General features: G+C 64.3%; 53 protein-coding genes and 1 pseudogene (2 of these 54 running past the window's edge). 23 read left to right on the plus strand and 31 right to left on the minus strand.

The genetic code is table 11. The features are described from left to right. From lnt to GYH29_RS02170, 8 genes are all read right to left on the minus strand, one after another. On the minus strand, positions 1-675 hold the beginning of the coding sequence (lnt, locus tag GYH29_RS02135) for an apolipoprotein N-acyltransferase (protein WP_081574450.1). It extends 810 nt beyond the left edge of the window; only the first 675 of its 1,485 coding nucleotides appear in the window; it begins with the start codon at positions 673-675; its stop codon lies beyond the left edge, outside the window. Positions 676-948: 273 nt separating this feature from the next. Continuing rightward, positions 949-1,800, minus strand: a complete 852-nt coding sequence (locus GYH29_RS02140; RefSeq protein WP_019102982.1) for an HlyC/CorC family transporter — start codon at positions 1,798-1,800, stop codon at positions 949-951. A gap of 3 nt (positions 1,801-1,803) precedes the next feature. Continuing rightward, a complete protein-coding gene (gene ybeY / locus GYH29_RS02145) occupies positions 1,804-2,310 on the minus strand; it encodes an rRNA maturation RNase YbeY (protein ID WP_161523105.1) in 507 nt (168 codons plus the stop codon). Further along, positions 2,291-3,277 (minus strand): PhoH family protein, encoded by a 987-nt coding sequence (locus GYH29_RS02150; protein ID WP_161523106.1) that lies wholly within the window; start codon positions 3,275-3,277, stop codon positions 2,291-2,293. The genes ybeY and GYH29_RS02150 overlap by 20 nt, the downstream gene beginning before the upstream one ends. Before the next feature lie 82 nt (positions 3,278-3,359). Then, positions 3,360-3,647, minus strand: a complete 288-nt coding sequence (locus GYH29_RS02155; RefSeq protein WP_019102979.1) for a YciI family protein — start codon at positions 3,645-3,647, stop codon at positions 3,360-3,362. Between the two features lie 84 nt (positions 3,648-3,731). Next, positions 3,732-5,066: a tRNA (N6-isopentenyl adenosine(37)-C2)-methylthiotransferase MiaB gene (miaB, locus tag GYH29_RS02160; protein WP_019102978.1), complete on the minus strand. Its 1,335-nt coding sequence runs from the start codon at positions 5,064-5,066 to the stop codon at positions 3,732-3,734. A 76-nt stretch (positions 5,067-5,142) separates the two neighbouring features. After that, positions 5,143-5,535, minus strand: a complete 393-nt coding sequence (locus GYH29_RS02165; protein WP_019102977.1) for a hypothetical protein — start codon at positions 5,533-5,535, stop codon at positions 5,143-5,145. Between the two features lie 104 nt (positions 5,536-5,639). Continuing rightward, complete coding sequence (locus GYH29_RS02170) at positions 5,640-6,155, minus strand: GNAT family N-acetyltransferase (protein ID WP_019102976.1); 516 nt, start codon at positions 6,153-6,155, stop codon at positions 5,640-5,642. Between the two features lie 194 nt (positions 6,156-6,349). Between GYH29_RS02170 and GYH29_RS02175 the strand changes: the two genes are divergently transcribed. From GYH29_RS02175 to GYH29_RS02185, 3 genes are all read left to right on the plus strand, one after another. Further along, positions 6,350-7,393 carry a GGDEF domain-containing protein gene (locus GYH29_RS02175; RefSeq protein WP_157222134.1) on the plus strand — a complete coding sequence of 348 codons (1,044 nt, stop codon included), beginning with the start codon at positions 6,350-6,352 and terminating at the stop codon, positions 7,391-7,393. A 155-nt stretch (positions 7,394-7,548) separates the two neighbouring features. Further along, a complete protein-coding gene (locus tag GYH29_RS02180; protein WP_161523107.1) occupies positions 7,549-8,769 on the plus strand; it encodes a DUF2399 domain-containing protein in 1,221 nt (406 codons plus the stop codon). Between the two features lie 327 nt (positions 8,770-9,096). Then, positions 9,097-10,533, plus strand: coding sequence for a sodium:solute symporter family protein (locus GYH29_RS02185; protein WP_019102973.1), 1,437 nt, complete (start codon positions 9,097-9,099; stop codon positions 10,531-10,533). A 150-nt stretch (positions 10,534-10,683) separates the two neighbouring features. Here the strand turns inward: GYH29_RS02185 and GYH29_RS02190 are convergent, their stop codons facing one another. Further along, a complete protein-coding gene (locus tag GYH29_RS02190) occupies positions 10,684-11,232 on the minus strand; it encodes a cupin domain-containing protein (protein WP_019102972.1) in 549 nt (182 codons plus the stop codon). 323 nt (positions 11,233-11,555) lie between these two features. On the opposite strand from GYH29_RS02190, the gene GYH29_RS02195 reads away from it, so the two are divergent. The 11 genes from GYH29_RS02195 to GYH29_RS02245 all read left to right on the plus strand — a co-directional run bounded on the left by GYH29_RS02195 (position 11,556) and on the right by GYH29_RS02245 (position 23,390). Continuing rightward, positions 11,556-13,943 (plus strand): PAS domain-containing sensor histidine kinase, encoded by a 2,388-nt coding sequence (locus GYH29_RS02195; RefSeq protein ID WP_161523108.1) that lies wholly within the window; start codon positions 11,556-11,558, stop codon positions 13,941-13,943. Further along, a complete protein-coding gene (locus GYH29_RS02200; RefSeq protein ID WP_019102970.1) occupies positions 13,940-14,569 on the plus strand; it encodes a response regulator in 630 nt (209 codons plus the stop codon). Before GYH29_RS02195 ends, GYH29_RS02200 begins: the two co-directional genes overlap by 4 nt. A gap of 146 nt (positions 14,570-14,715) precedes the next feature. Next, a complete protein-coding gene (locus tag GYH29_RS02205; RefSeq protein ID WP_161523109.1) occupies positions 14,716-15,822 on the plus strand; it encodes an ABC transporter ATP-binding protein in 1,107 nt (368 codons plus the stop codon). 210 nt (positions 15,823-16,032) lie between these two features. Then, positions 16,033-17,076 (plus strand): ABC transporter substrate-binding protein, encoded by a 1,044-nt coding sequence (locus GYH29_RS02210; RefSeq protein ID WP_161523110.1) that lies wholly within the window; start codon positions 16,033-16,035, stop codon positions 17,074-17,076. Between the two features lie 322 nt (positions 17,077-17,398). Next, a complete protein-coding gene (locus GYH29_RS02215) occupies positions 17,399-18,433 on the plus strand; it encodes an ABC transporter substrate-binding protein (protein ID WP_198001635.1) in 1,035 nt (344 codons plus the stop codon). A gap of 61 nt (positions 18,434-18,494) precedes the next feature. Further along, positions 18,495-19,754 (plus strand): ABC transporter permease, encoded by a 1,260-nt coding sequence (locus tag GYH29_RS02220; RefSeq protein ID WP_019102965.1) that lies wholly within the window; start codon positions 18,495-18,497, stop codon positions 19,752-19,754. A gap of 52 nt (positions 19,755-19,806) precedes the next feature. Next, entirely contained in the window at positions 19,807-20,634 is an 828-nt protein-coding gene (locus GYH29_RS02225) for an ABC transporter permease (RefSeq protein WP_019102964.1), read from the plus strand. 98 nt (positions 20,635-20,732) lie between these two features. Then, a complete protein-coding gene (tpx, locus tag GYH29_RS02230; RefSeq protein WP_043594076.1) occupies positions 20,733-21,230 on the plus strand; it encodes a thiol peroxidase in 498 nt (165 codons plus the stop codon). A 324-nt stretch (positions 21,231-21,554) separates the two neighbouring features. Continuing rightward, on the plus strand, positions 21,555-22,283 hold the full coding sequence (locus GYH29_RS02235) for a substrate-binding periplasmic protein (RefSeq protein ID WP_019102962.1): 729 nt from the start codon (positions 21,555-21,557) through the stop codon (positions 22,281-22,283). Positions 22,284-22,602: 319 nt separating this feature from the next. Beyond that, a complete protein-coding gene (locus GYH29_RS02240) occupies positions 22,603-22,983 on the plus strand; it encodes a hypothetical protein (RefSeq protein WP_152596989.1) in 381 nt (126 codons plus the stop codon). 23 nt (positions 22,984-23,006) lie between these two features. Then, on the plus strand, positions 23,007-23,390 hold the full coding sequence (locus GYH29_RS02245; protein ID WP_146176158.1) for a hypothetical protein: 384 nt from the start codon (positions 23,007-23,009) through the stop codon (positions 23,388-23,390). A gap of 57 nt (positions 23,391-23,447) precedes the next feature. Here the strand turns inward: GYH29_RS02245 and GYH29_RS02250 are convergent, their stop codons facing one another. From GYH29_RS02250 to GYH29_RS02265, 4 genes are all read right to left on the minus strand, one after another. Next, positions 23,448-24,377 carry a DUF1177 domain-containing protein gene (locus GYH29_RS02250; RefSeq protein WP_019104606.1) on the minus strand — a complete coding sequence of 310 codons (930 nt, stop codon included), beginning with the start codon at positions 24,375-24,377 and terminating at the stop codon, positions 23,448-23,450. A 60-nt stretch (positions 24,378-24,437) separates the two neighbouring features. Then, positions 24,438-25,997, minus strand: a complete 1,560-nt coding sequence (locus tag GYH29_RS02255; protein ID WP_161523112.1) for an OPT/YSL family transporter — start codon at positions 25,995-25,997, stop codon at positions 24,438-24,440. Between the two features lie 350 nt (positions 25,998-26,347). After that, the gene (cynS, locus tag GYH29_RS02260) at positions 26,348-26,818 is read right to left on the minus strand and encodes a cyanase (protein WP_043594065.1); all 471 of its coding nucleotides are present in this window, start codon (positions 26,816-26,818) and stop codon (positions 26,348-26,350) included. A gap of 41 nt (positions 26,819-26,859) precedes the next feature. Then, complete coding sequence (locus tag GYH29_RS02265) at positions 26,860-27,495, minus strand: carbonic anhydrase (protein ID WP_043594063.1); 636 nt, start codon at positions 27,493-27,495, stop codon at positions 26,860-26,862. Positions 27,496-27,604: 109 nt separating this feature from the next. Here GYH29_RS02265 and cynR point away from each other — a divergent pair, with 109 nt between their 5' ends. Beyond that, positions 27,605-28,531, plus strand: a complete 927-nt coding sequence (gene cynR, locus GYH29_RS02270) for a transcriptional regulator CynR (RefSeq protein ID WP_161523113.1) — start codon at positions 27,605-27,607, stop codon at positions 28,529-28,531. Positions 28,532-28,549: 18 nt separating this feature from the next. Here cynR and GYH29_RS02275 read toward each other — a convergent pair whose 3' ends face one another. Together GYH29_RS02275 and GYH29_RS02280 are read right to left on the minus strand one after the other, a co-directional pair. After that, the gene (locus GYH29_RS02275) at positions 28,550-30,187 is read right to left on the minus strand and encodes an APC family permease (RefSeq protein WP_043594059.1); all 1,638 of its coding nucleotides are present in this window, start codon (positions 30,185-30,187) and stop codon (positions 28,550-28,552) included. A 426-nt stretch (positions 30,188-30,613) separates the two neighbouring features. After that, positions 30,614-32,260: a methyl-accepting chemotaxis protein gene (locus GYH29_RS02280; RefSeq protein ID WP_019104600.1), complete on the minus strand. Its 1,647-nt coding sequence runs from the start codon at positions 32,258-32,260 to the stop codon at positions 30,614-30,616. 179 nt (positions 32,261-32,439) lie between these two features. Between GYH29_RS02280 and GYH29_RS02285 the strand changes: the two genes are divergently transcribed. Beyond that, on the plus strand, positions 32,440-34,767 hold the full coding sequence (locus GYH29_RS02285; protein WP_161523114.1) for an N-6 DNA methylase: 2,328 nt from the start codon (positions 32,440-32,442) through the stop codon (positions 34,765-34,767). 30 nt (positions 34,768-34,797) lie between these two features. Here GYH29_RS02285 and GYH29_RS02290 read toward each other — a convergent pair whose 3' ends face one another. Further along, positions 34,798-36,153, minus strand: a complete 1,356-nt coding sequence (locus GYH29_RS02290; RefSeq protein WP_161523115.1) for an aldehyde dehydrogenase family protein — start codon at positions 36,151-36,153, stop codon at positions 34,798-34,800. 218 nt (positions 36,154-36,371) lie between these two features. On the opposite strand from GYH29_RS02290, the pseudogene GYH29_RS02295 reads away from it, so the two are divergent. The 4 genes and pseudogenes from GYH29_RS02295 to GYH29_RS02305 form a co-directional block, all read left to right on the plus strand. Next, positions 36,372-37,103 (plus strand): annotated as a pseudogene (locus tag GYH29_RS02295) (methionine ABC transporter ATP-binding protein); the annotation flags it as partial. A gap of 45 nt (positions 37,104-37,148) precedes the next feature. Next, positions 37,149-37,382, plus strand: a complete 234-nt coding sequence (locus tag GYH29_RS25205; protein WP_332087002.1) for an NIL domain-containing protein — start codon at positions 37,149-37,151, stop codon at positions 37,380-37,382. After that, a complete protein-coding gene (locus tag GYH29_RS02300; RefSeq protein ID WP_019104597.1) occupies positions 37,382-38,059 on the plus strand; it encodes a methionine ABC transporter permease in 678 nt (225 codons plus the stop codon). Before GYH29_RS25205 ends, GYH29_RS02300 begins: the two co-directional genes overlap by 1 nt. 79 nt (positions 38,060-38,138) lie before the next feature. After that, positions 38,139-38,933, plus strand: a complete 795-nt coding sequence (locus GYH29_RS02305) for a MetQ/NlpA family ABC transporter substrate-binding protein (RefSeq protein WP_019104596.1) — start codon at positions 38,139-38,141, stop codon at positions 38,931-38,933. An 89-nt stretch (positions 38,934-39,022) separates the two neighbouring features. Here GYH29_RS02305 and GYH29_RS02310 read toward each other — a convergent pair whose 3' ends face one another. Continuing rightward, positions 39,023-40,204, minus strand: a complete 1,182-nt coding sequence (locus GYH29_RS02310) for an NAD(P)H-dependent flavin oxidoreductase (protein WP_161523117.1) — start codon at positions 40,202-40,204, stop codon at positions 39,023-39,025. Between the two features lie 413 nt (positions 40,205-40,617). Between GYH29_RS02310 and GYH29_RS02315 the strand changes: the two genes are divergently transcribed. Continuing rightward, on the plus strand, positions 40,618-41,283 hold the full coding sequence (locus tag GYH29_RS02315; protein ID WP_161523118.1) for an acyl-homoserine-lactone synthase: 666 nt from the start codon (positions 40,618-40,620) through the stop codon (positions 41,281-41,283). Positions 41,284-41,298: 15 nt separating this feature from the next. Here GYH29_RS02315 and GYH29_RS02320 read toward each other — a convergent pair whose 3' ends face one another. From GYH29_RS02320 to GYH29_RS02335, 4 genes are all read right to left on the minus strand, one after another. After that, a complete protein-coding gene (locus GYH29_RS02320; RefSeq protein ID WP_118266473.1) occupies positions 41,299-42,099 on the minus strand; it encodes a LuxR family transcriptional regulator in 801 nt (266 codons plus the stop codon). A 278-nt stretch (positions 42,100-42,377) separates the two neighbouring features. Continuing rightward, positions 42,378-43,079 (minus strand): anaerobic ribonucleoside-triphosphate reductase activating protein, encoded by a 702-nt coding sequence (locus tag GYH29_RS02325; RefSeq protein WP_161523119.1) that lies wholly within the window; start codon positions 43,077-43,079, stop codon positions 42,378-42,380. Next, entirely contained in the window at positions 43,066-43,245 is a 180-nt protein-coding gene (gene nrdD / locus GYH29_RS24955; protein ID WP_019102344.1) for an anaerobic ribonucleoside-triphosphate reductase, read from the minus strand. Before nrdD ends, GYH29_RS02325 begins: the two co-directional genes overlap by 14 nt. Positions 43,246-43,267: 22 nt before the next feature. Next, entirely contained in the window at positions 43,268-44,980 is a 1,713-nt protein-coding gene (locus GYH29_RS02335; RefSeq protein ID WP_161523120.1) for a ribonucleoside triphosphate reductase, read from the minus strand. Positions 44,981-45,603: 623 nt separating this feature from the next. On the opposite strand from GYH29_RS02335, the gene GYH29_RS02340 reads away from it, so the two are divergent. Next, positions 45,604-46,569, plus strand: coding sequence for a LysR family transcriptional regulator (locus GYH29_RS02340; protein WP_039755418.1), 966 nt, complete (start codon positions 45,604-45,606; stop codon positions 46,567-46,569). Between the two features lie 173 nt (positions 46,570-46,742). Further along, a complete protein-coding gene (locus tag GYH29_RS02345) occupies positions 46,743-48,035 on the plus strand; it encodes an NAD(P)/FAD-dependent oxidoreductase (RefSeq protein ID WP_161523121.1) in 1,293 nt (430 codons plus the stop codon). Between the two features lies 1 nt (position 48,036). On the opposite strand, the gene GYH29_RS02350 is transcribed toward GYH29_RS02345, so the two are convergent. The 10 genes from GYH29_RS02350 to GYH29_RS02395 form a co-directional block, all read right to left on the minus strand. After that, positions 48,037-48,795 carry a GGDEF domain-containing protein gene (locus tag GYH29_RS02350; protein ID WP_019102348.1) on the minus strand — a complete coding sequence of 253 codons (759 nt, stop codon included), beginning with the start codon at positions 48,793-48,795 and terminating at the stop codon, positions 48,037-48,039. Positions 48,796-49,047: 252 nt separating this feature from the next. Beyond that, the gene (gene ubiT, locus GYH29_RS02355) at positions 49,048-49,482 is read right to left on the minus strand and encodes a ubiquinone anaerobic biosynthesis accessory factor UbiT (protein WP_081576085.1); all 435 of its coding nucleotides are present in this window, start codon (positions 49,480-49,482) and stop codon (positions 49,048-49,050) included. Continuing rightward, positions 49,469-50,398 carry a U32 family peptidase gene (locus tag GYH29_RS02360; protein WP_161523122.1) on the minus strand — a complete coding sequence of 310 codons (930 nt, stop codon included), beginning with the start codon at positions 50,396-50,398 and terminating at the stop codon, positions 49,469-49,471. The genes ubiT and GYH29_RS02360 overlap by 14 nt, the downstream gene beginning before the upstream one ends. A gap of 25 nt (positions 50,399-50,423) precedes the next feature. Further along, positions 50,424-51,440, minus strand: coding sequence for a ubiquinone anaerobic biosynthesis protein UbiU (ubiU, locus tag GYH29_RS02365; RefSeq protein ID WP_019102351.1), 1,017 nt, complete (start codon positions 51,438-51,440; stop codon positions 50,424-50,426). A gap of 93 nt (positions 51,441-51,533) precedes the next feature. Continuing rightward, a complete protein-coding gene (locus GYH29_RS02370; protein ID WP_019102352.1) occupies positions 51,534-51,920 on the minus strand; it encodes a SirB2 family protein in 387 nt (128 codons plus the stop codon). A gap of 80 nt (positions 51,921-52,000) precedes the next feature. Beyond that, entirely contained in the window at positions 52,001-54,004 is a 2,004-nt protein-coding gene (locus tag GYH29_RS02375; protein WP_161523123.1) for a DUF4097 domain-containing protein, read from the minus strand. After that, the gene (locus tag GYH29_RS02380; RefSeq protein ID WP_019102354.1) at positions 54,001-54,696 is read right to left on the minus strand and encodes a hypothetical protein; all 696 of its coding nucleotides are present in this window, start codon (positions 54,694-54,696) and stop codon (positions 54,001-54,003) included. The genes GYH29_RS02375 and GYH29_RS02380 overlap by 4 nt, the downstream gene beginning before the upstream one ends. Next, positions 54,689-55,078, minus strand: a complete 390-nt coding sequence (locus GYH29_RS02385; RefSeq protein ID WP_019102355.1) for a hypothetical protein — start codon at positions 55,076-55,078, stop codon at positions 54,689-54,691. Before GYH29_RS02385 ends, GYH29_RS02380 begins: the two co-directional genes overlap by 8 nt. Continuing rightward, a complete protein-coding gene (locus GYH29_RS02390; RefSeq protein ID WP_043594042.1) occupies positions 55,068-55,571 on the minus strand; it encodes a prepilin-type N-terminal cleavage/methylation domain-containing protein in 504 nt (167 codons plus the stop codon). The genes GYH29_RS02385 and GYH29_RS02390 overlap by 11 nt, the downstream gene beginning before the upstream one ends. Further along, on the minus strand, positions 55,565-55,617 hold the final stretch of the coding sequence (locus GYH29_RS02395) for a type IV pilin protein (RefSeq protein WP_052052272.1). Its footprint extends 379 nt past the window's final position; 53 of the gene's 432 nt are visible here — the last part of the coding sequence; its start codon lies off the right edge, out of view; it ends in the stop codon at positions 55,565-55,567. The genes GYH29_RS02390 and GYH29_RS02395 overlap by 7 nt, the downstream gene beginning before the upstream one ends.

Below are 55,617 nucleotides of genomic sequence, written 5' to 3' on the forward strand. Positions count from 1 at the left end.
GATATTGCCTTGGGCCAGCGCCACGCTGATCGGCTTGCCCTGAGGCAAGGTCCATTCAATGCTTTTCAGCCAGAAGCCGTTGCCCCATACCGCCAGCGCGGCGATCAGCAGGCCTGCACGCATTTTCCAGCCGCTGTGAACCATCAGCGCCAGCGCGCCGGCGGACAACGCCACCAGGTAGGTGACCAGATGGGAACCGCCCAGCGGCGCGTAGCCGGCCAGCGGGCTTTCCGTGATTTGGGAGTAGCCGGCGGCTGCCCAGGGGAAACCGGTCAACACCCAGCCGCGCAGCCATTCCCCCAGTTCCCACAGGGCCGGAAAGGCCAGCAACCAGCGTTGCCAAGGCTTGGCGGTGACGCGAGCGCTCAGCCACATCGCGAGGCCCGGGTAGAGCGCCAGATAGGCCGGAAGCAACAGCACCAGCGGTAAGGCGATCCAGACCGGCAAGCCGGCCACGTCGTGCAGGCTGTTGTAGATCCAGTTGAAGTTGCTGGTGTAGGAGGCCAGGCCCCAGACATAGCCGATCCAGAACGCGCGTTGCGGGTGGCGCTGGGTCAGGTCAGCCAGCGCCGCAAGCGATAGCGGCATGATCCAGAACAAGCGGTAGGGGGCGAAGGCGAACAGCGTGAGGCTGCCAGCCAAGGCGGCTGCCAGCAGGACCAGTAAAGTGCGCATGGTAGGCATCAGGCGAAGCCGGCCGGAAAAAGCCGGCCGACGGATTGTCAAATAGCTGATATTCATCTTAGGAGCGGCAGGCGCGGGCACCAAGCCCAATCCGGTCTCATGTGCCTGGAGATGGTTTTCCAAGTCTGCCTTCGAGCCGGAGAGCGAGGGCGAAACAAGGCGAAAACGGCGGAGAAAGCGGAGTGTGCGCAGGGTACATGAGCACTTCTAAGGTGTACGCACCGTGTAATACTCCCCGACACGCGGCCGATTATAAACAGGGTCTTAGACCTCGCTGGTCTCGCCGGCCTGAATCCGCTCCACCAGCAGAGTGTCTACGCGGCGGTTGTCGGCGCGCAGCACGGTGAAGCGCAGGCCGGCGGCTTCCACCGCTTCGCCGCGCTTGGGCAGGTGGCCGGTCAGGGAGATCACCAGGCCGCCGACGGTGTCGACGTCGTCGTCTTCGAAATCGGTTTCAAAGTAATGGTTGAAGTCCTCGATCTCGGTCAGCGCCTTGACCCGGTAGCGCTGATGGCCGCGCACCGGCAGGATATCTTCCTCGTCGTCCTCGGTGTCGTATTCGTCCTCGATGTCGCCGACGATCTGCTCGATCACGTCTTCAATGGTCACCAGGCCGGACACGCCGCCGTATTCGTCCACCACTACCGCCATGTGGTTGTGGGTGGCGCGGAAATCCCGCAGCAGCACGTTCAGCGGCTTGGATTCCGGCACAAACACCGCCGGGCGCAGCACCGCTTTCAAATCGAAGCTGGCCGGCGCGTGGAAGTAGCGCAACAGTTCCTTGGCCAACAGAATGCCCAGCACGTCGTCCTTGCTGTCGCCTATCACCGGAAAGCGCGAGTGTCCGGAGTCGATCACCATCGGAAGGAAACGGGTGATCGGGTCGTCGCAGCTGATCACGTTCATCTGGCTGCGCGGGATCATCACGTCGCGCACGGTCAGCTCGCTGACTTCCAGCACGCCTTCGATCATGCCGAGCGCTTCCGCGTCCAGCAGGTTGCGCTCGAATGCGTTGTGCAAGAGTTCGATCAACTCTTCGCGATCTTCCGGCTCGCGCAGCAACATGGTGGACAGGCGTTCCAGCCAAGTCGGCCGCGGTTTACTGGGGTCTTCCATTTCTTAGAACTGCTCCTCTTGATAGGGGTCGGGATATCCTAGCCTCTGCATGATGACGGTTTCAAGCGTTTCCATGGTTTCGGCTTCGTCGTCTTGCTCGTGGTCAAAGCCCTGCAGATGCAGCATGCCGTGCACCAGCAGGTGGGCATAATGGGCTTGCAGCGGCTTGTTTTGCTCGGCGGCCTCTTTTTCCACCACCGGCGCGCACAGCACCAGATCGCCGATCAGCGGCAGGCCCGGCACCGGGTCGCCCTCGTTGAGGGCGAAGCTCAGCACATTGGTGGCGTAGTCCTTGCCGCGGTAGTCGCGGTTCATTTGACGGCCTTCGTCCGCGTCCACGATCAGGATGCTGACCTGGGCCTGCTTGACGCCGGCTTGCAGCGCAGCCTGGCTCCAGCGGCGCAAATCCGCGGGCCGCGGCAGGGCGGCGGTTTGGCTGCGCACCTCCAGGCTCAGTTCCAGGCGCGCGGCCAGGCGCGTCAGCAGCGGGTTACGCTTGGCTCTTTTCATCTTGCTTGCTTTGGTATTGGTCGTAGGCGTCGACGATTTTCTGCACCAGCGGGTGGCGCACCACGTCGTCGCTCTGGAAATGATGGAAATGGATGCCGCGCACCTTGTCCAGAATGCGCTCCACTTCGACCAGGCCGCTTTTCTGATGGCGGGCCAGGTCGATCTGGGTCACGTCGCCGGTGATCACCGCCCTGGAGCCGAAGCCGATGCGGGTCAGGAACATCTTCATCTGTTCCGGCGTGGTGTTCTGCGCCTCGTCCAGGATAATGAAGGCGTTGTTCAGCGTGCGGCCGCGCATATAGGCCAGCGGCGCGATCTCGATCAGGTTCTTCTCGAACAGCCGGGTCACGCGATCAAAGCCCATCAGATCGTACAGCGCGTCGTACAGCGGCCGTAGATACGGATCCACCTTCTGCGCCAGGTCGCCGGGCAAGAAGCCCAGCTTCTCGCCGGCCTCCACCGCCGGGCGCACCAGCACGATGCGTTTGACCGTGTCGCGCTCCATCGCGTCCACCGCGCAGCCCACCGCCAGATAGGTTTTGCCGGTGCCGGCCGGGCCAATGCCGAAGGTGATGTCGTGTTGCTGAATGGCTTTGATGTAGCGGCTCTGGCGCGGCGTGCGGCCGCGCAGATCGCCGCGGCGGGTCACCAGCACCGGCGCGTCTTCGTCTTCGGCGGCAGCCGTTGCGCCGTTGGGCGCGTGACGGCGCAGTTCCACCAGGCACAGTTGCACGTCGTCTATCGACAGCTCCTGTTTTTCCGCCAGCAGATAGAGCCGGGTCAGCGCTTCCACCGCTGTCTTGGCCTGTTCGCCTTGCACGTGGAAGCTTTCTCCGCGGCGCTGCACGGTCACGTCCAGGCCGGTTTCTATCTGTTTCAGGTTTTCGTCCAGCGGGCCGCACAGGCGGGCCAGCCGTTCGTTGTCGACGGGATTGAAGCTGAGGGGTTCGGCGTGCGATGTAGTCATGCGGCTCGTAGTCTGGGTCGTTGTCGGAGGCCCGCGGCGGGGCGGGACGACCGATGGACAAGGGTTAAGGCTGCGGCGTTCATCAAATGTTCCGCAGACAATCCAGTTCCGGCGCGCTCATGCTGGCGTGGAACTCGGTGATCTCGTAGCGGGCAAGGCCGGCGATGGCGAACGGATCGCGCGCCAGCAGGGCTTCCAGCTCGGCGCGTTCGCCGCGCGCCAGGATCACGCCGCCGGTGCGCGGGCTTTTGCGGCCGGAGGCCAGCAGCAGGCCGGAGGCGTAGCCCTGCCGCAACCAGGCGACGTGCGCTTCCAGCTGCGCGTCGATGTCGGACAGCGGGGCGATATAGCTTAGCGAAACGATGAACATGGCGGCGTCAGCTCGGATGTAAAGCGCCAAGCATACGCCCGCCCGCGGCGGCCGGCGTAAAAAAATGGCGGGCGGACATCATGCTCAGACGGTTTCCGCGATCAGCGCCTCGCCCACAAGCGAGTGCGGACGCGCTTCGGTGATGCGCACGTCTATCATCTGATTGAGCAGGCGCGGGTGGCCTACGAAGTTGACCACGCGGTTGTTGGCGGTGCGTGCCGCCAGCATGGTGGCGTCTTTCTTGGACACGCTTTCCACCAGCACGCGTTGTACGGTGCCCACCATGGATTGATTGATGGCGAAGCCCTTGGCCTCAATCACCTCGTTCAGGGCCTCCAGGCGACGCACTTTTTCCGCGTGAGGGGTATCGTCCGGCAGATTGGACGCCGGCGTGCCCGGACGCGGGCTGTAGATGAACACGTAGCTGAAGTCGACTTCCATGTCTTTGACCAGCTTCAGCGTTTGTTCGAAGTCGGCCTCGGTTTCGCCGGGGAAGCCGACGATGAAGTCGGAGGACAGGCACAGGTCCGGCCGCAGCGCGCGCAGCTTGCGGATGATGGATTTGTACTCCAGGCCGGTATAGCCGCGCTTCATCGCCGCCAGTACGCGGTCGGCGCCGCTTTGCACCGGCAGGTGCAGATGGGACACCAGCTTGGGCAGCTTACCGTAGCAATCGATGATGCGCTGGCTGAATTCGCGCGGGTGGCTGGTGGTGAAACGGATGCGCTCCACGCCCGGCACCTCGTGCACGTATTCCAGCAGCAGCGCGAAGTCGGCGATTTCGCCATCGGACATCGCGCCGCGATAGGCGTTGACGTTTTGTCCCAGCAAGGTGATTTCCTTGACGCCCTGCGCGGCCAGGCCGGCGATTTCGGTCAGCACGTCGTCAAAGGGGCGGCTGACTTCCTCGCCGCGGGTGTAAGGCACCACGCAGAAAGAGCAATACTTGGAACAGCCTTCCATGATGGAAACGTAAGCCGCGCCGCCTTCCACCTTGGCCGGCGGGATGTGGTCGAACTTCTCGATTTCCGGGAAGGAGATGTCCACCTGGGAGCTGCCGCTGGATTGGCGCGACTTGATCAGGTCCGGCAGGCGGTGCAGGGTTTGCGGGCCAAACACCACATCGACGTAGGGCGCGCGTTTGACGATGGTCTCGCCCTCCTGCGACGCCACGCAGCCGCCGACGCCGATGATCAGATCGGGTTTGGCCTCTTTCAGCGGGCGGATGCGGCCCAGATCCGAAAACACTTTTTCTTGCGCCTTTTCGCGCACGCTACAGGTGTTGAACAGGATGATGTCGGCTTCTTCCGGATTGTCCGTTTTGACCATGCCTTCGGAGTCGGACAGCACATCCGCCATTTTGTCCGAGTCGTACTCGTTCATTTGGCAACCAAAAGTCTTGATGTATACCTTTTTCATTGCAGCTAGATTCCAGCGTGTTTCTGTCAATTCGCCGCGGGCCAGACCCGACAGGCGCCGCCATGGGCGGCTGAGTTTATTGGGACGGTTGGGCGGCTGCTTCGGCTTCCCTTTGCTTCAGCATCTCCACTTCCTCGGGGCGCAGCACCCAGATCCGATTGATCTGACCTTGCATATTGAAGGTGACGCCCACCGGGCGGCCTTCCAGGCTTTCCAGTTGGCCGCGCAGCAGGAAGCGGTTGTGCTCGTCGAAGATGCGCAGGCCGGGCGCCAATGGGAACTGGCGTTCGGAGCGGATGAAAATGCCGAGCAGGCTTTCCAGCAAGGAGCGGTCTTTCTTGACGAACTCGATGGTGGCGTCATCCGCGGCGCGGACGGTGCCGGCCTTCAGTTCCATCGGCAGCAAACGGCCGGCCAGGGCCGGGGCGGCGAGCCATGCCGCACACAGGGCGACTATGAGTATTTTCATAAGGAATTGAATACGTTGCGCGCGATTCTATCATAGCTTGGCCAAGGGGCTGGCCAAATCTTCCTTGCAGCATAGGCGTTTTGGCGCGCCGATGCGGCCGGCGTTCACAAGGCGCGTTGCATGCCGACCGCGCCTTCGCCATAGGCCTGGCGGGTGTAATCGTCGCGCGCGCAGGGCTGGTAGCCAAAGCGTTTCCAGTAGCGCGCGGCGCCCTGAACCGCCACCAACCGTGCCTGGCGCAGTCCGCGCCGTCGGCCCTGGCCCAGTACGGTTTGCACCAGGCGCGGTCCCAGACCATGGCCGCGCGCATCCGGGTGCAACGCCAGATCGTGGATGAACAAGGTGTCGACTGTTTCCGGCAACCGCTCCAGCGGGCGGTTCAGGCTGGGCGGACGGCCGCCGGCCCAGGGGTGGGCGAACACATAGCCCAGTACCTGTCCGGGGCGCTCCGCCACCCAGCAGGTGTCCGGGGATAGCCGGTGGCGCGAGGCCAGCGCGTCGCGGCTTTCTATCAGCGACGGGGGATAGCAGTGTTGCTGAACTTGCAGCACGGCGGGAAAATCTTGAACTTGCATCAGGCGCAGGACAATGGCGTCCTGCCGGCGACAGACTGCGGACATCGGGTGCGGGCCAATCCATGGAAGACAAAAAGCAAAGCGCGCGGCAAGAGCCGCGCCGCGTCGAAGGCGGCGATTATAGCCTCCGGGAGAGCGGGGGGCCAGCCGGCCTCGGGGAGGATTGCATGGGGGCGGTTCAGGCGCCTATACCACAGCAAGACGCGATGTCAGACGCGTGTGGGCGGGAGCATGATGCGATGACGATACCTGCGCCGGTGCGGCCGCTGGAGCAAGACTTCGACGCTTATCTGATCGATGCTTTTCAATGGCGCAGCCTGGGGTTCCAGGGGGTGGGGGTGTTGGGCGCGCTGGGCTTTCTGCTGGTGCGCCGCCTGTACGGCGGCATGGTGCCAGGGTGGTTGTTCCTGGCGGTGGGCCTGGGGCTGGGCGGCTTGATCCTTCTGCAGATCGTGGCGCGGAGCGGCCGTCTTTTGCTGTTATGGCAGGTGTTGTTCGCCATTGGGTATTGCCTGGCGATGAAGCGAGCGCTGGATGCCGGCGGCTACGGCGAGTACCTGTTGTTGCCAACGCTGGGCGTGTCGGCGTTGGTAATGTCGATCAGCATGTCCAATATATGGCACACCCTGAGTTTTTGGGGACTGTTGTTGTTGGTGTTCGATCCCGCGCGCGTTTTTTTGCGTTGGGGCGGCGAGCAGACGATTTACGGCTTCGGCTTTCTGGCCATCATCATCGGCGGCATGGTGTTGGTGCATCTGCAGGTAGTGCAAACCCTGCGCAGCAACCATCTTTTGTTGAACAAGCTGAGGCGGCAGGCTTTTTACGACTCGCTGAGCAGCCTGCCCAACCGGCGCTCCTTTCTGCAGCAGGCGGAGTACGCGCTTGGACATGAGGACATTGCGTTCTATCTGGCCATTATCGATATCGATCTATTCAAGCGCATCAATGATACCCATGGGCACGCGGTGGGGGATCAGACGATACGCGAGGTCAGCGCCTTGTTGGCCGAAACCTTTCACGACCAGATTTACGGCCGCATCGGCGGCGAGGAGTTCGGCGTGCTGCTGGCGGCGCGTAGCGACGCGGCGGGGCAGGCGCGGTTGGAGTGTTTCCGCCAACAGGTGCGTGCCGCCCCTTTCCCTCATGGGCGGGTGACGGTCAGCGCCGGTGTTTGTCAGGTGGGAAACGGCGGCTTGCAGCAGGCTTTCCACCGGGCGGACCAAGCGCTGTATCAGGCCAAGTCCGGCGGCCGTGATCGGGTGATCGCCTGGCAAGCGGCTTGAAAGGCCATTCACGGCTCAAAGCCCGCGAGGGTTTAGCTGGCTTTCGTCCGCGTTTGCCTTCCGGCGCGGCCGGCTGCCCCGTCACGAAGCCGGCATTGAATTTCTGACGGAAAAATGGTCTATTCCTCATCCGCCTTTTCATCGAGTCGTCCGCTATGTCGCATTGGCTGTCCCAGATCGCCCCCGATTCCGTTCGTCGCACCCCGCTGGGCGCGCGCGGCCATAATCTGCTGCTGACGCCGCTGGCCGCGCCGCGGCCCTTGCCGCTGAGCGCGGACGAGCAGGACATGGTGCGCGGCTGGCTCAAGACGCGGCGCGACCGCGCGCGCTGGAGCACGCTGCTGGCTCCGGCGGACAGCCCGGCTCTGGCGGAGAACCTGCTGCGCCGTTTGCTGGAGGCCGGCTGGTGCGAGGTAGAGCTGCACGCCGAAACCGGGCTGCGCTTCCAGCCTTTGCATCCGTTCTGGGTGCAGTGGCTGGACATGTACGGCCTGCGTCACTTATTGGGCATGGCCGACGCGCAGCCTCAGGCCGAAGTGGTGGAGCTGTGGCGCGGCTGGCAGCCGCGCCATCCGTGGCTGCTGGGTCTGGCGGAAAGCCTGAGTCCGCACTTGCAATCCTCTACGCTGGAACGCCGTCTGAAACTGGCCCAGGCGCTGGATCAATGGCTGCTGGACGGTTGTTGGGGCACTGAGCGTCAGTTCTCGCAGCGCGCGCTGGGGCGCAGCAAGGCTTTCGGTGCCGCGGACCGGCAGTGGCTGGCGGAGTTCGGCGTGGATCTGGAAGCTTGTGGCATCGCCGCCCACACTCCGCACGTTTTCTTGTCCGGGCCGCTGGGTTTGTGGGCCGGGCAGCAATGCCTGTTGTCCGCCGCCTTGCTGCAGCAAGGCGTGGCCTTGGGGCCGGAGGCGTTGATGAGCGTGAGCGCGGTGGAGGGCGCAATCCGCAGCGTGCGCATCGTGGAGAACCTCAGCGTGTTCCAGACGCTCAGCCAGCAAGCGCTGCCGGTGTTGACCGTCTGGGTGCCGGGCCAGCCGCATCAGCGTTGGCGCGAGGCGGTTCGTCACTTGTTAAGCCTGCTGCGGGTGCCGGTGCAGATCGCTTGCGATTTGGCTCCGTCCGGCATCGCCGTCGCCATGGCCGCCGGTCAGGTGGCGGAGCAGGCCGGGCGGCCATGGTCGCCGTGGCGGATGCAAGCGGAGCAATTGACGCTGGCCAACGGCGCCCAGCCTTTGAGCGAGGCGGAGCAGACGCAGTTGGCGCGTTTGATGGGCGGCGGCTTGCCGCCCTTGCTGCATGGCCTGGCGATGGAGATGCAGGAGAAGCAGTGCAAAGTGGAGCAAGAGGCGTTGTTCATCGAGGACTGGGGAGACTGAGCGTTCGTCGTCCGGCCCGCTGAAAACAGCCGCGCGAATCCGGCTTCGACGACGGGCGGCAAGCGGAAAAGACGGATGGGCGGCAACGCGCCGGCAATGACATTCGGGCAAATTGGGGCGGGTGTGAAAAAACTGCCCGGCAATGGGTACACAGCGAGAAAAAGCTGCGTTATCATCGCCCCCCAAACCCTTGATGGCAAAGCAAGATATCAAGGTTTTCAGGAATTGAGAGAGGCTGGCGGGGTGTCAGGTGCCCCCGCCGGCCTCTTGCTTTTGGGCCGCCGTTTGGGCGCGTGCGCGCGCCGCCTGAAGAGGAACATCATTCCCATGCTGATTGGCTTCGTCGTTGTTTATTTGTTGTTGTCCGTGGGCATCGGCCTGTACGCCGCCACCCGCGTGCGCAATGCCCGCGATTTCGCCGTGGCCGGCCGCAGCCTGCCGTTTCCCATTGTCACCGCCATGGTGTTCGCCACCTGGTTCGGTTCAGAAGCGGTGCTGGGCATTCCGGCCACCTTTATCGACAAGGGCTTCGCCGGCATCGTCGAAGACCCGTTCGGCTCCTCGATGTGCCTGGTGCTGGTGGGGCTGTTGTTCGCGCGGCCGTTGTACCGGCTCAATCTGCTGACCATAGGCGACTTCTACAAACAGCGCTTCGGCCGCAATGTGGAGCTGTTTGTGTCGCTGTGCATCATCGCCTCCTACCTGGGGTGGGTGGCGGCGCAGTTGACCGCGCTGGGCGTGGTGTTCAACGTGCTGTCCCAAGGCGCGATCAGCGCCAACGCCGGCATGCTGCTGGGCGCCGGCATCGTGCTGGTGTACACGCTGTTTGGCGGCATGTGGTCGGTGGCGCTGACCGATTTCTTCCAGATGACGGTGATTGTCGCTGGTCTGCTTTATCTGACCTGGTTGATTGGCGACATGGCCGGCGGCCCGGTCAAGGTGCTGCAGCACGCGGCGGCGCAGGACAAGTTCACCATGATTCCCAGCCTGTCGCCCAAAGATGTTGTCGGCTTTGTTGGCGCCTTGCTGACCATGATGCTGGGTTCGATTCCGCAGCAGGATATTTTCCAGCGGGTGATGTCGGCCAAGAACGAGAACGTCGCGGCGCGCGCGTCCATGGTTGGCGGCGGCCTGTACCTGACTTTCTGCATGCTGCCCATCTTCATCGGCTTTGCCGCCACCCTGATCGATCCAACCATGGTGAGCCGCTGGATGCAGCAGGACGCGCAGATGATTCTGCCCAGCCTGATCCTGGAGCGCACGCCGCTGTTCGCGCAGGTGATGTTCTTTGGCGCGCTGCTGTCCGCCATCATGTCCACCGCGTCCGGCACTTTGCTGGCGCCGTCGGTGACCTTTACCGAGAACGTGCTCAGCCGTTTTATCCCGGTGATGTCGGACCGCCAGTTCCTGCTGGCGATGCGGCTGACCGTGGTGGGCCTGGCCATTATTACCACGGTGTTCGCGCTCTTGTCCGACGCCACCATCTACGAGATGGTGGGCAATGCCTACAAGGTGACGCTGGTGTCGGCGGTGGCGCCGTTGTTCGCCGGCTTGTTCTGGAAGCGTTCGACGCCGCAGGGCGCCTTGCTGGCCATCGCGCTGGGCTTGGGCAGCTGGCTGGCGTTGGATTGGTTCGGCCCGGCGGACCCGTTCTGGCCGCCGCAACTGGCGGGCCTGGGCTTCAGCATTGTCGGCATGGTGGCCGGCAGCCTGCTGCCGCAGCGCCTGGGGCGCGGGGCGCTGGCTGCAGTGGGTCGCTTCTGACCTGACCTTAGAGCCTGTTCACAGTCTCGCGAGCCAGGGCGAGACAAGGCGAAAACGAGCGAAAAAGCTGAGTGTACGAGGGGTACATGAGCATTTCGAAGCGATTTTCAACGCCGTATCGCCAACGCGCAGCAGATCGTGAACAGGTTCTCAGAAGTTGGCTGGGGTGTTGGCGCTAATGATCTCCGCCTCGTCCGGCCCGATATTGCGGAATTTGTGCGGCAGGGTGCTGGGGAAGTAATAACCGTCGCCGGCGGAGAGGATGCTGATGTGGCCGTCCACGGTCAGCTCCACCGTGCCGCGCACCACCACGCCGCACTCCTCGCCCTCCGGATGGGTGATCATCTCTTTGCCGGTGTCCGCGCCCGGCGAATACAGCTCGCGCAGCATGCGCATCTGGCGGTTGGGGTTGGAGGCGCCGATGATCAGCAGCTTCAGGCCGTCGCGGCCCAGGTCCGGCTGTTGGTCGCGGCGGAAGGTGTAGGGGTCGCTGGGCGGCGGTTCGCCAAAGGTCAGGAATTCGGTCAGCGTCATCGGGAAACCCTGAATCAGCTTCAATAGCGAACTAATGGACGGGCTGACCCGGTTCTGCTCGATCAGCGAGATGGTGGCGTTGGCCATGCCGGCCCGTTTCGCCAGCTCGCGCTGCGACAGCGCGAAGTGCTCGCGCACTTGTTTGACGCGTAATCCAATATCCATGCCTGTAACCTCGGTGGCGTGCCCTTGTCGGCCTCTGCTTAGTATTTTCGACAATTTTTCGAATAGCGTCACAGTATACTGATGTCGCCGCCGGCGATGCAGCGCAATTCGCGCTTTCTGGCCCGCCGCGGCGCATTTTCCAAGTCAGGCCTCATTTTGCTGCGTCCATCGGCCTTTCTCTCTCCCTGTCGCCCGTCCGTCAGGCCCGCCGCCTGCGTCTCTTGCCACAGTATTCTCCGCTTTGTGTTTGATTTTTTAGACAGCGTCGCCGGGCGGCCACAGTATGGAGCCATGCGCGCCTTCCGGCGCGCCGGAGGGACGCATTGAAAGCCTTATTGTGGATAGCGGGATTGGCGGCGCTGTGGCTGGCGCCGGTCAGCTGGGCGCTGAGCCTATCGACGGCGGAGCGGGACTGGCTGCGCCAGCACCCAGTGCTGCGGGTGGGGGTGATGCCGCAAGCGCCGTACGCGGTGCTGGACGCGCGCCGGCAGGCGCTCAGCGGCGCGCATGTGGAACTGATGAACCGGCTGGCCTCCGAGCTGGGACTCAAACTGGCCTGGACCTTTTATCCGAACAAGATGCAATTGAGCGTGGCGGCGCGGGCGGGACGGGTGGATGTCGCGCCCGGCCTGGAGCAGACTCCGGCCGGCCTGCGCTACTGGCTGTTTTCCGATCCCTTCCTGCGGGTGCCTTACAAGCTGGTTGGCCGCGGCGAGCCGGCGGCGGCGCTGGAACTGGAGCAACTGCCGGGCAGCGCGCTGGTGGCGGTGCTTGAGCCGGGCGCGGCGGCGGCCTTCCTGGCCGCCAACTATCCGGCTTTGCGGCGTTGGCCGGCCGGCTCGGATCGCTCCGCGCTGCAGCAGGTGCTGCGCCAGCGGGCGGATTACGCGGTGGTGGACGAGGCGCAGCTGAACCAACTGCTGCGCGAGCCGGAGTTCTCGTCCTTGCGCGCGGTGGGCGACAGTGGAACCACCCGGCTGCTGCGGGTGGCGTCGCGACAGGATTGGCCGCAGTTGGCAACCTTGCTGGACCGGGCCTTGAGCGCGCTGCCGGCCTCGCAGCGCGGCCATCTTTACACACGCTGGGTGCAGGCCGAGCCGACGCCGCTGGGCGACAGCCTGCCGTTCTGGCGGCGGCTGAGCCAGGTCTCGGGGCTGCTGATCCTGCTCTTGGCCGGCGCGCTGCTGTGGCAGGGCCGGCAGCAGCGGCAGGTGCGACAGGCGCTGGCGGCGGCGCGGCAGGCGCTGGCGCAGCGGGAGGCCAGCGCCGAGGCTTTGCGGCTGACGCAGTTCTCGGTGGATCACAGCACGGTGGGCATTCTGTGGCTGAACTGGGACAGCCGGCTGCGTTACGCTAACCAGGCCGCGCTGGCGATGCTGGGCTGCACCGAGGCGCAGGCGGTGGGGCAGCCGCTGTCGCGCTTCCAGCCGGGCTTGGACATGGACGGCTGGCTGGATTTGTGGAGCCAGGCGCGCGGCCGCGGCCTGTTGCAGTTCGAAATCGATTGTCAGCGCGCCGACGGCGACAGCCTGCCGGTGGATGTCTCGCTCAGCTTTCTGCGCTTTGGCGGCGCCGACTACCTGGTGGCCTTCATGCACGATGTCAGCGAGAAGCGGCAGGCGCGCGCCGCCTTGCGGGAAAGCGAGGCGCGCTTCAAGGGGATAGCCGGCAATGTGCCGGGCCTGGTGTTCCGGCTGGAGCGCGGCGACGCGGCGGAAGACCCGCGGCTGGCCTTCGTCAGCGAGGCCAGCCTGGCGCTGACCGGTTATCCGGCGGCGGACTTGCTGGCGCGGCCGGAGGGTTTGCAGGCGCTGGCGCACCCGGAAGACGCCGCCGGGCTGCGCGACAGTTGGCGGGCGGCCTGGCGCGAGCAGCGCGATTGGAGCTGGCAGGGCCGGATTCTGACCCGCGACGGCGCGGAGCGCTGGGCCGATCTGCGCGCCAGCGCCCGCCGCCACGGCGCGACGGGCATGGTGTGGGATGGCATCCTGTGGGATATCAGCGCCGGCAAGCGCAATGAACTGGAACTGATCGCATCGCGCGCCATGCTGCGCGACCTGTCCGCCCACCTCGAAACCGTGCGCGAGGAGGAGAAAGCCCATATCGCGCGCGAGGTGCACGACGAACTGGGCCAGGTGCTGACCGTGCTCAAGCTGGAAACCTCAATGCTGGAACTGAGCCTAGCGCAGCCTGAGGGCGCGGCGGCGCAGCGGCTGGCCAGCATCAAGAAGCTGATCGCCCAGACTTTCGCCCTGGTCCGCGACGTGGCCACCGCGCTGCGGCCGCCCATCCTGGACGCGGGCCTGGCCTCGGCTGTGGAATGGCAGGCGCGCCGCTTCGAAGCGCGCAGCGGCATACCCTGCCTGGTGCTGGTGCCGGAAACGCCGCTGCGGCTGGACGACGCCAAGGCGGTGGGCCTGTTCCGGGTATTGCAGGAGGCGCTGACCAATGTGATGCGCCATGCCGAGGCTCACACGGTGACGCTGCATTTGCAGGCGCAGCCGGGCGAGCTGACACTGAGCATTGTCGATGACGGCAAGGGCTTCGAGCGGCGGCCGGGGGAGGCGGGCAGTTCCTACGGCCTGGTGGGCATGCGCGAGCGCCTGCTGATGTTCGGCGGCAGCCTGGAGATCGCCAGCGCGCCGGGGCAAGGCTGCAGTTTGACGGCCCGGCTGCCCTTGCGGCCGGATGAAGGGGAGGAGAAGACATGATTCGAGTGATTGTGGCGGAAGACCACACCATCGTGCGCGAAGGCATCAAGCAGCTGATCGGCCTGGCCGACGATTTGCAAGTGGTCGGCGAAGCCGCCAACGGCGGCGCGGTGTTCGACGCCTTGCGCGCCGCGGCCTGCGATGTGTTGCTGCTGGATATTTCGATGCCGGGCCTCAGCGGCCTGGACGTGATTCCGCGTTTGCGGGGGCTGGCGCAAGCGCCGGCCATCCTGGTGCTGTCCATGCACGACGAGGTGCAGATGGCGGCGCGCGCGCTCAAGGCCGGCGCCGCCGGCTACGCCACCAAGGACAGCGACCCGGCGCTGCTGCTGACCGCGATCCGCAAGGTGGCCGGCGGCGGCCGCTACATCGATCCGCAGCTGGCGGACCGGCTGGTGTTCGAGGTCAATCTCAGCGACGAGCGTCCGCCGCACGCCCAGCTGTCCGAGCGCGAGTTCCAGGTGTTCCAGCGGCTGGCGCAGGGCGCCAACGTCAACGAGGTGGCGCAGTTGCTGGCGATCAGCGCCAAGACCGTCAGCACCCACAAAGTCAGGCTGATGCAGAAGCTGCGCGCGCAGTCGCTGGCGGACCTGGTGCGTTACGCGATCGAGCACCAATTGTTTTAACGCCCGGCCTGCTGCGGCGCACTAAGAATTTCCCTATAGCGAGCGCCGTTTATCCCGACGGCAAAATCCGCTGCTCGCCGATGGCGAGCGCGCGCCGCGCTCCCTAGCATGGTTGGCGTACGCATTCACTTTCAGGTGCCGCCGCCATGTCCGCAGCCAACGATGTGCTTGTCCGCTTCCTCGACATCCAGAAAAGCTATGACGGCGAGAACCTCATCGTCAAAAACCTGAATCTGGATATCCGCCAGGGCGAATTCCTCACCCTGCTGGGGCCGTCCGGCTCCGGCAAGACCACCAGCCTGATGATGCTGGCCGGCTTCGAAACCCCCACCGGCGGCGAAATCCAGCTGGCCGGCCGTTCCATCAATCGGGTGCCGCCGCACAAGCGCAACATCGGCATGGTGTTCCAGAACTACGCCTTGTTTCCGCACATGACGGTGGCGGAAAACCTGGCTTTTCCGCTGTCGGTGCGCGGCGTGTCCAAGACGGACATCCAGGACAAGGTCAAGCGGGCGCTGGCCATGGTGCAGCTGGACGCCTTCGCCGGCCGCTATCCGGGCCAGATGTCCGGCGGCCAGCAGCAGCGGGTGGCGCTGGCGCGCGCCTTGGTGTTCGAGCCGCAGCTGGTGTTGATGGACGAGCCGCTGGGCGCGCTGGACAAGCAATTGCGAGAACACATGCAGATGGAGATCAAGCATCTGCACCAGCGCCTGGGCGTGACCGTGGTCTACGTCACCCATGACCAGGGCGAGGCGCTGACCATGTCGGACCGGGTGGCGGTGTTCCACCAGGGCGAAATCCAGCAGGTCGACGCGCCGGCCCAGCTTTACGAGCGGCCGGGCAACGCCTTCGTCGCCAACTTCATCGGCGAGAACAACCGGCTGCAAGGCACTTTGCTGAGCCAGGACGGCGAGCGCTGCCTGGTGGAGCTGGAGCGCGGCGAGCGGGTGGCGGCGCTGGCGGTGAAAGTGGGCGAGACCGGCAGCCGGGTGTCGTTGTCGGTGCGGCCGGAGCGCGTGCATCTGAACGCGCGCAGCGAGGCCTGCGCCAACCGTTTTTCCGGCCGGGTGGCGGAATTCATCTACCTGGGCGATCACGTGCGGGTGCGGCTGGAGGCCTGCGGCCGCGCCGATTTCTACGTCAAGCAGCCCATCGCCGACCTCGACCCGCAGCTGGCGGTGGGCGACGTGGTGCCGCTGGGCTGGCAAGTGGAGCACGCGCGGGCGCTGGACGCGCTGGCGCTGCAGGAATAAGCCGGCCTTCCTCGTCGGTTCTTAGAACGTGTTTACGATCTCGCGAGCTAAGGCGAGACAAGGCGAAAACGGCTGAGAAAGCGGAATGTACGAGTGGTACATGAGCATTTCGAAGGTGTTTTCAACGCCGTATCGCCAACGCGTAGCAGATCGTAATCAGGTTCTTATCGCGGCGGCTCCTCCGTTCCGCCGCCCACGCGCAGGAGAGTGATGATGACACGCTGTAGTTACGCCTTGCCGGCCGCGGCCGTATTGATCGCCGGCCTGGCCGGCGGCGCCCAGGCCCGGGATTTGACCGTGATTTCCTTTGGAGGCGCCAGCAAGGTGGCGCAGGCCAAGGCCTATTACCAGCCGTTTCAGCAAGCCACCGGCATCAAAATCCTGGCCGGCGAGTACAACGGCGAAATGGCCAAGCTCAAGGCGATGGTGGACACCAAGAGCGTGTCCTGGGACGTGCTGGAAGTGGAGTCGCCGGAGCTGGCGCGCGGCTGCGACGAAGGGCTGTTCGAGCGGCTGGACTACGCGCGCATCGGCAATAAGGCGGATTTTCTGCCGGGCGCGGCCCAAGCCTGTGGCATCGGCACCCTGGTCTGGTCCACCGCCTTGGCCTACAACGCCGACAAGCTCAAGACCGCGCCGCGCAACTGGGCGGACTTCTGGGACGTGAAGCGCTACCCCGGCAAGCGCGGCATGCGCAAGGGCGCCAAATATACGCTGGAAATCGCGCTGCTGGCCGACGGCGTTGCCGCCAAGGACGTGTATCGCACCCTGGCCACGCCGGCCGGCGTGGAGCGCGCCTTCAAGAAGCTGGCCCAGCTCAAGCCGCACATCCAGTGGTGGGAGGCCGGCGCGCAGCCGCCGCAATACCTGGCCTCCGGCGATGTGGTGATGAGCTCGGCCTACAACGGCCGCATCGCCGCGGCGCAAAAAGAGGGCAAGAAGCTGACCATCGTCTGGGACGGCAGCCTGTACGACTTCGATTCCTGGGCCATTCCCAAAGGCTCGCCCAACAAGGACGCCGCTTACCGCTTCATCGCCTTCGCCAGCAAGCCGGAAAACCAGAAAGTCTATTCGCAAAATATCAGCTACGGCCCCAGCAACAAGAAGGCGTTGTCGCTGCTGGATAAGTCGGAATTGTCGGAGCTGCCTACCGCGCCGCAGAACCTGAAGAACGCGCTGAAGGTGGATATGGAGTTTTGGGCCGATCACGGCGAAAGCCTGGAGCAGCGCTTCAACGCTTGGGCCCTGCGCTGAGCGTCGGTTTTAAGAACCTGTTTGCGATCTGCTGCGCGTCGGCGATACGGCGTTGAAAACCTCTTCGAAATGCTCATGTACCACCTGTACATTCCGCTTTCTCAGCCGTTTTCGCCTTGTCTCACCTTAGCTCGCGAGATCGTAAACACGTTCTAAGAGCGGCTAACAAAAGTCAGTTTCACGTCTGAGGCAAGGCGCGCCGACGCAGGCAGTACTTGAGTACGGCAAGTCGGCGCAACGCAGCATCAGGAGTTTTGTTCGCCGCTCTAAAAGCCACGCCGGCCTGACCGGCGTCACGATGCAGTCAACAAGGAGAATGAGGATGGCAGTGAAACAAAAATTCATGCTGCTGGGCGCGGCGCTGGCCTTGGCCGGCGCGGCTTCGGCCAAGGATTTGACGGTGATTTCCTACGGCGGCGCCAATAAGGACGCCCAGGCCAAGGCCTACTACGCGCCATTCCAGAAGAGCGCCGGGCTCAAGCTGGTCAGCGGCGAGTACAACGGCGAAATGGCCAAGCTCAAGGCGATGGTGGACACCAAGAGCGTGTCCTGGGATGTGCTGGAAGTGGAATCGCCGGAACTGGTGCGCGGCTGCGACGAGGGCCTGCTGGAACGGCTGGACTACGCGCGCATCGGCAATAAGGCGGACTTCGTGCCCGGCGCGGCCCAGCCCTGCGGCATCGGCATCTTCGTCTGGTCCACCGCGCTGGCCTACAACGCCGACAAGCTGAAGACCGCGCCGGCGGGCTGGAAGGATTTCTGGGACGTGAAGAAATTCCCCGGCAAGCGCGGCTTGCGCAAGGGCGCCAAGGGCACGCTGGAGATCGCGCTGCTGGCTGACGGCGTGGCGGCCAAGGATGTCTATCCGGCGCTGGGCACCGCGGCCGGCGTGGACCGCGCCTTCAAGAAGCTGGACCAGATCAAGCCCTATCTGCAGTGGTGGGAGGCCGGCGCCCAGCCGCCGCAATACCTGGCCTCCGGCGATGTGGTGATGAGCTCCGCCTTCAACGGCCGCATCGCGGTGGCGCGCAAGGAGGGTAAGAACCTGAAAGTGGTGTGGAACGGCAACCTCTACGACTTCGACTACTGGTCGATTCCCAAGGGCACGCCCAAGCGCGATCAGGCCTACCAGTTCATCGCCTTCGCCAGCAAACCGGAAAACCAGAAGGTCTATTCGCAGAACATCGCCTACGGCCCCAGCAATAAGCGGGCGATTCCGCTGCTGGACAAGAGCGAGCTGCCGGATCTGCCCACCGCGCCGCAGAACATCAAGGACGCGCTGAAGATCAATCTGGAATTCTGGGCCGACCACGCCGAGAGCCTGGAGCAGCGTTTCAACGCCTGGGCGGCTAAGTAAGCGCTCGTCCTTCATTTAGCGGAGGCCGCCTTTCGGCGGCCGTTTTGACGGAGTCCAAGCCATGACCGCTTCCTCGGTATCTCATTCCCGCGCGTCCGCGCCGGCCCCGCTGCCTCTGAAGGCACGGCTGGCCCGGGCGGAGCGGCTGGGCAAGCTCAAGTCGCTGGCGCTGGTGTCGCCGCTGCTGTTGTTCCTGTTGCTGACCTTCATCGTGCCCATCGGCGCGCTGCTGCTGCGTAGCGTCGACAATCCCGAGGTGGCGGGCACGCTGCCGCGGACGGTACAGGCGCTGGCGGCTTGGGACGGCAAGTCGCTGCCGCCGGAAGCGGCCTACCGCGCGCTCGTCGACGATGTGCGGCTGGCCGGCGAACAACAGACGCTGGGCGACTTGGGCAAGCGGCTGAACATGGAAGTGCCCGGCTATCGCAGCCTGTTGGGCAAAACCGCGCGCGCCTTGCCGCTGGAGCCGGCGCCGTCTTCGTTCAAGCAGGCGTTGACCGAGCTGGACGAGCGCTGGGGCGATCCGGCCTATTGGCTGGCGATACGCCGCAACCAGTCCGTCTATACCCCTTACTATCTGCTGGCGGCGCTGGATCACCGCATCGACGACCTGGGCGAGCTCAGCCGCGCGATGCCGGATCAGGGCATTTACCTGAGCGTGTTCGCCCGCACCTTCTGGATGAGCCTGGTGGTGACCGCGCTATGCCTGCTGCTGGCCTATCCGCTGGCTTATCTGCTGGCCAGCCTGCCCACGCGCCGCAGCAATCTGCTGATGATCATGGTGCTGCTGCCGTTCTGGACCTCGGTGCTGGTGCGGGTGGCGGCCTGGATCGTGCTGCTGCAGTCCGGAGGCCTGATCAACGCCGCCTTGCTGAGCCTGGGCCTGATCGAGCAGCCGCTGCAACTGGTGTTCAACCGCGTCGGCGTCTACATCGCCATGGTGCACATCCTGCTGCCCTTCATGATTCTGCCCATCTACAGCGTGATGAAGGGCATCTCGCCCAGCTATCTGCGCGCGGCGATCTCGCTGGGCTGCCATCCCTTCGCCAGCTTCTGGCGGGTGTACGCGCCGCAGACCGTGGCCGGCGTCGGCGCCGGCTGTCTGCTGGTGTTCATCCTGTCCATCGGCTACTACATCACCCCGGCCTTGCTGGGCAGCCCCAATGACCAGATGGTCAGCTATTTCGTCGCCTTCTACACCAACACCACCATCAACTGGGGCATGGCCACCGCGCTGGGCGGCTTGCTGCTGGCGGCCACCTTGCTGCTGTACGCGGTTTACCACCGCCTGGTGGGCAGCGAGCGGCTGCGGCTGGGCTGAAGCGCAGCCTGGATAGCCGCTTGGACCAAACCGATACTGGAGAGCCAAACCGATGCCAAGCCATCACACCTTGCCGGAAGAACGTTTGTGGTTTTACCTGCACCGCCTGCTGAGCGGCCTGACGCTGCTGTTCCTGGTGCTGCCGGTGCTGGTGATCATCCCGCTGTCCTTCAACGGCAGCGCCTTCCTGGTCTACCCGCTCAACGGCTTTTCCCTGCGCTGGTACCAGGAGTTCTTCTCCTCGGCGGAGTGGATGCGCGCCTTGCAGAACAGCCTGATCGTCGCGCCGCTGGCCACCGTGCTGGCGATGACGCTGGGCACGCTGGCTGCCATCGGCCTGACCCGCGCCGAGTTTCCCGGCAAGGGCCTGCTGATGGCGGTGCTGATCTCGCCGATGGTGGTGCCGGTGGTGATCGTCGGCGTGGCCGGCTATCTGTTCTTCGCGCCCTTGGGCATGGACAACAGCTATCTGACGCTGGTGTTGATGCACGCGGCGCTGGGCGTGCCCTTCGTGGTGATCACCGTCAGCGCCACGCTGCAGGGCTTCAACCGCAACCTGGTGCGCGCCGCCGCCAGCCTGGGCGCGTCGCCGCTGCGGGTTTTCTTCAAGGTGACCCTGCCGCTGATCGCGCCGGGGGTGATCTCCGGCGCGCTGTTCGCCTTCGGCACGTCCTTTGACGAGGTGGTGGTGACGCTGTTCGTCGCCGGGCCGGGCCAGACGACGCTGCCGCGGGCGATGTTCAGCGGCATCCGCGAAAACCTCAGCCCCGCCATCGCCGCGGCGGCCACGCTGTTGATCGGTTTCTCGGTGCTGATGCTGCTGACGCTGGAGTGGTTGCGCGGCCGTTCCGAGCGCTTGCGCAGCCGGCCGGCCGGTTGAGATGGGCTTGGCCCTACTTTGGGAGGGGTTGAAATTCGGCCAGTGTGCCGCACACTAGCGGAGTCACTCACCCCTGAACCCAAATAAGGAATTCCCACATGGCTACCGTTACTCTGCGCGGCAATCCGGTTGAAGTGGCCGGCGCGCTGCCGGCCAAGGGCCAGCAAGCTCCGGCGCTGACCCTGACCTCCGCCGACCTGGCCGAAGTCAAACTGGACAACTACGCCGGCAAGAACAAGGTGCTGAACATTTTCCCGAGCGTGGACACCCCCACCTGCGCGATGTCGGTGCGCAAGTTCAACGAACGCGCCGCCAAGCTGGCCGACACCGTGGTGCTGTGCGTGTCCGCCGACCTGCCGTTCGCGCAGAAGCGCTTCTGCGGCGCCGAGGGCATCGACAATGTGGTGACCCTGTCCACCTTCCGCAATCCGCAGTTCGCCGCCGACTACGGCGTCAAGCTGGCCTCCGGCCCGCTGGCCGGCCTGACCGCCCGCGCGGTGGTGGTGCTGGACAAGGACAACAAGGTGCTGCACAGCGAGCTGGTGGCCGAGATCGGCGAAGAGCCGAACTACGACGCCGCGCTGGCCGCGCTGTAAGCTGCGTCCGCAAATCAAACCCGCCGGTGCGAACCGGCGGGTTTTTTTGCGCCCGGCGCGGACGCCGAAGCCGGCCGGCGGGCGCGGGCTTGCCCCGCAAGGCAAGCCCTTCCAGGGCATGCGCAACTCAGCGGCTCGACGCGCCGCCGCCAGGGCAAAATAATCCTATAGTGGAGCCATCACCGCGGCTTTGACGTTTATTTTCAAAAGATTCGACCTTGAGCCCTACGACGCGGGCGCGGCTTAACGGCCAAGCTGTCATGCCGCCGCATGCTCACACCAGATAGCGCCATGCTCGCACGACGGAACCCGGCTGGAGGACATATGGCTAAGCGGCTGCTCTTTACCCTCTTATTGCTGGGGGGCGCGCCAAGTTGCTTGGCGGAGCAGGCCCTGTCCTTGCAGTATCGAGACAAACCGCCCTACAGCTATAGCCAAAATGGAAAACCGGCCGGTTTTTTATTGGAGCGGACCATTGAAATCTTGCACCGCGCGGCCGTGCCGGCGGAGTTTGAAGAAGTGCCCGCCAAGCGCATTCTCAGCAATATCCAAGCCAATAAGAAACTGATTTGCTCCCCAGGCTGGTATAAAACGCCGGAGCGCGAGGCCTTTGCGCTGTTTTCCTCGGCCATTCACCAAGACAAGCCGCACCTGGTGTTGGCCAATATCAAATCCGCAAAAAATATCCAAAAATTCAGCACGCTAAAAGCGCTGTTCGCCAGCCCTGAATTCAAGCTGGGCAAAGTGGCGGGCGTTTCCTATGGCCCTGAATTGGATGCGATGATTGATCATGCGACTGCCGCGGTGATGGATTCGACGGTGACGCCGGGCGAGCTGGCCCAGATGATCGTCTCTCAGCGCGCCGACTATATGCTGATTGACGTCGAGGACTATAAATACCTGCTGCAGAAAAAAGAACTCGATGCAAAAAGATTGGCGATCTTGTCTTTCAAAGACATTCCCGAGGGGCTCAAGCGCTACATCATGTGTAGCAAGCAGGCCAGTCCCGAACTGATGCAGCGCATCAATCAATCCATACTGCTTGCTCCCTGATCGAGCCTAGCGTTGACGCGCGGCTATCCCGCCATCCCCAATGCCTTGACGCCCTCCGCCAGCCTGTTTAGGCTTGGTTCCGCGTCGTGCCCAATACACGACGCAGGGCTGGCAAGCCCATAACTGACTTTCCCGCAGACACAACGGTCCGCTTTGGCACCGTTACGTCTGCTGCCACGCCGTACCCATTCGGGGCGGGCCGTGGCAGGGAATCCGAAAGGATTGCCGGTCACTGGAAAGTCAGCCGGTCTTGCCACCTTGTCACGTGCCTGTCCTAGCCTCGCCTGGGCAGGTTTCCAAAGCTGACATGGAGACCACGATGACCTTTTCTACTTTTCCCCCCGCCATGCCGCCGCCCGCCTGTCCCCATTGCGCAGGCCAACAATCCACGCCCGCCGCAGTGCCGGTGATGGAGCAGCTGCACCTTTGTTCCCAGCGCTTGCCCGCCGTTGCCGGCGATATGACGCTGCTGGGCGAACTGGGCCAGCAGTTGAACCATTGCTATGTCGAACTGGACACCGCCCTGCTGCGCGGCGTGATGGACATGCGCGCCGCCCACACGGGCTTATTGGCCTTGATCACCCTGTTGGAACGCCGCGACGAGCCGCTGTTGTTTACCAGCGAGGACGCACTGGCCTTGCTGGAACCGATACAGCAACGCTTGAAACAGGGGCTGGAACACTTTAACGGCGTGCTGTGATGGCCATTAGGGAGAGCATTGCCATGATGAAGCTGCTGATCCAGCATAACCAGGCTCTCAAGCGCGCCGCCCGTTTGATCATTGCTTATGAGATGCGCCTGGGGGTGATTTCTCTGGCGGAGAACAACCCAATCCATCCGGCCAACACCGAAGACATCCATCAGGAAATCAATCAGGCGTTGACGGCTTTCCACCTTTGGCGCAAATGGCGTGGCGAGCACGAGCCTGCCCGCGCGGCTTTATTGGAGATGTGGGCGTCCGGGAAGTGGACCAACCGCGATACCTGTGTGCGGCAGTGTTATCGCCTGGCGGGGTTCAAGAATATGGTCACTGCCCGTCAGGCGCTGGTGGGCGCGCCGGCGCCTTTAGTCGTCCGGAGCCAGCCCGCCCCATGGGTGAAGCTGTAGGCGATATCGGCAAGGCGAGTCCTCATCCGCGCAGCGAGTGCTATGGAGCGTCCTCGCTCACTGCCGGGCTTGTAGATGGCACAGGCTGCCATACAGCTCCAGCAGGCGGGCGTACTCCTTGGCGTCGTAGAACTGGCAGCCGCCGCGGCCAAACTCCTTGGCCACTTCCAGCGCAAATTTCACCGCCAGCGCGATATCGGTTTCATGGCTGGCGCCGGTGCCGCTGCCAGGCACGATGGTTTCGGCGCAGATGGCGACGCCGACGACGGGAGCCGCCGTCGCGGTGGCGGGTTGCAAGATGCTGTTCAAATGGTAGACGCCGTTGCCGTAAGGCGTGATGTCCTGGGTGGTGATGGGAAAGGTCACCGCCCGGCGGCCGCTGCTGCTTTCCATGATCCGCAGCAGGTCCTCGGCCACGCGCAGGATATAGCCTTCCTTGACGGTGGGGGAGATCGCATAGCCCTTGTGGTTGAGAATGCGGTTGCCCTTGCTGGTGTCTATCGACAGCACGGCGTCCGCTTCGGCCGCCACCTCGTAGCGGTTCATCGTGGCGTCGTCTACCGGCGCGTCCATGAAATCCACCGGCTGGCGCGGCAGGATGGGGGCGTCGGGACAGATATGAGTGGTGACGATCACATCGCCCGCCAGTTGATCTCCGTTGCGCCGCATCTGCGCCAGCTTCAGCGCGCAGGCGACGGCGGCGACGGCTCCGTCGCCATCGGACACCAGACCAATGCGGCCGGGGCGGGCGCCGATGCCGCCCAGGCGGCCGACGATGCCCAATGTGGGGGCGGTGCCGCCGACGCTTTTGCCCTGGGCGCCGGGGAGGTCGATGCGGACGAAGTCAGTGCCGCCCTTGGCGCCCTGGACGCGCGTGCTGACGGCGCGGACGCCGGGATCGGCGGCGAACAGTTCGACGATGTCCCGGCCGCCCACCTTGGCGCTATCCAGCAGCTCAAATGCTTGTAGGGTTTGTTGCAAGCTCATGCCATGTCTCCTTGTCTGGTGTCGCAGATATTCGCCGCCGGTGAGCGCGCGAGCCGGTCCTCAGCGTTTGCCGGGCGTGGTGAATAGGGAGCCGAAGAAGCTGGCGAGCGCGTCGCCGGCGATGAAGCCGGCGGCGATCACTTCCATCGGCGGTCGGGCTGCCTCCCCCCAGCGGCGGTGGATGAAGAGGCGCAAGGCGATGCCGAGCAGCACCGCCCAGCCCGCGGCCGCGCTGTTGATCAGCAGGCCGGTGGAGAGCAGCACGCCGAGTTGGCGGCGGGGGCCGCCCAGCCATTGGATGAGAGCGCCGGGAATAGCCCACAGGCCCAGGGAGTAGGCCAGGTTTGTCTGGCTGCCGGCGGCGATGGTCTTGGCGAACACCCGCGCGGCGGGCGGTAGCAGATCCTGGGCGAAATAGCCGGTGTGGACCAGCCAGACAACCGGGATGGCGATGATAAAGGCGGCCATGGCGGCGCACATCTGCACGCGCCGTCCATGCAGCTCCGCCGCCAGGTCCCGGCCGTGGCCGCGCAGGATGAAACCGGCTTTCAGGTCGAAGCCCATGTCGGCGAAGGCCGGACCGGTGGCGGCGGTGAAGCCGGTCAACAGGCAGAGCGCCAACGGGGGAAAACCGAGCAAGATGCCGATGATCAAGGTGATCAGCGCCACCGCGAATGCCGGAAACCAGCCGGAGTGCATGGCGGCGATGCCCACGATCAGTTCGTGGGCGAAGGCGGCGAATGCGGCGTAGAGCACGAACAGCAGCAGCATGGGCAGCGCCATCTCGCTCCACAGGCCGCCAGCCAGCGCCAGCAGCATGGAGATCAGCAGATAGCCGACGGCGCCCAGGCCCAAGGCGTGACGCACCTCGCGGTCCGGGGTGGCGGCGCGGCCGCTATCGGCCTGCTTGCCGCGGATCGCGCTGGCCACTTGGAATAAGGCGACCAGGCCGGCGCCCACCATTACGCCGTGCGGCAGGTAGTGGGCGTTGAGGTCGAGGCCGGCGATGGGTTCGGCGTAGGCGCGCAGCAGCAGGCCTAGGCCGAACATGCTCAGCGCCCAGATATTGCCGATGAAGGCGGTGCCAAAGGCCGCCATCGGTATGTTGAGCAGGGCGCCGACGATGCCGGTGCTCATGCCGGCCAGCAGCAGGCGCGCGTTGCGGCCGCCCCGGTCCCCGGCGAGGATGGCCTCGGCGGTGGCGGTGCCTATCGGCCAGGCGTTGCCGGCCGGGAAGACCCGGGTGTCGAACATGAGGTAGAGCAGATAGCCGTCCAACAGCATGGCGGCGGCCACGCCGCAGAACATAGGCAGGATCAGCTCGGGCATGCCCATGGCCCAAGGCACCGCGATGGGCATGAGCAGGCTGTTGGCGGCGCCGAAGGTGGCGGAGGAGATTACGGTCTGCGCCAGGTTCTGGGTATGAATGGAACGGTAAGGCCGGAATACGCGCCAGGGCAGCCGCGACAGCAGCATCGCCAGCAGCGCGCCAATGATGGAGGTGCTGGGCGTGATGCCCAGGGTGCTCAGCAACTGGATGCCGATGATGGCGCCCAGGATGGCGAGCGCAAGCAGCATGGCCAGGGTGGCGATGCCCGTGACCGGTTTGTCCTCTTGCATGGCGTGACCTCCTGATTGGCTTGCGGCGCGGCAGGCTGCGCTCTGTGAGAAAGTTAACTTGCAAACTAAAAGGGCGGCGTCAGCGGTGTCAAGCGGCCTTGGTCGGCCCGGCCTGAGCGCTGCCGGTGTTTTGCGGTGAGCAAAAATAGCGGCGCAAGATGCGCCGCTAGGCGGAATGGGGCTGGCCCATCGCTATCCGTGAAGCGGAGTTGAATCCAGCAAGGCTGGAGGGAGGTTTAGAGCCGCTAACAAAACCGCGCAGCCTATCTGAGCCAAGGCGCGCCGACGCAGGCAGTACTTGAGTACGACAAATCGACGCAATGCAGGATCAGGGGTTTTGTTAGCGGGTCTTAGTACGGCTTATTGGGCAGGAACTTGCCGTCCAGTGTAATCACCGCGCGCTCGCCGCCGTCCGGGTCTTCCACTTTGCGGATGTCCAGCTTGAAGTTGATGGCGCTGATGATGCCGTCGCCAAACTTCTCGTGCACCAGCGCCTTCAGCGTGGTGCCGTAGATCTGGATCATTTCATAGAAGCGGTAAATGGTGGGATCGGTGGGAATGCCGCCGGGAATGCTGCCGCGCAAGGGAATGGTTTGCAGCTGCAAGGCGTCGGCCGCGTTCAGGCCCAGCCGTTGGCAGACCAGCTCCGCGGCGGGTTTGGGCAGCGCATGCTGACCCAGCACGGCAGCGGTGACATAGGCCAGGCTGAGGCCGGTGTCGGCCGCCACTTGCTCCCAGCTCAGGTCTTTCAAGGCCTTGGCGGCGAGGGCGCGGGCAGTCAGTTCTATACGGAGATCCTGATTGATATTGGAGTGTTGCATGGGATGGTCCTTTCTTTGGGTTTGCGGGAGACGCGCCGCTTTCAGGCGGCGCGGGTCAGCGGAAAATCCGCTAGGGAAACAAAGCGCTGGCTGGCGTGGTCCAGGGCCAGGACGGCGCCGGTTTCGATGTCGTAGACCCAGCCGTGCAGGGTCAGCCGGCCCTGGCGCATCGCCAGCGCCACCGAGGGATGGGTTTTGAGGTTGGCCAGCTGGGCGACGACGTTTTCCCTGACCATGTCGTCCAGCTGCTGGCGGGCGTTGTCGTGCCGGCGCGCCGCGTTGACCACTTTGGCGGAGTCGGCATGGCGCAACCAGCCGGCCACCGCTGGCAGATGGTCCAGGCAATGGCCGTTGGCGATCGCCGTCATCGCGCCGCAGTCGGAGTGGCCGCAGACCACGATGTCGGCGACGCCCAGCGCGGCTACCGCGTATTCCACCGAGGCGGTGACGCCGCCCGGTTCCGGCCCGTAGCAGGGAACGATGTTGCCGGCGTTGCGGATCACGAATAGCCCGCCGGGTTCTTGTTGCGTCAGCAGTTCCGGCACCACGCGGCTGTCCGAGCAGGTGATGAACAGTGCGCCGGGGGCCTGGCTGTCGGCCAGTTGGCGGAATAGCGCTGAACGCTGGGGATAGGCTTCCTGTTGGAATTTCAGAAAGCCGTCGATGAGGGCTTGCATGGCTTGCTCCTTGGCGGGGAAGGGATGTGCCAAGGATGAGGCTTTTTTTCTATAGGGTCCAAGACCGATATAGAATGATTTCCATAATTATTTCCTATAGTTTGGGCGCATGATTCTTCGACATATCCGTTACCTGCAGGCTGTCGTCGAGCACGGCAACTTCACCCGGGCAGCCGAAGCGCTGCATGTCTCGCAGCCCACGCTGTCGCAGCAGATCAAGCAATTGGAAGAGACGGTGGGCGCGCAGTTGCTGGACCGCGGCGGGCGGACGGTGCGGCCAACCGACGCCGGCGCCGCTTATTTGGAATACGCGCGCCGCGCCTTGCGCGAGTTGGAGGCGGCGCGGCGAGCCACCCGGGATGTCGGCGATTTGTCGCGCGGCAGTTTGCGGCTGGCGATGACGCCGACTTTCGCCAGTTACTTGTTGGGGCCGCTGGCGGCGCGGCTGCGCAGCCTCTACCCCGGCATAGAACTATGCGTGCGCGAGGCGACGCTGGATGCCATCGAGCTGGCTTTGCTGGAGGACGAGATCGACGCGGGGATCGCTTTCGATCAGACGCGCGCGGCGGAGATCGACGCGAGGCCGCTGTTCTGCGAAACCCTGGCCGTAGTGGTGGGCGAGGGCCACCCATGGCGACGACAGGCGGAAGCGGTGGACGCCGAGGCTTTGGCGCAGACGCCCTGGGCGCTGTTGAGCGCGGATTTCGCCACCCGCGGCCATATCGATCGCTATTTCCGGGATCTGGGCCTAAAGCCGCGGATCGCGGCGCAGGCCAACAGCATCGGCGCGGTGATGGAAATCGTCCGCCACAGCGATTGCGCCACCATTCTGCCGAGGGCGATCACGCGGCGGCATCCGGAGCTGGGGGCAGTGGGATTGCAAACACCGTTGCCGGCGCGCACGGCGGCGGTTCTGACGCGCAAGGCCGCGTATCGCAGCGCCGCTTTGCGGGCGTTTCTGCCGGTGCTGGATGCTTTGGGAGAGGAGTTGGAAGCCGAGGACGGCGCGAGGCCGCCCGCGGCGGGAGCCGGCTGAGCGGCTCCCGGGAGAGGTTTAGGCTTGCTGGCCGGCCAGCTTGCCGCGCGCAGCGCTCTCGGCGGCTTCCATATTGGCTACCGCGTGGGCGTCATGCTCGGCGTCCAGATAACGCGTGCGCCAGCCGCTGTTGACGCCCCAGTAGTAAAAGGCCAGAGATACCACCGCCACCACCGCCATGTCGGGGCCGTAGGGCAACAGGCCGATGCCGCCGAAGTCCTGGCTGCCGATGTAGGACAGCAGCGCCATCGTCGGCAGGTAGAGCACCATCCACAGCGCGCCTTTCAGTTCGCGGCCAAACTCCGGCCAGCCGGCGCGGGCTTGATACCAGAAGTACACCGGCAAGGCGGCCACGATCAGGAAGATGATCTCGCCGGTCAGCGGCCAGCGCGCCCAGTACAGTACCAGGGACGCGCAGACGAAGGCGAACGGCGCGACCACGCCGAGGCCGGCCAGGCGCAGCGGGCGCGGCAGATCGGACGCGCAGCGGCGCAGCGCGGCCACGCTGATGGGGCCGGTCAGGTAGGAAATCACCGTGGCCACCGAGATCACCGCCGCCAGCGTGCCCCAGCCGCGGAAGAAGAACAGGAATACGAAGGAGATTGCCAGGTTGAACCACATCGCCGGACGCGGAATGTGATATAGCGGGTGGATGCGGCCGAAGATCTCCGGCATGGTGCCGTTGCGCTGCATGCCGTAGATCATGCGCGAGGTGGTGGCCATATAGGTGGCGCCGGTGCCGCTGGGGCTGACGAAGGCGTCGAAGTACAGCAGCAGCATCAGCCAGTTCAGGCCCAGCGCCATCGCCAGCTGGGCGAAGGGCGAGCTGAAGTTCAGACCCTGCCAGCCGTGGGCCAGGTCCGCCGGCGACAGCGCGCCGATGAAGGCCACTTGCAGCGCCACGTAGATCACCGCCGCCAGCAGGATGGAACCCACCACGCCGAAGGGCACGCTCTTGCCCGGGTTGCGGGCCTCGCCGGCCAGGTTGATCGGGCTTTGGAAGCCGTTGAAGCTGAACACGATGCCGCTGGTGGCCACCGCCGTCATCACGCTGGCCCAACCAAACGGCGCGAAGCCGCCCGGGGTGTCGCCGCCCAGGTTGCCGGGGTGGAAGCCGCTGTAGATCAGCGCGCCCACGGTCAGCGCCGGCACGATCACCTTGAAGATGGTGATGGCGCTATTGGCCTTGGCGAACAGGCGCACGCCCCAGTAGTTGAGCAGGAAGTAGACGATGACCAGCAGCGCGGCCAGCATCAGGCCGGGCGGGGTCAGTTCGCCGTTGGAAAACAGGTGTTGAGCCCAGGCGTAAGGCCAGGAGCTCATGTATTGCACCGAGGCTTCGGCCTCGATCGGGATCACCGACACGATGGCGATCCAGTTGGCCCAGCCGGCGATGAAGCCGAGCAGGGAGCCGTGGGAGTAGCGGGCGTAACGCACCATGCCGCCGCTTTCCGGGAACATGGCGCCCAGTTCCGCGTAGCTGAGGGCGATGGAGAGAATGATCACCATGCCGACTATCCAGGCGACGATGGCGGCTGGGCCGGCGATCTGGGCGGCGTGGGCGGCGCCGAACAGCCAGCCGGAGCCGATGATGGAGCCCAGGCCGGTCAGCATCAGGGCGACGGGGCCGATATGGCGGGAGTGTTGCTGTGTCAAAGGTATCTCCTGTCTGAAAACCCGACGGCCCGGTAGAGTCAGTCCCGGACGCGGCGGGCAAGCGATGGGGACAAGTTCCGGCCACGACGCGCTCGCCCGGCCGTCCGGGGCGGAGGGCATGGCATGGAGAATGACGGCGTGCTGGATGCGTCGGCGCGGAGGGCGCCGGCGAGCTTGTCCCGGATGCCGGGTGGGCCCGGTCTAATGTGCTCTTTTATAAGAGGGGGCTAATCTACCTTTGCTTTTCATTACGGTATGTAACGAAATGTACTCGCTAGCTTATTTCAAGCATGACAAAAGATTGAAAGTGGCGAGGAAATGGGTGATCTATTGCGTGTTTAGGCGAATGGCAAGGGTTTAAATTGAATAAATGCTCTAGGCGTGATCCGGCGGCAATTTTCTGCCTAATTGACGCCGGCGCGGCGGCTAAGCCGGTTGTTGCAGCAGCCGCCAATCGGTTGCCGCAGCGGAAGGCGCTGGCTCGGCGTCCGGCGCGTCGATGCGGAACCAACTCAGGGTCTGATTCAAATCCTGCGCCCCGGCGGCCAAGTGCTGCATCACCGGCGCGGCTTGCTGCATGTGCTGGTCGATGGCGGCGGCGAGGTGAGCCACCTCGTGACCGTGTTGGCGAATATCGCCGCCGGCGCGAGCCTGGGCGGCGCTGTGCTCGCGGATGTCGGCCATCAAGCGATTCAAGCGCTCCAGCCCCGTGTCCACTTGCAGCAGCGCCTGATCCAGCGCCTGTTGCGAGTCCAGCTTGTCGGCGCAGGCGTGGCCGGCTTGCTCCAGCGCGGCGTGCAGCGAGCCGGTGGCGCCCTCCACGCGGCCCAGCGCGTCGAAGATGCTGCCGGTGGCGGCGCGGGTGCGCTCCGACAGTTTGCGTACTTCGTCGGCCACCACGGCGAAGCCGCGGCCGCTTTCGCCTGCGCGCGCGGCCTCGATGGCGGCGTTGAGCGCCAGTAGATTGGTTTGTTCGGCCACGTCGCGGATCAGTCCGCTGACGCCGGCGATGTCGTCCAGGCTGAGTTGGAGCTGGCGCATTTCCGTTTGCGCGCATCCCATAGTGTCGGCAAGCGCCCGCATCGCCTCGGCGTTGAGCCGGCCCAGTTCGCGCGCGCGGCCGGTATCGTCCGCCGCTTGACGAGTGTGGGCGTCCGCCTGTTGCAGATGGCCGGCCACGGTTTGGGCGCTGTCGGCCACCGCGTGGGCCGCCTCGTTGCTGAGCTTGGCCTTGGCGCTTTGCTGGCGGCTGGCGTCGGCCACTTGCAAAGTCAGCAATTGCAGGCGCTGGCAGTCGCCGCCGCTACGGTGGGCGTCGGCTTCCACCTGCCGCAGCAAGTCGCTCAGCTTGTTCAGAAACTGATTCAGGCGGCCGGCGGTGGCGGCCAGCTCGTCGCGGCCCTGGGCCGGTAGCCGCACCGCCAGATTGCCTTCCCCCAGCGCGTCGGCTGAAGCGGCCATCGCCTGCAACTGCCGCTTCAGTCGCCGCGCCAGCGCCAACTGCATCGCCGCCACCACCAGGCTGGCCAGCGCCAGCGGCCCAAGCGTCAGCCAGGCCATGCCTTGCAGTGTGTCCTGCAATTGCGCGGTTTCCTGGGCCAGCCGCCCTTGTTCCTGTGCCTGTTGGCGGTCAAGCAAGGCCGCCAGCGGCTGCAGGCTTTGCTGCCAGGCTTGTTCCGGAATGGACAGCGCGTCCTGAGGCGCGGTCTCGGCAATGGCCAGCGCGCTGCTCAGATTGCGCTCGTAGTCCTGCCACAGCCGGCTCACTGCCTGACGAAAGGGTGCGGCTTCATTGGCGGGCAGGCCGGCGGCGATGTCGCCGGTCAGGCGCGCCACGGCCAGGCTGGTATCCCGCAGCCGCGCAGGACTGTCCGGCAGCAGCGGGTCCAGCCGCGACAGCTGCAACACGCCGGCTTTGAGTTGGTAGAGGCTGGCGCTCAATTGCTGACGCGCGCTGTGGCGGTCCACCGCGCGGGTCAGGCCGCTCAGTTGCTGTCCGGTGAGGATGAGAGCCAGCGCCAGGCTGGCGAGGGTGAAGAAGATGGTCAGCCACAGGCGTTTGGCCAAAGTCATGATGATGTCGTGCGTTGCGATACAGGAGAGTCGCAGTCTAGGCGCGCCGGATGACGGTAGAATGACGTGAAGATGAATTGTCCTGTAGGGAACCATATTGCCGCGACCATTCTTTGCCGACGCTGCGCGACGTTGCGGCTAAAATAGCCGGGTTTGTCATTTAACTTGGTTGTTGGCTTATGACTTTGCTATCCCCGGACCAGTTGGAACAGGAGCTGTGGGCGTCCACGGAACTGCTGCGCGAGCAAGTGGACCTGTACGACTACAAGAACCACGTGTTCGGCCTATTTGTGCTCAAGCGCCTGCACGATGTGTTTGTGGAGAGGGTTCAGGCGCGGGTGGCGGCCGAGGGCATGAGCCGCAAGCGCGCCGAGGGCGTGGTGCAGGAACAGTACGGCGTCTATCCGCAGCACGCGCGCTGGCCCGGCCTGCAAGAGCGCAAGAAAGGCATAGGCGAGGCGCTTGACAAGGCGGTGGCCGCCATCGAGGAACATCACCCGGCGCTGGCCGGCGTGCTCAGCGTTGCGCAATATCAGGGCCACAAGCGTTTGAGCGACGAGGTGCTGCACCCCTTGATGAACCATATCGGCGCGCTGAAGCTGGGCGACGCCGATCTGGAGGACCCGTCCCGTCTGGGCGAGGTCTGCGAAGGGCTGGTGCGCCGCTACGCGGCGGAGTCAGGCAAGCGCGGCGGCGCCTTTTCCACGCCGGCGCCGGTCAGCCAGTTGCTGCTGCGGCTGGCGGAGCTTCAGCCTGGCCAGAGCCTGTACGACCCCAGCTGCGGCGCGGCCGGCACCTTGCTTGACGCCTGGCGCATGATGGGCGCGCGACCGGGCGGCCGCTTGCCGGACGGCCGGGTTGCGCTGGAGTTGTTCGGCCAGGAAAAACTGCCGGCCACTTGGGCGATGGCCAAGCTGTGCGCTTATTTCCACGGCGTGGAGATGAGTCTGGAATTGGGGGACACCCTGGTGGAGCCCAAGCACCTGACCCCGGAAGGCTGGCTGCCTCGCTTCGACCGCATCGTGGCGCAGCTGCCGTTCACGGTGAAAAACTGGTGGACGCCGCTGGAGGCCGAGGTGGTGGAACCGCCGCCCGCCGACGGCAAGAAGCGCCGCCGCAAGCGTCCGGCCGAGCCCAATTACAAGAAGCTGACGGACGAGCATAAGCGCTTTGGCTATGGCATTCCGCCGCGCAGCTTCGGCGATTACGCCTTCGTTCAGCACGTATTGGCCACCTTGAAAGAGGATGGCCGCGCCGCGCTGGTGATGCCGCACGACGTGCTGTTCCGCGACGGCGACGAGGGCCGCATCCGCAACGGCCTGCTGTTTGGCAGCCAAGGCCAGTCCGGCGATCGCATCGAGGGAGTGATCGCCTTGCCGCCGGCCTTGTTCTACGGTTCCGGCATGCCCACCTGCGTGGTGGTGTTGAACAAGAACAAACCGGCGGGCCTGCGCAACAAGGTGATTATTATCGACGCCAGCAAGGAATTCGGCCGCGGCCGGGTGCAGAACACGCTGCGGCAAGAGGACATCGAGCATATTCTACACGCCTACCGCGCCGCGGTGGAGCAGGAGACGGAGGAGCCGGACTATCTGCGCCTGGTGGGGCTGCGCGAGATCAAGCAAGGCCACCGGGGCAATTTGAACGTACAGCGTTACTTCGCCCAGGATGAGGCGGCCGAGATCGTGGACCCCGAGGCTTTGGCCACTGAGCTGGCCGCCTTGCAAGAGCAGGAACAGGCGCTGGACTCGCGGTTGGCGGCCTTCTTCACGGAAGAGCAGGGCTGGCGCGTGGAGGAGGGTGAACTGGAGGGGTGCCTGGCCTTGACGGATGAAAAGCTGGAGTTGCTGTCTTGCCAGTTCGCCGCCAAGCGCAAGCTGCGTCCTAGCGGCATCCAGGCTTTGCTCAACCGCGGCTACGGCACCCGGCGCATGGGCAAGTGGAGTCCGCATCAATCGTTCAAACCGAGTCCGTTGGGGGTGATTCCCGGCAACTGGGAAGTGTGCAAATTGGGAGAGCTGGCCGCGCCGCTGGAGGCCACCGCCGAGGGCGAACTGTTGGAAGTCACCGAGGGCGGCGGCTGGCGCCGTGCAGGAGAGGGCTTGGGCACGGCGCTGCCGCCCAACGCTTTCGCCTTCGATCCGGCGCGTTTGTATCAGGGCGCGCTGGCGCGCAACGCCGACGACGCTCCGGTGCTGACCACGGCGGACCAGAGGGCTTTCGCGCTGGACGAGGCCCGGATCTCGCCGGCTTTCCTGGAGTGCTACCGGCAGTCGGAAGGGTGGCGCTTTTGTCTGGAGCGGCTGGGCGCGGCGGTGGAGGGGGCCGAGTTCGGCTTCGAGGCGCTGGCGGAAATCCCGCTGCCCGTGCCGCCGTTGAGCGAGCAACGCAAGCTAGTGGAGGAATTGACGCGCCAGGACGAGGCCTTGCACGCTCTGCAACAGCGCCTGCTGCAATGGCAGGCGCGACGCGGCGCGTTGTTGGCGCGCTTTTCGTCGGAAGACTAAAGGCCCGCCGGCCGCCGTTGCGACGGCGGCTTATTTTTGCCAGTAGGTTTTGACGTTGACGAACTCGTACAGGCCGAACTCGGACAGCTCGCGGCCATAGCCGGAGGATTTGACGCCGCCGAAAGGCAGGCGCAAGTCCGAGCTGGTGTGGCGGTTGATGAACACGCTGCCGGCTTCGATCTGGCGCGCCAGCGCCCAGGCGCGTTCCTTGTCCGCGCTGTAAATGCTGGCCCCCAGGCCGAATGGAGTGTCGTTGGCAAGCCGCAACGCGTCGGCCTCGTCGCGCGCGCGCAAAATGCCGGCCACCGGGCCAAACACTTCCTCGTGGTAAACGCGGCAATCCGGGTTGACCCGGTCCAGCACCGTGGCCGGGTAGAAGAAGCCGGGGCTGGCCGGCATCTGCCCGCCCAGCCGCAGCTCGGCGCCGTGTGCAACGGCGTCCAGCACTTGGGCGTGCAGCGCTTCGCGCAGATCGGCGCGGGTCAGCGGCGACAAGGTGGTGGCGGGGTGGCGCGGGTCGCCGGCGCGCAGTTTGGCGGCTTCGGCGCAGAAGGCGTCAATGAACGCTTCGGCGATTTCCGGCACCACGATCATGCGCTTGGCCGCATTGCAGCTCTGGCCCGCGTCGCGGAAGCGGGAGTTGGCCGCGTCCTGAGCCGCGGCGGCGACGTCGGCGTCGGCCAGCACGATGAAGGGGTTGCTGCCGCCCAACTCCAGCACGGTCTTTTTCAGGTGGCGACCGGCTAGCGCCGCGATGGCGCGCCCGGTTTGAGTGGAGCCGGTGAAGGCCACCGCGTCGCACTGGCGGATGGCCTCTTCCACTTGATCATGATCTATCCAGGCCACGTCCAGCACGCTCAGGCCCGAGGCGCGCGCCAATTCCAGCAGACGCTGAGTGGATTGCGGAACCGACGGCGCCGGCTTGACTAGGCAGGCGTTGCCGGCCATCAGCGCCGGCACCGCGAAGCGCAGCACCTGCCAGATCGGATAATTCCACGGCATCACCGCCAGCACGGTGCCCAGCGGTTCGAAAGCCACGCCGCTGCGGCTGGCCTGGGTAGGGATTTCCAGCGAGGCCAGCAACTCCGGCGCCAGCTGGGCGTAGTAGCGGATCAACTGGGCGGATTTGTCGATTTCCGCCAGGCATTCGGCGGTGCGTTTGCCCACCTCCAGCGTGACCAGGCCGGCCAGTTCTTCGCGATGGGCCTGCAGTTGATCGGCCAGGCGAAGCAGTTGTCCGGCGCGTTCGGCCACGGTCAGCTCGCGCCACAGGCGCTGCGCCTCGCGCAGTTGGGCGAGAGCGACGGACAGTTGGGTTTCCGGCCAGGCGGCGCGGGTGTAGACGACTTCTCCTGTGGCGGGGTTGCAGCTGGTAAAGGCGGTCATGACGTGCTGTATTGGTATGCAAGCAAAGACACAATGTAGCAAAAATCCCCGGACCCGGGGGTGAGCGTCGTCAATTCCGCGGCGATTTGCTTATTATATTTCTAATTTGAATAAATGGTTAAATTTATAGTTCTTTAGGTTTTATGTGACTTGCTTATAGACTGGTTTGCAATCGCCAAGCAGTGGCGTTGACGGATGGCGGGATTCAGAGGCAAGGCATGATTGAAATAGAGAATTTATACAAACATTACCGGGTGGACGGGCGCGAAGTGCCGGCCTTGGCTGACGTCAGCCTGAAGGTGGCCAAGGGCGAGGTGTTCGGCATCATCGGCCGTTCCGGCGCGGGCAAGAGCACCTTGGTGCGTTGCTTGAACCTGCTGGAGCGCCCGGACCGCGGCGCGGTGCGCTTGGGCGACACGGATCTGACCGCGCTGGACAGCCGGCAATTGCAACTGCGCCGCCAGCGCATCGGCATGGTGTTTCAGCATTTCAATTTGCTGAAGTCGCGCACCGTGGCCGGCAATGTGCGCTTTCCGCTGGAATTGGCCGGCGGCGTGTCCGCGGCCGATATGGACGCCCGCGTCGAAGAACTGCTGGCCTTGGTGGGACTGTCCGGGCATCGCGACAAATACCCGGCGCAATTGTCCGGCGGTCAGAAGCAGCGCGTCGGCATCGCCCGCGCGCTGGCCAATCACCCGGAACTGTTGCTGTGCGACGAGGCGACCTCGGCGCTGGACCCTGAAACCACGGACTCCATTCTGACCTTGCTGGCCGACATCAACCGCCAGCTTGGCCTGACTATTGTGTTGATCACCCATGAGATGCGCGTGATCCGCCAGCTATGCGATCAGGTGGCGGTGCTGGACCACGGCCGCGTGGTGGAGCAGGGGCCGGTGCTGGACGTGTTCCTGCATCCGCAGCACGAGGTGACCCGTGGCCTGCTGGCGGAAACCGGGCTGTATCAGGAAGAGGCGCGCCAGACCTGGCAGCAGCGCGTGGGCGCGCCGTTGATCAAGCTGACCTTCGTCGGCGATCCCACCTTGCAGCCGGTGCTGGACGTGGTGGGCAAGGAGGCGGGCGCCCGCTTCAATCTGGTCAGCGGCACGCTGTCCGAGATCAAGGGCACGCCGTTCGGCCAATTGGTGGCCGGCGTGATCGAGTCGGAGGCCCCGCTGGAGAGCCTGCCTGAATTATTCGCCAGTCATGGCGTGCGTTGCGAGGTGCTGTGATGGAAGGTTTCGACTGGACCCAATTATTGAGCATGGACTGGCTGGAAATAGGCCAGGCCACGTTGGACACGCTGACCATGCTGGGCGCCTCGTTGCTGTTCACCGTGCTGTTCGGCCTGCCGTTGGGCGTGGTGCTGTACGTTAGCTCGCCGGGGCAATTGCTGTCGCGGCCGCGCTTGTACGCCACGCTATCCTTCCTGGTTAATGTGTTCCGCTCCTTGCCCTTCGTGATTTTGCTGATCGTGATGATCCCGCTGACGCTGAAGCTGGTGGGTACTTCGATAGGGGTGGCGGGCGCGATTCCGCCGCTGGTGGCCGGCGCCTCGCCCTTCTTCGCCCGACTGGTGGAAAACGTGCTGCGCGAAGTGGACCGTGGGGTGATCGAGGCCAGCCAGTCCATGGGCGCCAGCCTGGGCCAGATCGTGCGCCATGTACTGCTGCCGGAGGCCTTGCCGGGCCTGGTGGGCGCGGCGACGGTGACCACGGTGGCGCTGGTGTCCTACACCGCGATGTCCGGCGTCATCGGCGGCGGCGGCCTGGGAGATTTGGCGGTTCGCTACGGCTATCAGCGTTTTCAGACCGAGGTGATGGTGGTGACCGTGGTGTTGCTGCTGTTGCTGGTGCAGTTGATCCAGAGTTTCGGCGACCGGCTAGTGCTGCGCTGTCAACGCGGCTGAGCGCAGCGCGCATCGGCCGCCATCGGAAACTCGAACAGATTTGAATCCAAAACCTGTATTGAATAGAGGAAAACGCATCATGAAAAAGAATATCGCTCGCTTCGCCTTTACCGCCGTGACCGCACTGTGGGGCGCTCAGACGCTGGCCGCAGACCTGGTGACCGTCACCGTGGCGGCGTCCCCGGTGCCGCACGCGGAAATCCTGGAAGCGTTGAAGCCGACCCTGGCCAAGCAAGGGGTCAAGCTGGAGGTGAAGGTGTTCAACGACTACGTGCAGCCCAATCTGCAAGTGTCCGAGAAGCGCTTGGACGCCAACTTCTTCCAGCACATTCCCTATCTGGACAAGTTCAACAAGGATCGCGGCACCAAGCTGGTAGTGGCCAGCAAGCCGGTGCATATCGAACCGTTTGGCGCTTACTCCAGCAAGTTCAAGAAAGTGGCGGACCTGCCCAAGGGCGCGACCGTGGCCATTCCCAACGACCCGACCAACGCCGGCCGCGCCTTGCTGCTGCTGGACCAGGGCGGCGTGATCAAGTTGAAGGACCGCAATAATCTGTACCCGACGGTGAAAGACATCGCGTCCAACGCTAAACAGGTGAAGATCAAGGAACTGGAAGCCGCCACGTTGCCGCGCGTGCTGCCGCAGGTGGACTTGGCGCTGATCAACGCCAACTACGCGCTGGAAGCCAAGCTCAATCCCAAGCGCGACGCGTTGTTCATCGAGACTACTTCGCCGTACGCCAACCTGCTGGTGACGCGCGCCGACAACAAGGACAGCGTGGGCGTGAAGAAGCTGGCCGCCGCGCTGGCCAGCCCGGAAGCGCGCAAATTCATCGAGAGCAAGTACCAAGGCGCGGTGATCCCGGCGTTCTGAACTTCTTGTTTAGGCGCCCGGTATCTCTGGGTTTGAACGACAAAGCCCCGCTCTGCGGGGCTTTGTCTTATCGGCGTCTTCACGCCGACTCATGTCGCGGCGAGATCGGCCGGTTTCTCTCCGGTCAGGAAATAGCGGATGGTTTCGCTGACGCTGCGCATCGCATCGCCGAAAGGCAGCGGATCGGCGCCTCGGAAAAACAGCCCCTTGCTCACTTCGCCGCGGAAAGCCGCCGCGAGTTTGAGATCGATGCAGAACTGGCCCATCTTGGCCACGCAGTCGCGCAGGCCGCAGGCGCTCAGGCAATTGAGGCTTTGAGTGCAGCGCGCCGGGTCGGCTTTGGCGTTGGCCTGCAAGATGGCCTCGCGCTTCAGATAGCTTTTCAGGAAGGGCGTCAGCACCCCGCGCGCCGGGAGGCCGGCCACGCTCATGAATTCGGCGATGTCTTCCGGCTTGGCCTCCGCCAGCGTGCGCTTGAAGTTGTCGTGCGCGTCGCCCTCGCGGGTGACGGCGAAGGCGGTGCCTATCTGCACCGCGGACGCGCCGAAGTCCTGGATGCAGGCCTTCATCTTCTCGAAGCTGTTGACGCCGCCGGCGACGATCAGCGGGATGCGCTCGCTCTCCAGTTGCAGGCTTTTGAACAGCTGTCGGGTTTCGTCCAGCACTTTCTGGAAGCTGAAGCGTTCGGCGTCCAGCTCGGCGAGACTGGCCGCGCCCAGATGACCGCCGGCGTGTTTGGGATGCTCGATGACGATGGCGTCCGGCAGCCGGCCTTTTTTCATCCAGCGCTTGAGCACAATGCCGATGCCGCGCGCCTCGGACAGGATGGGGATCAAGGCCACCTTGGGAAAGCCCGAGGTCATCTCCGGCAGGTCCAGCGGCAGGCCCGCGCCCATTACCACCGCTTCCGCGCCGGATTCGCAGGCTTGACGCACGTAGTCCGGATAAGAGGCCACGGCCTTCATCACATTGACCGCCACCATGCCGCGGCCCTGGGCGTAAGTCAGCGCGCCCTTCACTTCGCGATCCAGCGCAATCAGGTTGAGGCGATCAAGTTCGGCCTGACCGCGAGCGTGTTGCGACTGCTCGACCAGATCAGCGTGCAGATGGCGCAGATCGACGCTGGCCACAGTGCCCAGCGCGCCCTCTCGGGCGACGTGGCCGGCCAGGCTTTTGGCGGAGACGCCTATGCCCATTCCCCCTTGCACGATGGGAAGCAGAGCGCGTTGCCCTATCTGCAAGGGAGCGTAGAGCGAGGAATTTGTGGTCATTTAGCAACGATGCGGGTACGGGTGAATAACTAGGCGATCGTAAGTGCGGTGGGATTAAGAGTCTTTGCTCTAGGGTAAAAAAACTAAGGACAGCTCGCTTTTTAACTAGAGAAAAAGGTTGATTCTTCAATGGCTTGTGTTGTTGTCCCGACTGAAGATAGTACGCAAACTTTTGATTTTAGTGATGATATTTTTAGTTAAGCCATTTGTGCGTGCATTGCTATGCGTATGGAATTTTTTTGGTGAGAGAGTAAAACTGGGGAAGTCTTACGACAACTAGGGGAAAAACTCTCCGTTTTTCCTTGCCGTAGCACATTTCAAAAAATCGACTCCTGTCCATTTGGTCAGATTTCCCAGTTCAGCCCTGCTTTTACAGTGCCCGTGCCAGTAACGTGATGATTGGAGAAAATAAAATGGCGCATTTCTTTCCACTGGAACTGGGAGGTTTGCTGATGGAGAAGGTCAATGCAACGTCGTATGAAATCGATTTGTTGAAGTTTCGCCACCAAGTATTTCGTGAGCAACTGAGGTGGGTGCCCATTAGGCCGGACGGCCTCGACCTGGATGATTACGACGCGTTCTCCGACAATCTGGCGGTGATTGCTCAGAATCAAGTGGTGGGATCGGCCCGTTTCACCGCCGGCGATCAGCCATTCATGATCGAGCGGGAATTTTCCCGTTTGCTGGCACCGGGGGAACGTATCCGCAAAGGCGAGGGCTGCGGGGAAATCACTCGCTTCGCAGTGGGGAAAACGATTTCCGGTTCTGAGACGAGAGCGATTGCACGCTTGTTGTATCTGAGCTTATGGGAGTGGTCGCGCGCCAATGAGGTGCGTTGGTTGTATTTCGTGGTGGAGCCGTCTTTTTATCGGCATCTGTCGCGAATGGGCTTTCCAATACTGCCGGTAGGCGTGCCGCAGCCGCTGGATGGCGGGGTGATGTCGGTTGCGGGATGCTTTGACTGGGAGCAGGCTGATCCGGAGTTCATCAAGTCGCTGCGACGGGAAGTCGCGGCGCCAAGAGAGTGCGTCCGTTCCTGGATGGAATACGACCGTGCGCATGCTCCCGCGTGGGCTTAAGCTGGCCGGCTTCAGCTAATCGCTGACCTGCAGTCCTCCGGGGGGCGGCAACAAGTGCATACCCAACACGATGGCGTGGGTGCGATTGTTGGCATTCAGCTTGCGGATGACGTTGGCGACGTGAAACTTCACGGTGCGTTCACTGATGTCCAGAATGGTGGCGATTTCCCAATTGGTCTTGCCGCGGCTCATCCAGTGGAAAATATCGTATTCGCGCTGCGATAGCGGCATGGAACTGGGAGTGGCCGGAGCCAGATTGGCTATGCGGACAGCGGCTTGGTGCAGGTGTGGCGTCAGACATTCAAGCATGGCTACCAGATTGGGATCGGCGCTAGCGTCTTTGCCGCTGACGGAGAAAATGCAACCCAGATTATTGCGTTTGGAAGCGGCGCTGAAGGTGACGCCGCTTTCCAGCCCAACGGTGGCGGCCTCGGCAATGAACTTGCGCTCTTCCTTACCTTTGGCGCGGCTAAAGCGTTCTTGCCACTGCACCGGGCCGCTGCCCAGATGGATCTTCAGAATGGGATCGTGCTGGGCGTAGTTTTCCTCCATGTAATGCTTCAGCCATTCCGTGGGATAGCTGACATTCAAGACCCGCTCCAGCCGCTGAATCTGCTGGTGCTGGTTGATGCGACCCAGCGCTAGCACCATGTGTTCGGAGGGTGCCTGGCTGAGCAACATGTCCAGAAACCCCCTGAGCTCGGCTTCGGTTTCGATTTGTCCGGCAAGGTGAATCCATTCCAGCAATGTCCATTGCTGACTCGCGGACAGACCGCTGGGCAGCGGCCGTGCTATCGCGGAATTTGAGATGACCATGAGCAAATCTTTCTTGATCTTGTGGTTTTACGCTGCTGGATAGTAGCCCACATGCAAAAGGCATGGGAAGCGCTAACTCCTTGTTCTGGTGCCAAGAACAGCGACTGTTGCATTCGTCGCCGACATTATAACAAATTGCCTGTCCAAAAATCCGTAAGTAGAAATAATTATATTGATCAATGACTTATTTGGTGCTATCCGGAGGGTGGCAAACAAGGGGAGAACTCGGGGTGTCATAAGGGAGGCGCTGGGACAAGCCCGGAAAACTGGACCTTCTGTCAGTGTTCCCGATAACTGAAGCGCTGGAACAAAGGCGCGATCTCTTCTACCAGTTTCGGCGCGGGCCAGCCGGCGGGGGCTGGGGGAAAGGCGGCGGATGGAGGCGGGCGGAGGCGTTGCCAGTGATAGTCGGCGACGCCCAGCGCCGCCAGACGCCGCGCCAGCGCCGCCAGTTGGGGTTCGCTGTGCCAGTGAGGGTGTATGCTGCTGCGACATTCAAAATTGATGTTGTTTTGCAACAGACAATGCAGCGCGGCCTCTGCTTGCTCGCCGCTGCGCGACAGGTGGGTCAGTGCCGGGTAGGCGCCAAAATCGGTCTTGATGTCCAGGCCGACCCAATCGAGCAGAGACAGAACCCGGCGTAGGCGCTGCGGATAGGCGCCGCCGATGTGCAAGCCGGTGGCGAAGCCCAGCGCGCGGGTCTGTTCCAGCAGAGCCGGCAACGCCGGTTCCTGCAGCGGTTCGCCGCCGGAGAACACCACGCCGTCGAGCAGACCGACCCGGCTTTGCAGCCAGCGCAGAATGTCCGGCCAGCGGGTTTCGCCGTTCCGGCGCTGCAGTAGATGCGGGTTGTGGCAGTAGTCGCAGCGCCAAGGGCAGCCAGCTAGGAAGACCACCGCGCATAGCTTGCCCGGCCAGTCGCAGCTGGAGAACGGCGTTAGCCCGCCGATGCGGGCTGCTGCGGGGTCAGCGGCGCGCATGTTCACTGAAGCAGACCCGTTCGTCGAATTCTCCCCGCTTGCCGATATTGAAGGACTGCACTGGGCGGTGATAGCCCATCACACGGGTCCAGATTTCGCAGCGGGTGCGCTGCTCGTCATTGAGCGGGGCGGCGTCTTGGCCGGGGATGAGGGTGGGAGGAGTCATGGGCTTTCCTTTCTTAAAGGGCTTATGAAGACTGGCGCGCCAGCAGTTCCGCGTCGCAGCGCGGGCAGAATTCGTGGTGACCGGACAGATAGCCGTGCTTGGGGCAGATCGAGAAGGTGGGGGTTACTGTGATATAGGGCAGGCGGAAGCGGGACAGCGCGCGCCGCACCAGTTCGCGGCAGGCGTCGGCGCTGCTGACCGCCTCGGTCATATAAAGGTGCAGCACGGTGCCGCCGGTGTATTTGCGTTGCAGCAGTTCCTGACGTTGCAGGGCCTCGAACGGGTCGTCGGTGAAGCCCACCGGCAATTGGCTGGAGTTGGTGTAATAAGGATGAGCGTCGCTGCCGGCTTGCAGGATGCCGGGATAGCGTTTGCGGTCTTCCTTGGCGAAGCGGTAGGTGGTGCCTTCCGCCGGGGTGGCTTCCAGGTTGTACAGGTGGCCGGTGCTTTCCTGGAACTCGACCATGCGCTGGCGGATGTGGTCCAAGTAGTCGCAGGCCAACTGGTGGCCCTCGTCGCTGGTGATGTTGATGCGATCGGCGCTGAAGTTGCGGATCATTTCATTGATGCCGTTGACGCCTATGGTGCTGAAATGATTGCGCAGCGAGCCCAGGAAGTGACGAGTGTAAGGGTAGAGGCCGTCGTCGATGCGCGCTTGCACTTCGCTGCGTTTTTTCTCCAAGGCGTCGCGGGACAACTCTAACAAGCGGTCGGTTTCGGCCAGCAGCGCGGCGTAGTCGCCGGCGAAGCGGTGGCCCAGACGCGCGCAGTTGATGGTGATCACGCCGACGGAGCCGGTTTGTTCGGCGCTGCCGAACAGGCCGTTGCCGCGCTTGAGCAGTTCCCGCAAGTCCAGTTGCAGCCGGCAGCACATACTGCGCACCATCTGCGGCTCCAGGTCGGAGTTCACGAAGTTCTGGAAATAGGGCAGGCCGTATTTGGCGGTCATTTCGAACAAGAGATCGGTATTCTCGCCGTGCCAGTCGAAGTCGCGGGTGATGTTGTAGGTGGGGATGGGGAAGGTGAAGGAGCGCCCCTTGGCGTCGCCGGCCAGCATCACTTCGATGTAGGCGCGGTTGATCATCGCCATTTCGCGTGCGCAATCTCCGTAGCGGAACGGCATTTCCTCTCCGCCCAGCACCGGAATCTGCTCGGCGATGTCGTCTGGGCAGGTCCAGTCGAAGGTCAGGTTGGTGAACGGGGTTTGGGTGCCCCAGCGGCTGGGCACGTTGAGGTTGTAGATCAGTTCCTGGACGCACTGGCGCACGTCGGCGTAGCTCAGCCCGTCTTTTTTGACGAAGGGGGCCAGGTAGGTGTCGAAGGAACTAAACGCTTGGGCGCCGGCCCACTCGTTTTGAAGGGTGCCGAGGAAGTTGACGATTTGGCCGCAGGCGGAAGACAGATGGCGCGGCGGCGCGGATTCCACCTTGCCGGGAATGCCGTTGAAGCCATTTTGCAACAGGGTGCGCAGCGACCACCCGGCGCAGTAGCCTGACAGCATGTCCAGATCGTGGATGTGCAGATCCCCCTGGCGGTGGGCAATGGCAACTTCCGGCGCCAGCACCCGCTCCAGCCAGTAATTGGCGGTGAGTTTGCCGGCGATGTTGAGGATCAGGCCACCCAGGCTGTAGCCCTGGTTGGCGTTGGCGTTGACCCGCCAGTCGGCCCGGTCCAGATATTCGTCGATCGCGGAGATGGCATCCACCATGGCGGCGGGCGCGGAAGCTGTGCTCATTTCTATATCTAGTGAAGTTATCGAATTGGCGACACTATAAATTGTGTTTTACGGGCTGTGTGGCCGAGGTGGCGATAACTTGACGCGGATCAAGCGCGGTGTTTTTGGGCTGCGGCTGCGCTTGCCAGGCCGGTGAAATGAGTCGTTGAACGCGATTATCGTGTTGTTTGCGGCGACGCATGGCTTATGCTGGATGGGTGCCGTCGTGCAGCCGATGCCGCTCCGCTGCGATCATCGTTGCTCCTGCGGCATATTGTTGCCAACTTGATGCTGTTTCATTGAGTCTGTTGCAACAAACTCATGGCATTCAGCCCGGATCAGGTGCATACTTGGATTGCATAGAAAATAGGGCGATGTATTTTCAAGCAAGCTGTAATAACTATATGACAAAGTGCGCTCCGTGAGCGGTGCAGCGGGGAAGCTGCGGTCGGTTCTGTTCCTGGCGTGGATTTGTCCATGAAGATGCATTCACAACAATTTGCAAGTTCTTCTTTAATCATTAGAGGGTATGGTGTACCCTTTTTAAAGATATACTACTTAATAATGTTATCAGCATTGTCAAATCCAGGGCGTCCGTCCGGGCGTGAAGGGTAGGCGATGCCGAGCCTGGAACATCCCTGATTATGGACACCTTAAAAGCATTGATGGTCTTCATGACCACGGCGGAAAACGGCAGTTTCTCCGACGCCGCGCGCAAGCTGGGCGTATCGCCGGCCGCTATCAGCCAGAGCATCGCCCGGCTGGAGCAGGAACTGGAGGTTCGCCTGTTCAACCGCACCACGCGCCAATTGACGCTGACCGAGGACGGGCGCCGTTTCTACGCCCAGTGCCGCGGGCCGGTGAACAATCTGGATTCGGCTATCAATCAGTTGAAGGCCAGCCGCGACGAGCCGGCCGGTCATCTGCGGGTCAGCATGCCCAACTCCTTTGGCCGGCGTTTCATCTTGCCCATCATGGGCGAGTTCTGCGAGCGCTATCCCAAGGTGCGGGTCTTCTTCGGCCTGGACGACCATTTCAGCGATTTGATCGAGGACGGCTACGATGTGGGCGTGCGTTCCGGCATGATGCCGGACAGCCGCATGGTGGCGCGCAACTTGGCCCAGATGCCGCTATACGTGGTGGCGTCGCCGGGGTATTGGGATTTGCATGGCCGTCCGAGCGCTCCGGAGGAGTTGAGCAACCACGATTGCATCAATTTCCAGTTCCCGACTTCCGGCCGCCTGTTCAAGTGGGAGTTCGATCGCAAGGGCGAGCGGATTCCGTTGGAGGTCAACGGCACTTACACGCTGAACGAGATGGAGGCGGTGGCCGAGCTGGCGCGTCTGGGCATGGGCGTGGCCCAGTTGCCGGGCCATGAAGTGGTGCATCTGATCCGTTCCGGCGAGCTGGAGCCGGTGTTGACCGATATGGTGTCGCTGGAGCGCTCGATTTACATCTGCTTCCCGCATCGCGATCACATCGCGCCGCGCACACGGGTGTTCGTTGATTTCGTCGTGGAGAAATTGGCGGATCATCCGGACATCATGGCGGATCTGCCGGGCCTGGATTTGAGCGCCAAACGCAAGGCGGCTCAGAAAAACTCAGTCTGATCCCGTCTCCGCTTCATCCGAAAGCCAGCGCTCGCGCTGGCTTTTTTGTTGTCTTTTTACCGCTGAGAGCCATCCTTTCTCCCAGGTGTTGTTAAATATAATGAGCGCGTGTATTGTGTTTTTATACCAATCATGAACGGACGCCACGCGTTCGCTTTGCCAAGGAGACAGCTATGAACGCGCCGGCCCGACAAGAACATACCCGCTCTTATTACGCCGCATCGGCCAATCCGGCGCCGGAGCGCCCGTCCTTGCAGAGGGCTTTGCAGGTCGATGTCTGCGTGATCGGCGCCGGCTACACCGGCTTGTCCGCGGCGTTGCATTTGGCGGAGCGCGGTTATCAGGTGGCGGTGCTGGAGGCGGCGCGGGTGGGCTGGGGCGCATCGGGCCGCAACGGCGGCCAGATCGTCAACAGCTATAGCCGCGATATGGATGTCATCGAGCGCCGGCACGGCAAAGCGGCGGCCGAGGGGCTGGGCGCGATGGCGTTCGAAGGCGGGCGCATCATTCGCGAGCGCATCGAGCAGTACAACATCCAGTGCGATCTGAAAAACGGCAATGTGTTCGCCGCTTTCACCCAGAAGCAGTTGGATGAACTGGCGGCGAAGAAGCGTTTGTGGGAGCGCTACGGCCATACCGGTTTGCAGTTGGTGGATCGCGAGAGCATGCGGGGCATCGTGGCGTCGGATCAGTACGTCGGCGCTTTGCTGGACAATTGGGGCGGGCATATTCACCCCTTGAACCTGGCGCTGGGCGAAGCGGCGGCGCTGGAGTCCCTTGGCGGACGGATTTTCGAGCAGTCCGCGGCGCTGAAGATTCATCCTGGCGGCCGGGTGCGGGTGGAGACCGCCGGCGGCGAGGTTGGTTGCCGCTTTCTGGTGGTGGCCGGCAACGCTTATCTGGGCGATCTATTGCCGGCTTTGGCGGAGAAGAGTCTGCCTTGCGGCACCCAGGTGCTGACGACCGAACGGTTGCCGGAAGCGCTGGCCAAGAGCCTGTTGCCGGGAGACCACTGTGTCGAGGATTGTAATTTCCTGTTGGACTATTACCGGCTGACCGCCGACAACCGGCTGTTGTACGGCGGCGGCACCGTGTACGGCGCGCGCGATCCGGGCGAGGTGGAGCGGCTGATCCGCCCCAAAATGTTGAAAACCTTTCCGCAGTTGGCGGATTACAAGATCGAGTTTGGCTGGACCGGCAATTTCTCGCTGACCTTGTCGCGGCTGCCGCAGGCCGGGCGCATTGGCGACAATGTCTATTACTCGCAGGGGTGCAGCGGCCACGGCGTGACTTACACCCATCTGGCCGGGCGGTTGCTGGCGGAGGCCATTGACGGCGACAGCCGGCGCTTTGATCGTTTCGCCGGCCTGCCGCACTATCCCTTCCCTGGCGGACGCGCGTTCCGCGTGCCAATGCTGACCATGGGAGCGTGGTGGTACGGGCTCAGGGACCGCTTGGGGCTGTGAGTTAGTCGTCGGGGGCGAGGCGCCGCTCGCGGTTGGCGCTGCCGGCTTCGCCCACCACGCGGTTGCGGCCCGCGTTCTTGGCCGCGTACAGATACATGTCGGCGCGGTGCAGCAGGGTCTCCGGCATGTCGTCCAGGGTTTGGGTGGCCACGCCGATGCTGGTGGTCAGGCGGTTCACCGCCGGCAGTTCGGTCTGCGCCAAGCGCTGGCGGATATCATCGGCCAGCGCCATCGCCCCGCTCTGCTCGGTTTCCGGGCAAATCAGCAAGAATTCGTCGCCGCCCCAGCGCGCCACCGTGTCCAACTGGCGCGCGCGTTTTTGCAGTAGTTGGCCAAAGGCGGCCAGCACTTGGTCGCCTGCCAGGTGGCCGAAATTATCGTTGACGTCCTTGAAGTGGTCGATGTCCAACAGCAGCACGGAGAAGGGGCGTCGGGTACGGTAGGAGCGCTCGGTTTCGCGTTCCAGGATGGTGTTGGCCTGGCGACGGTTGGCCAGGCCGGTGACCGCGTCTTGGCCGGCGATGGTGTTGAGCTCTTGCAGCATGGCGTGGGATTCGCGGGCGCGGCGGTAGGCGAACAGCGCCAGCGATACGGCCAGGTTGACGCAAAGCAGCAGCGCCAGCGCCATGGTTTGCGCATTGACGTCGCCGGAGTTCAGCCACTGGTAACGCTGGGCCAGCCAGAATATCAGCAGATTGGCCAGGAGCAGGGTGGCCAAGTCGAGCAAGATCTGCCGGAGGCTGAACAGGCGTGGCTTCATGGGGCTTGGGCCGTTTCCGATGAGTGCAGGCCGCCGGGAGGCGGTTAGATTGCGTTGATTCTTTTCGGATTAGCCCAAACTTGGCCCGGCCACAAGGAGTGCGCGCCGGCAACACGTTATAAGCACCTGTTCACGAACTGCTGAGCGTTGGCGATACGGTGTTGAAAACAAGCTAAAAACATTCATGCACCACTCGTGTATTCCGCTTTTTCGCTCGTTTTCGCCTTTGCTCGCGAGACGTTTAACAGGTGATTAAACGGCCATGAAGCGCCCCAGCGGCGTGGCGCTCCAGTCCACGCTGTCCAGCAGGTTCTTGACGATGAGCCCCAGCTCGGTGTCGCCTTCAATCAGCAGTTTGCGGTGAAAAAACAGCGTGTCCGGGTCTTCCTCGCGCAGCATCATCCGGGCGAAGTCGGCCAGCGTGGCGGAGAGCTGCAAATCCGGCGCGTGGTTTTCCTGGTCGCGGCGGAAGCCTTGCTCGTCGGCGCGGAAGCGCAGGGTCAGGCCGGCGTCCAGCACGCGGATGGCGAAGCGGCGGCCGGTCAACAGCGCCATGTCCGCGGGCAGCACGCCGCGCCGGGCCAGTTGATTGAGGCTGGCGGCCAGCAGCCAGGCCGGCGGCGCGGCCGGCAGCCGGGACAGCAGCGCCGCGGCGGCGGAGGGCAGGGCTAGATCAGGAATGCGCATGGGAGGCTCCTATGGCTTGGTTGCCGGCCTGGCCGCGCCAATAGCCGTCCACCAGTTCGGAGTCGGCGTGGCGGCTGCTGGTGGACAGCAGCGTGTCCGGGTCCGCGCCGTCCAGCGCTTGGCGGAACAGGGCGACGATGTCGCCGGTGGCGCGAGACTGTGGGCTGACGCGCACGGCGTCGACGCCGATGGCGGACAGGCCGCGCAGATGCGGCAGCAGGCTATGGCAGCTGGCGGACAGGGTCTGGATGCCGTTGAGGGTGAGGAAGTCCTGCTGGTCCTGGGTGCGCATGGTCAGCCCGTCCGGGTGTTCCAGGCAGCGGAACTGGCAGTCGTCCTTGCTGAGATTGTAATGACGGGCGGTGAAGCAACGCGCGGACAGGGCCAGCGGCAGCTTGCCCCAGGCGAACAGCTCGGTGGCGATCGGCGTGCCGATCTCGGCGTAGCGGGCCAGCAGTTCGGCCAGCGTGGCGCGGTCCATTTCCACCGGCGGCACCCAGCGTTCGGCGCCCCAGTCGCGGATCAGTTTCAGGGTGTCGGCGTTGTAGATGTTCAGATGCGGGCCGGCGACGAAGGGCAGGCCGTGTTCGCGGGCCAGCTTGATCGCGCCCAGGTCGTTGGCTTCCAGCGCGATGTCGCCGTTGGCGGCCAACTGGCGCGCGCGGCGCAGATCGGATTCGCTCTCCAGCAGCGCCTGACAGCTGAGGGTGACGCGTTTGCCGGCGGCGGCCAGGTCGCGCGCTAGCGAGATCCAGTCCTGCGGCCGCATCTGCTGGCGGCGCGAGCACACTACTTCGCCCAGATAAATCCGGTCCAGCGGCCAGTCGGCGGCGGCGGCGTAGAAGTCCAGCAGGGTGTCGCGCGGCCAGAAGAACAGCACAGGCCCGAGCGTCAATTGCAGATTGAGGGTTGTCATTGTCGGTTTTCCATGGGGGCGGCGCTCATTTCCACGGCCGGTTGTAGGCGCCCAGCGTCTGCTGCTGTCCTTCCGACACCTTGTTCAGCGCCTGGTGCCAGGCCGGGCGCGCCTGGAAGCGCGCGCCGTCGCGGCCGGCGGCGTCCAGCGCTTCGCGCAGCGCTCGCGTCACCTGAGCCACGTAGGCCGGGCTGCGCTGGCGGCCTTCCACCTTGATGGCGGCCACGCCGCTGGCGATGATTTGCGGCAGCATGTCCAGCACATTGAGGCTGGTGGGTTCTTCCAGCGCGTAATAGGTTTCGTCGCGCACCTGGAAGCGGCCCTTGCACAGCGTGGGGTAGCCGGCGGGTTCGTCGTCGCGGTAGCTGTCGATCAGGATGTGGTTGAGGCGGGCGTTCATGCGCCGCTCGTCCGGTTCCCAGCGCACGAATTTGGCCGGCGAGCACACCCCGTGTGTGTTGGGCGATTCGCCGGTGGCGTAGCTGGACAGTTGACAGCGGCCTTCCACCATCACGCACAGGCTGCCGAAGCCGAAGACTTCGATTTCGACGTCGGTGTGTTCGATCACGTGGCGCACTTGATCCAGGGTCAGCACCCGAGGGAGCACGGCGCGGCGGATGCCGAACATGTCGCGCGCCAGATTGATGGCTTCGTAATTAGTGGCCGAGCTCTGCACCGACATGTGCAGGCGCAATTCAGGGTGGCGTTCTGCGGCGTAGGCCATCAGGCCCAGGTCGGCCAGGATCAGCGCGTCGGCGCCCAGGGCCGCGCCTTGGTCCACCGCCGCGCGCCAGCGGCCGGCGTCGGCGCCTTGGGCGAAGGTGTTGATCGCCAGCAGCACTTTGCGACCGTGGCGATGCGCATAGGCGATGCCTTCGCGCGCGCTGGCGTCGTCGAAATTCAGCCCGGCGAAATTGCGGGCGTTGGTCTGGTTTTTCAGGCCCAGGTAAACGGTGTCGGCGCCGTTGTCCACCGCGGCCTTGAGCGCCGGCAGGCTGCCGGCGGGGCAGACCAGCTCGGGCAGGGATGTGTGCAGAGCCATCTTGGTCGGTCCGGTTTAAAACCCGCCGACGATAACAAGCCCCGCGTCGCGGGGCCTTGTTCTGGGTCAAGCGCAGGCCGGGCGCCTGGAGAATCAGAAGAAGGGCACTACCATCTTGGTCTTGGCCACCAGCACGATGTAGAACACCGCGACCAGCGCGCAGAGGAAGGCGATCAGCCGGGTTTGCGGCGTTTTGCCGCGGCGCAGCGCGATGGTGCCCAGCGCCACGTAGAGCACCAGGCCCACGATCTTGGCCAGCAGCCACGGGCTTTGCAGGATGGGCCAGCCGCCCATGACCACCAGCGCGATGGCACAGCCCAGCAGCAGGGTGTCGATGACGTGGGGCAGGATGCGCACCGGCTTTAGCGCCAGGAGGTGCTGTTTGCCGCCCAGCATCAGGCCGCCGCGCACGGCGAACAAGAGAATCGACAGATAGGCGAAGCCCATGTGGGCGTGTTTGACGATCAGATAAGGATACATAGGCGTCCGGAAGTTAAAAACCTGTTGAATGTCCGCTGCGCTTGGTGAAACCTTGGGCAAGCTTTAGGGCTTGAGCGCGCTTAACGATAGCGCGCCCATAATACCCGCGCCGCGCCCGTTTGCGGGTTCGGCGTGCCGCCGCCGCCTTCGCCCGGCAAACCGTTCTGACCGCTGATGTCGATCACGGTTTCAGCGCCCAGGCTGTTCAGCGGCCGGTTCGGCGGCTGAGCGCCGGGCGGCCGGCTTTGCAGCGCCGCGCTGACAGGGCCGTAGATATGCGTGCTGCCGGCGGTGTCCAGCGTGTCGCCTGCCAGCACCGCGCCGTGTATCCGATTGCTGGCGCCCAGCTTGATCTTGCCGCCGCTGAAAGCTTGGGCCGCATCGTAGCCGCCGGCCAGCAAGGCGATGCCGAGCAGAGGGGATTCGCGCAGCGAACTCCGGTCCGCGCCGCAATGGTTCAGCGGATAGACCTCCGGGAAGTCCGCGCTGCGGCATACTCGCGCCGCGCCGGCCTGGCGCAGGCTCCACAGTTCGACATTGTTGCTGGTTTCGATGTGGCCGGTGGCGAGGATGGCGTTGTCCAGCCGGCCGTACAGCGACAGATTGCCTTCGAACAGCACCACGCCGGGCAGCATGCCTTGCGGCAGCTTGAGCTTTAGCAACCACTGCTGCGCGCTGCTGCCAGCGAGGCAGCTTTCCGCATCGCTTTCGCACAGACGCAAAACCGGCTGGCCGGTCACCGTCGCGCAGCGCCTGCCGTCGGCCTGCAAGGCTGGACACAGATCATTGCGCTGCCAGTCGTCGGCCCGCTCCCGGCCCAGGCGGTAGACCGCGCCGTCCGGCACGCCGGCGACGTGTTGCAGCCGGATCCGGATGCGCTGCAGCGCGTCGGCGGAGCGGTCCGCCGGGTCCCAGTAGACGATGAGGTTGGCGGCGTCGCGGTAATCGTTGGCATTGATGCGGGTGGCGCCGAGGCGGAATTCCGGTACGGGCTCCAGCGGCACTTTCAAGCCGGCTTGGTGGCGCACCCGCACGGTGTTCGGCGGCGCTTGGCGCGGCTGGCCGGCGGCGTCGAAGATCTGCGCGCCGTTGTGGGTGAAAGCGCCGCCGATGATGCCGTCGTCGATGTTGGCGTTGCCGCGGGTGTCCAGCAGGCCCTGGGCGCGCAGCGCGTTCAGCCGGTTGCTGCTGCTGGAGCGCACATCTCCCTGGCTCAGCAATTGGGCGGAAATAGCGACGTTGCCGGCCAGCGTCACGTCGCCGATGGCCGTCAGCCGGCCCACCCGCTCGCCGCTGCTGCTGACCGCGCCGTTGGCGGCGGCGGTTTCCACATCACTGCCATTGCCCATGGTGATGTCGCCGCGCGCTTTCAGCGTCAGAAACTGGCCGCTGTTGACGCGGATGTCGCCGTTGCTCCACAGGCTGAGCGGGGCCTGGCCGTCGCCGCGGGCCGGATTGCCCTGGAACAGGATGTCGCCGGTGGCCTGGATCGCGCTGACGCCGGTCAGGCTGCCGCTGGTGTCCACCGCGCCCTCCACTTGCAGCAGCGCGTCTTTGGCGCCGGTGACCACAATATTGCCGCTGGTGGACAGGCCGCCGCGGATTTGCGCCGCGGCGTTGGCGGTCGGAGGCGGCGGCGCGCCGTTTAATTGGTAAACCACCTCCAGCGTCACCGTGGCGTCGCCGCTGCGAGCGGTGATCCAGGCCGCCGCTTTGTCGTCGTCGACCACGGCGCCGCCGGCGCGCGGCGCCGGCAGCAGTTTGATCTGGAGGGCGTCGGCCAGCCCCTGGCTTGCAAGCGGCAAGCTGGCGCGGTCCAGGCTCAGCGCGGCGCCGTCCTGCTCCAGCGTCTTCAGTTGCGCCGGCGTCAGCGCCGACAGGTATTGCCGCACCAGTTCCGCGCCGGTCCAGGCGCGCCACTGCGCTTCGCTATTGCCGCGCAAGGAGCGGGTCAGTTCCTGCTGGCCGCGCAGGTGGTGCATGCCGCCCAGGGCCAGCGCGGTCAGGGCCATGCCGGTGAGCAGCACCATCAGCACCGCGGCGACGCCGCGTTGCCGGCGCGGCGGGAGGGAGCGAGCCTTCATGAGGGGGCCGCCAGATTGGTCAGGCAACTGGCGAAGCTGCGGCTCTCGCCTTGCTGCGCGTTGTCGTAATTGAGCAGCAGCTGGGGAAAGGTCTGGCTCGCCGCCGTTGCCGCCGCATAGGGCCAGCAGGGCTGCTCCAGCCGCAAAGCCATGTTGAGCCTATGGCGCGGCGGCAGCGGGCCGGTCAGCGCCCGCGCCCGCCATTGCGAAGGCTGGCTTAGAGCGTCTGAGATGACGGCGCAGTCGTCGGCTTGCAGCTGGTACACGACGCTGTTCTGGCCGGCTTCGCCCAGCCGGGCCACGCCGCGGCAGGCGTAAGCGCCGGCGTCCAGTTGCGGGCGGTAGCGCCACACCGCGGCGTTGCCGCTGCCGGAGGCCACCGGCGCGGCGCTGAGCGCCGTGACGGCGCCGTCGGCGTTCAGGCGCAAATCGCTTATCGACAGCAATAGCAGGTTCTGCTCGCGGCCGCCGCCGGCGGCGAAGCCGGCTTCCTGCGCCTGCTGCTGCACGCTAAGCAAGGCCGCCATCAGCTGGCTGTCCCGTTGCGCCAGCTTGGCGCTGCCTTGGTCCGGGTCGAACACGCTGCGCGCGGTCTGTCGATACAGGGTCAGCATCGCCAGGGTGGTGATCAGCGCCAGCAGCATGCCGATCAGCAGCTCCAGCAGACTAAAGCCAGAGGCGCGTTTATTCATGATTGCTCAGGGTGAGAGTGGATGATGCCGCGTCTTGCAGCTGCAAGGTCTGGCCGCGCAGCGCGGCCTTGGCGGAGATCTCGGCCCCGCCGTTTTGCGCTTGTCCGCGCAAGGTCACCGCGGGCGCGGAACGGCAGGCCAGCCGCGCGGTGGCGTTGACGCCGCTGGCCAGCGGCCAGTTGTCGGCGCTGTCGCAGGACAGGCCGCCTTGTTGCAATTGTTCCCGCGCCTTGCTCAGGGCCAGCGCGTGTTGTTGCAGTTGCTGTTGGCTGCCCAGACTGCGCGCATTGACAAAAACAATGCCCAGGCCGGTCAGCATCAGCAGCAACATGGCGATCAGGCTTTCCAGCAGGCTGATGCCGCTTTGCGCCTTATAAGTCACCGCTGAGTTCCTGTTGAGTCCCGCGAATGCAATAGGCGGGCCGTGTGCCGCAGACAACGCCGGCCGCTTGCGTCGCCAGCGGCTGGCCCTGGTTGTTCAAGGCCAGGCATTGCGCGGCGGGCATCGTCAGGCAACTTGTCCCCAGCGTCACCGGGCGCGGCGCGGCGGCGCGCCACAGCGCCGCGCCGCGGCAGCGTTCGCCCTGGGTGCCGCTGGCCGGCGCGCCGGCGAATACGCACAGCTGGCCTTCGGCGCTGGACATCAATACCGCGGCCGCTTGGTCCGGCGGCGCCGCCTGCGGGTTGCTCAGCGCCGCGGCCTGGGTTTGGGCGTAGGCCCGCGCTAACTGGCTGCGCGCCAGCGCCAGCTTGTGGGCGTCGCTCCAGCCTTGCGCCAGCGGCACGCTCAGCAGGGCCAACAGGCCGATCAGCGCCAGCGTCGCGCACAATTCCATCAGGGTCAGGCCGCGCTGGCGGCGGGGAGGGGTCACCATTGGGTCTGGCACGCGGAGGTGCTGGTGTTGGCGCTGTGATCGGCGC

It is taken from the genome of Chromobacterium haemolyticum (assembly GCF_009936155.1).
Lineage (GTDB): Bacteria > Pseudomonadota > Gammaproteobacteria > Burkholderiales > Chromobacteriaceae > Chromobacterium > Chromobacterium haemolyticum.

What these genes read in the sequence shown, in the direction of transcription:
- GYH29_RS02240 (WP_152596989.1), top strand. Translation starts at nt 22,603, where the DNA reads ATGACCTTTTCTACTTTTCCCCCCGCCATGCCGCCGCCCGCCTGTCCC.
- GYH29_RS02375 (WP_161523123.1), bottom strand. Translation starts at nt 54,004, where the DNA reads ATGAAGGCTCGCTCCCTCCCGCCGCGCCGGCAACGCGGCGTCGCCGCG.
- GYH29_RS02210 (WP_161523110.1), top strand. Translation starts at nt 16,033, where the DNA reads ATGATGACACGCTGTAGTTACGCCTTGCCGGCCGCGGCCGTATTGATC.
- GYH29_RS02390 (WP_043594042.1), bottom strand. Translation starts at nt 55,571, where the DNA reads ATGGTGACCCCTCCCCGCCGCCAGCGCGGCCTGACCCTGATGGAATTG.
- GYH29_RS02300 (WP_019104597.1), top strand. Translation starts at nt 37,382, where the DNA reads ATGGAAGGTTTCGACTGGACCCAATTATTGAGCATGGACTGGCTGGAA.
- cynR (WP_161523113.1), top strand. Translation starts at nt 27,605, where the DNA reads ATGATTCTTCGACATATCCGTTACCTGCAGGCTGTCGTCGAGCACGGC.
- GYH29_RS02380 (WP_019102354.1), bottom strand. Translation starts at nt 54,696, where the DNA reads ATGAATAAACGCGCCTCTGGCTTTAGTCTGCTGGAGCTGCTGATCGGC.
- GYH29_RS02155 (WP_019102979.1), bottom strand. Translation starts at nt 3,647, where the DNA reads ATGTTCATCGTTTCGCTAAGCTATATCGCCCCGCTGTCCGACATCGAC.
- GYH29_RS02190 (WP_019102972.1), bottom strand. Translation starts at nt 11,232, where the DNA reads ATGGATATTGGATTACGCGTCAAACAAGTGCGCGAGCACTTCGCGCTG.
- GYH29_RS02150 (WP_161523106.1), bottom strand. Translation starts at nt 3,277, where the DNA reads ATGACTACATCGCACGCCGAACCCCTCAGCTTCAATCCCGTCGACAAC.
- GYH29_RS02285 (WP_161523114.1), top strand. Translation starts at nt 32,440, where the DNA reads ATGACTTTGCTATCCCCGGACCAGTTGGAACAGGAGCTGTGGGCGTCC.
- GYH29_RS02180 (WP_161523107.1), top strand. Translation starts at nt 7,549, where the DNA reads ATGTCGCATTGGCTGTCCCAGATCGCCCCCGATTCCGTTCGTCGCACC.
- nrdD (WP_019102344.1), bottom strand. Translation starts at nt 43,245, where the DNA reads ATGACTCCTCCCACCCTCATCCCCGGCCAAGACGCCGCCCCGCTCAAT.
- GYH29_RS02220 (WP_019102965.1), top strand. Translation starts at nt 18,495, where the DNA reads ATGACCGCTTCCTCGGTATCTCATTCCCGCGCGTCCGCGCCGGCCCCG.
- GYH29_RS02340 (WP_039755418.1), top strand. Translation starts at nt 45,604, where the DNA reads ATGGACACCTTAAAAGCATTGATGGTCTTCATGACCACGGCGGAAAAC.
- GYH29_RS02250 (WP_019104606.1), bottom strand. Translation starts at nt 24,377, where the DNA reads ATGAGCTTGCAACAAACCCTACAAGCATTTGAGCTGCTGGATAGCGCC.
- GYH29_RS02350 (WP_019102348.1), bottom strand. Translation starts at nt 48,795, where the DNA reads ATGAAGCCACGCCTGTTCAGCCTCCGGCAGATCTTGCTCGACTTGGCC.
- GYH29_RS02255 (WP_161523112.1), bottom strand. Translation starts at nt 25,997, where the DNA reads ATGCAAGAGGACAAACCGGTCACGGGCATCGCCACCCTGGCCATGCTG.
- GYH29_RS02325 (WP_161523119.1), bottom strand. Translation starts at nt 43,079, where the DNA reads ATGCGCGCCGCTGACCCCGCAGCAGCCCGCATCGGCGGGCTAACGCCG.
- cynS (WP_043594065.1), bottom strand. Translation starts at nt 26,818, where the DNA reads ATGCAACACTCCAATATCAATCAGGATCTCCGTATAGAACTGACTGCC.
- GYH29_RS02315 (WP_161523118.1), top strand. Translation starts at nt 40,618, where the DNA reads ATGGCGCATTTCTTTCCACTGGAACTGGGAGGTTTGCTGATGGAGAAG.
- GYH29_RS02290 (WP_161523115.1), bottom strand. Translation starts at nt 36,153, where the DNA reads ATGACCGCCTTTACCAGCTGCAACCCCGCCACAGGAGAAGTCGTCTAC.
- GYH29_RS02310 (WP_161523117.1), bottom strand. Translation starts at nt 40,204, where the DNA reads ATGACCACAAATTCCTCGCTCTACGCTCCCTTGCAGATAGGGCAACGC.
- GYH29_RS02215 (WP_198001635.1), top strand. Translation starts at nt 17,399, where the DNA reads ATGGCAGTGAAACAAAAATTCATGCTGCTGGGCGCGGCGCTGGCCTTG.
- GYH29_RS02245 (WP_146176158.1), top strand. Translation starts at nt 23,007, where the DNA reads ATGATGAAGCTGCTGATCCAGCATAACCAGGCTCTCAAGCGCGCCGCC.
- ubiU (WP_019102351.1), bottom strand. Translation starts at nt 51,440, where the DNA reads ATGGCTCTGCACACATCCCTGCCCGAGCTGGTCTGCCCCGCCGGCAGC.
- ybeY (WP_161523105.1), bottom strand. Translation starts at nt 2,310, where the DNA reads ATGAAAAGAGCCAAGCGTAACCCGCTGCTGACGCGCCTGGCCGCGCGC.
- GYH29_RS02320 (WP_118266473.1), bottom strand. Translation starts at nt 42,099, where the DNA reads ATGGTCATCTCAAATTCCGCGATAGCACGGCCGCTGCCCAGCGGTCTG.
- GYH29_RS02265 (WP_043594063.1), bottom strand. Translation starts at nt 27,495, where the DNA reads ATGCAAGCCCTCATCGACGGCTTTCTGAAATTCCAACAGGAAGCCTAT.
- ubiT (WP_081576085.1), bottom strand. Translation starts at nt 49,482, where the DNA reads ATGCGCATTCCTGATCTAGCCCTGCCCTCCGCCGCCGCGGCGCTGCTG.
- GYH29_RS02225 (WP_019102964.1), top strand. Translation starts at nt 19,807, where the DNA reads ATGCCAAGCCATCACACCTTGCCGGAAGAACGTTTGTGGTTTTACCTG.
- GYH29_RS02345 (WP_161523121.1), top strand. Translation starts at nt 46,743, where the DNA reads ATGAACGCGCCGGCCCGACAAGAACATACCCGCTCTTATTACGCCGCA.
- GYH29_RS02335 (WP_161523120.1), bottom strand. Translation starts at nt 44,980, where the DNA reads ATGAGCACAGCTTCCGCGCCCGCCGCCATGGTGGATGCCATCTCCGCG.
- GYH29_RS02305 (WP_019104596.1), top strand. Translation starts at nt 38,139, where the DNA reads ATGAAAAAGAATATCGCTCGCTTCGCCTTTACCGCCGTGACCGCACTG.
- GYH29_RS02235 (WP_019102962.1), top strand. Translation starts at nt 21,555, where the DNA reads ATGGCTAAGCGGCTGCTCTTTACCCTCTTATTGCTGGGGGGCGCGCCA.
- GYH29_RS02140 (WP_019102982.1), bottom strand. Translation starts at nt 1,800, where the DNA reads ATGGAAGACCCCAGTAAACCGCGGCCGACTTGGCTGGAACGCCTGTCC.
- GYH29_RS02205 (WP_161523109.1), top strand. Translation starts at nt 14,716, where the DNA reads ATGTCCGCAGCCAACGATGTGCTTGTCCGCTTCCTCGACATCCAGAAA.
- tpx (WP_043594076.1), top strand. Translation starts at nt 20,733, where the DNA reads ATGGCTACCGTTACTCTGCGCGGCAATCCGGTTGAAGTGGCCGGCGCG.
- GYH29_RS02185 (WP_019102973.1), top strand. Translation starts at nt 9,097, where the DNA reads ATGCTGATTGGCTTCGTCGTTGTTTATTTGTTGTTGTCCGTGGGCATC.
- GYH29_RS02165 (WP_019102977.1), bottom strand. Translation starts at nt 5,535, where the DNA reads ATGAAAATACTCATAGTCGCCCTGTGTGCGGCATGGCTCGCCGCCCCG.
- miaB (WP_019102978.1), bottom strand. Translation starts at nt 5,066, where the DNA reads ATGAAAAAGGTATACATCAAGACTTTTGGTTGCCAAATGAACGAGTAC.
- GYH29_RS02175 (WP_157222134.1), top strand. Translation starts at nt 6,350, where the DNA reads ATGACGATACCTGCGCCGGTGCGGCCGCTGGAGCAAGACTTCGACGCT.
- GYH29_RS02280 (WP_019104600.1), bottom strand. Translation starts at nt 32,260, where the DNA reads ATGACTTTGGCCAAACGCCTGTGGCTGACCATCTTCTTCACCCTCGCC.
- GYH29_RS02200 (WP_019102970.1), top strand. Translation starts at nt 13,940, where the DNA reads ATGATTCGAGTGATTGTGGCGGAAGACCACACCATCGTGCGCGAAGGC.
- GYH29_RS02360 (WP_161523122.1), bottom strand. Translation starts at nt 50,398, where the DNA reads ATGACAACCCTCAATCTGCAATTGACGCTCGGGCCTGTGCTGTTCTTC.
- GYH29_RS02170 (WP_019102976.1), bottom strand. Translation starts at nt 6,155, where the DNA reads ATGTCCGCAGTCTGTCGCCGGCAGGACGCCATTGTCCTGCGCCTGATG.
- GYH29_RS02370 (WP_019102352.1), bottom strand. Translation starts at nt 51,920, where the DNA reads ATGTATCCTTATCTGATCGTCAAACACGCCCACATGGGCTTCGCCTAT.